At 42.7% G+C, this 57,671-nt stretch carries 42 protein-coding genes, 6 tRNA genes, 1 pseudogene and 1 riboswitch (1 of these 50 running past the window's edge); of the genes and pseudogenes, 20 read left to right on the top strand and 29 right to left on the bottom strand.

Going from position 1 to position 57,671, the window contains the following annotated elements:
• Positions 1-32, top strand: partial view of an SDR family oxidoreductase gene (locus AB0756_RS34325; RefSeq protein WP_038086433.1) — the 3' end only. It extends 985 nt beyond the left edge of the window; 32 of the gene's 1,017 nt are visible here — the last part of the coding sequence; its start codon lies beyond the left edge, outside the window; the stop codon is at positions 30-32.
• A 108-nt stretch (positions 33-140) separates the two neighbouring features.
• Here AB0756_RS34325 and AB0756_RS34320 read toward each other — a convergent pair whose 3' ends face one another.
• From AB0756_RS34320 to AB0756_RS34300, 5 genes are all read right to left on the bottom strand, one after another.
• Positions 141-758: a hypothetical protein gene (locus tag AB0756_RS34320; protein ID WP_137986192.1), complete on the bottom strand. Its 618-nt coding sequence runs from the start codon at positions 756-758 to the stop codon at positions 141-143.
• Entirely contained in the window at positions 743-1,375 is a 633-nt protein-coding gene (locus AB0756_RS34315) for a hypothetical protein (protein WP_038086427.1), read from the bottom strand. The genes AB0756_RS34320 and AB0756_RS34315 overlap by 16 nt, the downstream gene beginning before the upstream one ends.
• A 574-nt stretch (positions 1,376-1,949) precedes the next feature.
• Complete coding sequence (locus tag AB0756_RS34310; RefSeq protein ID WP_038086425.1) at positions 1,950-3,293, bottom strand: beta strand repeat-containing protein; 1,344 nt, start codon at positions 3,291-3,293, stop codon at positions 1,950-1,952.
• 144 nt (positions 3,294-3,437) lie between these two features.
• Entirely contained in the window at positions 3,438-4,226 is a 789-nt protein-coding gene (locus tag AB0756_RS34305) for a DUF928 domain-containing protein (protein ID WP_038086422.1), read from the bottom strand.
• Between the two features lie 26 nt (positions 4,227-4,252).
• The gene (locus AB0756_RS34300; protein WP_237266044.1) at positions 4,253-6,727 is read right to left on the bottom strand and encodes a CHASE2 domain-containing protein; all 2,475 of its coding nucleotides are present in this window, start codon (positions 6,725-6,727) and stop codon (positions 4,253-4,255) included.
• 501 nt (positions 6,728-7,228) lie between these two features.
• Between AB0756_RS34300 and AB0756_RS34295 the strand changes: the two genes are divergently transcribed.
• Together AB0756_RS34295 and AB0756_RS34290 are read left to right on the top strand one after the other, a co-directional pair.
• Complete coding sequence (locus AB0756_RS34295; RefSeq protein WP_038086416.1) at positions 7,229-8,422, top strand: sigma-70 family RNA polymerase sigma factor; 1,194 nt, start codon at positions 7,229-7,231, stop codon at positions 8,420-8,422.
• A gap of 20 nt (positions 8,423-8,442) precedes the next feature.
• Complete coding sequence (locus AB0756_RS34290) at positions 8,443-9,606, top strand: DUF1822 family protein (RefSeq protein WP_038086413.1); 1,164 nt, start codon at positions 8,443-8,445, stop codon at positions 9,604-9,606.
• Here the strand turns inward: AB0756_RS34290 and AB0756_RS34285 are convergent.
• From AB0756_RS34285 to AB0756_RS34275, 3 genes are all read right to left on the bottom strand, one after another.
• On the bottom strand, positions 9,603-13,121 hold the full coding sequence (locus tag AB0756_RS34285; protein WP_038086410.1) for a two-partner secretion domain-containing protein: 3,519 nt from the start codon (positions 13,119-13,121) through the stop codon (positions 9,603-9,605). The genes AB0756_RS34290 and AB0756_RS34285 overlap by 4 nt on opposite strands.
• A gap of 411 nt (positions 13,122-13,532) precedes the next feature.
• Positions 13,533-14,285 carry a PPC domain-containing protein gene (locus tag AB0756_RS34280; protein ID WP_038086408.1) on the bottom strand — a complete coding sequence of 251 codons (753 nt, stop codon included), beginning with the start codon at positions 14,283-14,285 and terminating at the stop codon, positions 13,533-13,535.
• A 163-nt stretch (positions 14,286-14,448) separates the two neighbouring features.
• Complete coding sequence (locus tag AB0756_RS34275; protein ID WP_050045472.1) at positions 14,449-17,136, bottom strand: CHAT domain-containing protein; 2,688 nt, start codon at positions 17,134-17,136, stop codon at positions 14,449-14,451.
• Positions 17,137-17,268: 132 nt separating this feature from the next.
• Here AB0756_RS34275 and AB0756_RS34270 point away from each other — a divergent pair, with 132 nt between their 5' ends.
• Positions 17,269-18,264, top strand: coding sequence for a DNA cytosine methyltransferase (locus AB0756_RS34270; protein WP_038086405.1), 996 nt, complete (start codon positions 17,269-17,271; stop codon positions 18,262-18,264).
• Here the strand turns inward: AB0756_RS34270 and AB0756_RS34265 are convergent.
• Together AB0756_RS34265 and AB0756_RS34260 are read right to left on the bottom strand one after the other, a co-directional pair.
• The gene (locus AB0756_RS34265; protein ID WP_038086403.1) at positions 18,261-19,115 is read right to left on the bottom strand and encodes a GNAT family N-acetyltransferase; all 855 of its coding nucleotides are present in this window, start codon (positions 19,113-19,115) and stop codon (positions 18,261-18,263) included. The two genes, AB0756_RS34270 and AB0756_RS34265, sit on opposite strands and share 4 nt — an antisense overlap.
• Before the next feature lie 66 nt (positions 19,116-19,181).
• A complete protein-coding gene (locus tag AB0756_RS34260) occupies positions 19,182-19,343 on the bottom strand; it encodes a hypothetical protein (protein WP_408019819.1) in 162 nt (53 codons plus the stop codon).
• Positions 19,344-19,619: 276 nt separating this feature from the next.
• On the opposite strand from AB0756_RS34260, the gene AB0756_RS34255 reads away from it, so the two are divergent.
• Positions 19,620-19,967: a hypothetical protein gene (locus tag AB0756_RS34255; protein ID WP_038086400.1), complete on the top strand. Its 348-nt coding sequence runs from the start codon at positions 19,620-19,622 to the stop codon at positions 19,965-19,967.
• A 360-nt stretch (positions 19,968-20,327) separates the two neighbouring features.
• A complete protein-coding gene (locus AB0756_RS34250; RefSeq protein WP_038086397.1) occupies positions 20,328-21,044 on the top strand; it encodes a hypothetical protein in 717 nt (238 codons plus the stop codon).
• Positions 21,045-21,300: 256 nt separating this feature from the next.
• Here the strand turns inward: AB0756_RS34250 and AB0756_RS34245 are convergent.
• From AB0756_RS34245 to AB0756_RS34230, 4 genes and pseudogenes are all read right to left on the bottom strand, one after another.
• Positions 21,301-21,729, bottom strand: a pseudogene (locus AB0756_RS34245) (RNA 3'-terminal phosphate cyclase); the annotation flags it as partial.
• Between the two features lie 325 nt (positions 21,730-22,054).
• A complete protein-coding gene (gene leuD / locus AB0756_RS34240; RefSeq protein WP_038086395.1) occupies positions 22,055-22,663 on the bottom strand; it encodes a 3-isopropylmalate dehydratase small subunit in 609 nt (202 codons plus the stop codon).
• Between the two features lie 186 nt (positions 22,664-22,849).
• Complete coding sequence (leuC, locus tag AB0756_RS34235) at positions 22,850-24,256, bottom strand: 3-isopropylmalate dehydratase large subunit (RefSeq protein ID WP_038086534.1); 1,407 nt, start codon at positions 24,254-24,256, stop codon at positions 22,850-22,852.
• Positions 24,257-24,624: 368 nt separating this feature from the next.
• Positions 24,625-25,809, bottom strand: coding sequence for a phosphoserine transaminase (locus AB0756_RS34230; RefSeq protein ID WP_038086392.1), 1,185 nt, complete (start codon positions 25,807-25,809; stop codon positions 24,625-24,627).
• A gap of 106 nt (positions 25,810-25,915) precedes the next feature.
• Here AB0756_RS34230 and AB0756_RS34225 point away from each other — a divergent pair, with 106 nt between their 5' ends.
• The 3 genes from AB0756_RS34225 (at position 25,916) to AB0756_RS34215 (ending at position 29,711) form a co-directional block, all read left to right on the top strand.
• Positions 25,916-27,523, top strand: a complete 1,608-nt coding sequence (locus AB0756_RS34225; RefSeq protein WP_050045474.1) for a cryptochrome/photolyase family protein — start codon at positions 25,916-25,918, stop codon at positions 27,521-27,523.
• A gap of 51 nt (positions 27,524-27,574) precedes the next feature.
• Positions 27,575-28,456: an SDR family oxidoreductase gene (locus tag AB0756_RS34220; protein WP_038083442.1), complete on the top strand. Its 882-nt coding sequence runs from the start codon at positions 27,575-27,577 to the stop codon at positions 28,454-28,456.
• 94 nt (positions 28,457-28,550) lie between these two features.
• A complete protein-coding gene (locus AB0756_RS34215) occupies positions 28,551-29,711 on the top strand; it encodes a hypothetical protein (RefSeq protein WP_038083446.1) in 1,161 nt (386 codons plus the stop codon).
• Positions 29,712-29,725: 14 nt separating this feature from the next.
• Here AB0756_RS34215 and AB0756_RS34210 read toward each other — a convergent pair whose 3' ends face one another.
• The 4 genes from AB0756_RS34210 to hppD all read right to left on the bottom strand — a co-directional run bounded on the left by AB0756_RS34210 (position 29,726) and on the right by hppD (position 35,156).
• Positions 29,726-31,807 (bottom strand): AMP-binding protein, encoded by a 2,082-nt coding sequence (locus AB0756_RS34210; RefSeq protein WP_038083448.1) that lies wholly within the window; start codon positions 31,805-31,807, stop codon positions 29,726-29,728.
• Between the two features lie 13 nt (positions 31,808-31,820).
• Entirely contained in the window at positions 31,821-32,741 is a 921-nt protein-coding gene (locus AB0756_RS34205) for a hypothetical protein (RefSeq protein WP_038083450.1), read from the bottom strand.
• A 131-nt stretch (positions 32,742-32,872) separates the two neighbouring features.
• Positions 32,873-34,030, bottom strand: coding sequence for a homogentisate 1,2-dioxygenase (locus AB0756_RS34200; protein ID WP_038083452.1), 1,158 nt, complete (start codon positions 34,028-34,030; stop codon positions 32,873-32,875).
• A 34-nt stretch (positions 34,031-34,064) separates the two neighbouring features.
• Positions 34,065-35,156 (bottom strand): 4-hydroxyphenylpyruvate dioxygenase, encoded by a 1,092-nt coding sequence (gene hppD / locus AB0756_RS34195; RefSeq protein WP_038083458.1) that lies wholly within the window; start codon positions 35,154-35,156, stop codon positions 34,065-34,067.
• A 1,147-nt stretch (positions 35,157-36,303) separates the two neighbouring features.
• Here hppD and AB0756_RS34190 point away from each other — a divergent pair.
• Positions 36,304-37,227 (top strand): AAA family ATPase, encoded by a 924-nt coding sequence (locus tag AB0756_RS34190; RefSeq protein ID WP_038083454.1) that lies wholly within the window; start codon positions 36,304-36,306, stop codon positions 37,225-37,227.
• 290 nt (positions 37,228-37,517) lie between these two features.
• The gene (locus AB0756_RS34185) at positions 37,518-37,976 is read left to right on the top strand and encodes a GNAT family N-acetyltransferase (RefSeq protein WP_050045476.1); all 459 of its coding nucleotides are present in this window, start codon (positions 37,518-37,520) and stop codon (positions 37,974-37,976) included.
• A 330-nt stretch (positions 37,977-38,306) separates the two neighbouring features.
• Here the strand turns inward: AB0756_RS34185 and AB0756_RS34180 are convergent.
• From AB0756_RS34180 to AB0756_RS34150, 7 genes are all read right to left on the bottom strand, one after another.
• Positions 38,307-38,379, bottom strand: a tRNA-Gln gene (locus tag AB0756_RS34180).
• A 9-nt stretch (positions 38,380-38,388) separates the two neighbouring features.
• A tRNA-Phe gene (locus AB0756_RS34175) sits at positions 38,389-38,465 on the bottom strand.
• Between the two features lie 6 nt (positions 38,466-38,471).
• Positions 38,472-38,566, bottom strand: a tRNA-Arg gene (locus AB0756_RS34170).
• Between the two features lie 268 nt (positions 38,567-38,834).
• Positions 38,835-38,908 (bottom strand) — tRNA-Glu (locus AB0756_RS34165).
• A 403-nt stretch (positions 38,909-39,311) separates the two neighbouring features.
• Positions 39,312-39,385, bottom strand: a tRNA-Cys gene (locus AB0756_RS34160).
• 85 nt (positions 39,386-39,470) lie between these two features.
• A tRNA-Asp gene (locus AB0756_RS34155) sits at positions 39,471-39,569 on the bottom strand.
• Between the two features lie 1,415 nt (positions 39,570-40,984).
• The gene (locus AB0756_RS34150; protein ID WP_050045477.1) at positions 40,985-41,641 is read right to left on the bottom strand and encodes a DUF924 family protein; all 657 of its coding nucleotides are present in this window, start codon (positions 41,639-41,641) and stop codon (positions 40,985-40,987) included.
• A 544-nt stretch (positions 41,642-42,185) separates the two neighbouring features.
• Between AB0756_RS34150 and AB0756_RS34145 the strand changes: the two genes are divergently transcribed.
• Positions 42,186-42,965 carry an intradiol ring-cleavage dioxygenase gene (locus AB0756_RS34145; protein ID WP_038076555.1) on the top strand — a complete coding sequence of 260 codons (780 nt, stop codon included), beginning with the start codon at positions 42,186-42,188 and terminating at the stop codon, positions 42,963-42,965.
• A gap of 176 nt (positions 42,966-43,141) precedes the next feature.
• On the opposite strand, the gene AB0756_RS34140 is transcribed toward AB0756_RS34145, so the two are convergent.
• Positions 43,142-44,299: a hypothetical protein gene (locus AB0756_RS34140; RefSeq protein WP_063779470.1), complete on the bottom strand. Its 1,158-nt coding sequence runs from the start codon at positions 44,297-44,299 to the stop codon at positions 43,142-43,144.
• A gap of 171 nt (positions 44,300-44,470) precedes the next feature.
• Here AB0756_RS34140 and AB0756_RS34135 point away from each other — a divergent pair, with 171 nt between their 5' ends.
• Genes AB0756_RS34135 through AB0756_RS34125 form a run of 3 tightly spaced genes read left to right on the top strand, consistent with a single transcriptional unit; the run spans position 44,471 to position 45,927 of the window.
• On the top strand, positions 44,471-44,773 hold the full coding sequence (locus AB0756_RS34135; RefSeq protein ID WP_038076552.1) for a helix-turn-helix domain-containing protein: 303 nt from the start codon (positions 44,471-44,473) through the stop codon (positions 44,771-44,773).
• Between the two features lie 3 nt (positions 44,774-44,776).
• Positions 44,777-45,124, top strand: a complete 348-nt coding sequence (locus AB0756_RS34130; RefSeq protein WP_038076542.1) for a GIY-YIG nuclease family protein — start codon at positions 44,777-44,779, stop codon at positions 45,122-45,124.
• Between the two features lie 38 nt (positions 45,125-45,162).
• A complete protein-coding gene (locus AB0756_RS34125) occupies positions 45,163-45,927 on the top strand; it encodes a GUN4 domain-containing protein (RefSeq protein WP_050045478.1) in 765 nt (254 codons plus the stop codon).
• A gap of 277 nt (positions 45,928-46,204) precedes the next feature.
• On the opposite strand, the gene AB0756_RS34120 is transcribed toward AB0756_RS34125, so the two are convergent.
• Positions 46,205-46,822 carry a nucleotidyltransferase domain-containing protein gene (locus tag AB0756_RS34120; RefSeq protein WP_038076539.1) on the bottom strand — a complete coding sequence of 206 codons (618 nt, stop codon included), beginning with the start codon at positions 46,820-46,822 and terminating at the stop codon, positions 46,205-46,207.
• A 232-nt stretch (positions 46,823-47,054) separates the two neighbouring features.
• Here AB0756_RS34120 and AB0756_RS34115 point away from each other — a divergent pair, with 232 nt between their 5' ends.
• From AB0756_RS34115 to AB0756_RS34095, 5 genes are all read left to right on the top strand, one after another.
• On the top strand, positions 47,055-47,489 hold the full coding sequence (locus AB0756_RS34115; protein WP_038076537.1) for a response regulator: 435 nt from the start codon (positions 47,055-47,057) through the stop codon (positions 47,487-47,489).
• A gap of 351 nt (positions 47,490-47,840) precedes the next feature.
• Positions 47,841-48,038 carry a DUF2795 domain-containing protein gene (locus tag AB0756_RS34110; RefSeq protein ID WP_237266043.1) on the top strand — a complete coding sequence of 66 codons (198 nt, stop codon included), beginning with the start codon at positions 47,841-47,843 and terminating at the stop codon, positions 48,036-48,038.
• Between the two features lie 683 nt (positions 48,039-48,721).
• Entirely contained in the window at positions 48,722-51,172 is a 2,451-nt protein-coding gene (locus AB0756_RS34105; RefSeq protein WP_038076533.1) for a glycoside hydrolase family 31 protein, read from the top strand.
• A 460-nt stretch (positions 51,173-51,632) separates the two neighbouring features.
• Positions 51,633-51,857, top strand: a riboswitch (cyclic di-AMP (ydaO/yuaA leader).
• A gap of 160 nt (positions 51,858-52,017) precedes the next feature.
• On the top strand, positions 52,018-53,301 hold the full coding sequence (locus tag AB0756_RS34100; protein ID WP_038076532.1) for a glycosyltransferase: 1,284 nt from the start codon (positions 52,018-52,020) through the stop codon (positions 53,299-53,301).
• A gap of 157 nt (positions 53,302-53,458) precedes the next feature.
• A complete protein-coding gene (locus AB0756_RS34095; RefSeq protein WP_237266042.1) occupies positions 53,459-53,716 on the top strand; it encodes a hypothetical protein in 258 nt (85 codons plus the stop codon).
• Positions 53,717-53,855: 139 nt separating this feature from the next.
• Here the strand turns inward: AB0756_RS34095 and AB0756_RS34090 are convergent, their stop codons facing one another.
• Together AB0756_RS34090 and AB0756_RS34085 are read right to left on the bottom strand one after the other, a co-directional pair.
• Positions 53,856-57,449, bottom strand: a complete 3,594-nt coding sequence (locus tag AB0756_RS34090; RefSeq protein WP_050045480.1) for a two-partner secretion domain-containing protein — start codon at positions 57,447-57,449, stop codon at positions 53,856-53,858.
• Position 57,450: 1 nt separating this feature from the next.
• A partial coding sequence (locus AB0756_RS34085; RefSeq protein WP_408104036.1) for a hypothetical protein occupies positions 57,451-57,671 on the bottom strand: 221 nt, incomplete at its 5' end.

Below are 57,671 nucleotides of genomic sequence, written 5' to 3'. Positions count from 1 at the left end.
TTGGTGGATGGCGTCCTGGAAATAATGTTTAATTTGGGTCTTACCTCTCTTTTATTACTTTCGTAAAAGAAAATTTGAAACTCCGTTTTTACGTTCTTGAGCATAGATAACTGCTTGTTGCTGTGGAGTGGCTCGTTTACTTATCTGGGACAGCGGCTCCACCCCCAAGATGCAGATACCTCATTGTATGGAACTGCTTGAGAATCTTGAACAATCCAAGCCCCATGTACAACAACATAACAGGCATCAGGACCTAACTTATCGCGCACGGTCAGTTCTATTGCCGATTTGTTTGAATGTACAATCTTACGGTAGGTGCAAAACGATTGCTGGGAACTTGAATGCAGGCAGCGATGCTCAAAACCCGAATTTTCAGGTGGTATTCCAGTTGGACTGACTTGAGGGTAGACGTAAATGACAACTCGGATTGGAATTTGTGAAGTCTCAAGCCACCCTAATGTTGTTGATTTTTGTGCTATTGCAGACCAGTGCATGACAGACGGAGGCACTTTTATACTGCCACGAGCAGCTGACCAATCAATATAAAATGGCTCTATTGTTGGTTCTCCAGGTGCTGCAACCAAAAATAATGGTGCTGTCTTGGGAGCGGCTAGCTGTTCGTTTGGAAGGTAAGGGGCAACTGAAGTATCTTGTTGATTCGATTTGGTAGTACATCCGCAGTTAAGCCCGATCGCGATTAAGCTAACTGCAATTGAGCGGAAGCACTGGCACTGCACGGATATTAACGTCGGACGCACTGAATTTCATCATCGTTCTGCTCGTAAGCTGCTGCTGAAAAGTTTTGAACTCCAGTGCTGACCGTACCGAATCCTTCAGTACGGTAACGATGCCAATCTCCTGCCTTACACTTAGCAACAACTGTTCTACGGTAGTTTTGCACCGTACTGCTTGAAGCGGTAACGGTTTTTGGCGAGAGTGTGGCTACACGCTGCCAGCCGTACCAACGCGATCTGTAAGTCTTGCCGCTAACGGTGTTTGAGATTAAAGGAAGAACTTTACAAAATGACACGATGCGAGTGTGAATTTCTTCAGAGTATGTATTAGAGGCATGTGGTGTATTCACCTGCAAACCACATTGCCCGCTTGAGGGATAAGCAAAGGTGCTGACCCTTTCATAATCACCGATCGCGCTGTTCCATACAGTCTCAGAAGTCCGGTTCCCACTCTCAGGTGCGATCGCTGTGGATTGGTCAATTCCAACATCGGATACGCTATCACTGACGTTCTCAAACTTTGTCTCAGATCTATCTTGCGATAAATTCTCAGATGCTGAATCTTCAACTGATACCGCATAAACTGTGGCAGTTAGTGAGAATGACATCAGCAAAAGTACTGCTGTTAGCCCTTTTCTCATGGCTTTTCCTCCCAACAAGTGCAACAAAGACTTGTTGTTATAAATTATCTCCTAACGGTAGTTGATTTTACTAAGAGTCGCAAATTCGTTTACTAACTCTAAACTGGGGTTTTCAGTCATTGTTTTATAATTTTTCAGCAATTGCTAATTAACCCTTTTGTGCAGTTGACTATGCTGTTTAATTGCTATCAAACAACTAGCAGAATGCTGTAGTTGTCTTTGTAGCAAGACCAATAGAGCAATTTTAAAATGGGAACAATTTGTTACCTTCTACTAGATTCGCTTAACAATTCCATACAATTTACGGGTTTTGACTTGTATGGTGCAATGGAGGTTGTCTGTGACTCCGGCGTATAAAGTTTTGTAAAAAGCAATAGCCCACTAGCCTCTCAGAGTTCTGAAACTAAGAAGCGATGAGGAGCGCGATCGCCCTGGTGGTTTTCGCTCCACGCTCAGAGTCGCACCTAAAACATTTACAGACGTGACAGTTGAGTTTATTTTGAAAGGCGTTTTTATTGAGCCAATCCGCGCACGCTTTGTGACGCGGAATCTGGCTGAGAATTAGTATCTATAGCTACACTGTCAAAGTTTTGCCAATAACACTGTTAAAACTAAAAGCGGCAGCAGGATCGCTGGCACTCCCAATAAACTCGAAGTTCTTTACGAACATATCTGTTGTGCCGTTATTGACTGTATAAAAGCCATCAGCATTTGTGATGCCTGAGACAGTATATTGTCCAGTCCCTAACAGTAGCGTATCTTTGTCATCTTCACCATCAAAACGACCAGTTCCGAAGCCTTTAAGAACGTCATCGCCGTCCCCGAGAAGGACAATACCTAAGCCATTAAACCTAGGTAGTACACCTCCGAGATCTGGAGGATTAAAGCTAGAAAAGCCACCATTAAGGGCATCAACGGTATCATTGCCCGTACCAGTATTTATGATGCCGTCATTGTAAATACCAACGCTTGAACCATTACCAATAACGGTGTCATTGCCTGCACCCGTATTAATAATACTGCTGTTGCTACTATTGCTGAAGTTATAGGGAGTGTTGTAAATTCCTATATCTCCTGTGCCAATAATTGTGTCGTTCCCTGCACCTGTATCGATAATGCTGTTGCTACTGCTTAAGAAGGGAGTGTTGTAAATCCCTATATCTCCCGTGCCAATAATTGTGTCGTTCCCTGCACCTGTGTTAATGGTGCCAAAGGAATTTAAGACTCCAGAGCCTCCATCGCTAATAGACGACGTAGCATTACCTGTGATTGAGTCATCACCATTACCAGTATTGATAATGCCTCTGTTAACAATACCGTTTAAGTCACCATTACCAATGATTGAGTCATTACCACCATCATTATTAATGATGCCTTCGTTAAGGATTCCCGCCAAGCCAGTGCTAGGTCCCGTACCAATGATTGTATCGTCACCACTACCAGTATTAATCGTACTACTTTCTTGATTGGATATACCTACAAAATTTCCAGTGCCAGTTATTACACCACTAATTGTATCGTTGCCAGCACCCGTCTTGATGCTACCAGTATTATTTATTGCACTGCCACTTCCACTACCAGGTTGAATCCTACCTGTGGCTCTGATTACGTCATCCCCACTACCAGTATCAATAGTACCAGAGTTATCGAGGACTCCACCGTTTGTAGAACCACCACTAAAGAGTTCATCGCTAGTAGCTGTAATCGTATCATTACCATTACTGGTATTAATGGTACCACTATTTGTGATGCCAGCGCTTTGGAAAAATACAGATGAGTTGTTAGCGCCGGTGCCAGTGAGAGTGTCGTTACCACCAAGGGTATTAACGATGCCAGTATTGAAAATTTCCGCAGTTCCTGATGTAGGGACTAGATCGGCTCGGTTGGTAAAGGTTAGGGTGGAAAGGTCTATAGCCATATTAGAATAGTGAGGGATTTCGTTTGTGTAGCAGTGAATTCTATTCGCTTCAATTATTCTCTCGCGCTGAGTGACATAAGAGAGTTACTTACTCGTTGCAAAATCACGAAGAACAGCTTTGCGATTTTGTAACGAGTGAGTGCATTATCTCGTTACGCGAACAAGCGGTTGTGCTACCACTTTTTCTAACCCAATTGTCGCGAGCAAGTTTTTCCAGTCTTCAGCTAATACTGAATCCTGAGGATTTGCCAGACGGAGTTCTGCTAGAGATGTGAGAGCATCATACCAAATACCTTCTTGAGCATAGATAACTGCTTGTTGCTGTGGAGTGGCTTGTTTTAAGCGATCGCTCAGTGCTGTCTTTAGATTCACTCTCTGAACCCAGCCTTCTACATAATCTAAAGTTGTTTGCTGAGAATTGCATGCAACTCTCACCTTCAAAAACCAGCGATAGCGCTTGTCAATCTCGAGAGAGGCTGGAGTCTCTTTGAGAGAAACTCCAATAATGGCCGATTTTGGCGGTATTGAGATGTTTGTGCGGTAAATTGTTTTGTTATTGTCAGTTTGTAAAACAAACTCGATCGCTTGAATCAATGACTGGTTGTAGGGTAGATAAAACCAAAAGCTTGGTTGCTCCACACTGGTTAGACCCCATACCTGAGTCATTGTACTTGTTTCTCCTTTTTGCAGACTCAAGCTTTGCTCGTAGCTTGGAACCAAAGCTGTTAGGGGTAAGTTGCTAGAAATACACTCTCCCCGTGAAGCTCCTTCTCCTCGGTTTCCCGGTGCGCCGCGATCGGGTGGCGGTGGTGGTGGGTTGAAACGAACAGGCATTGATTTTGCTTGAAGCGCTATCGGAGCGCTAAGACAGCTTATTATCAAAATTAAGATAAATGAAGTTTTGAAAACTAATTGCCGATTGAAGGGTTTCATTGCTTCGTTGTGTTTTAAGAAAGTTTTTACTTAATAACTTGATACTTCCCATAGCGAACGACAAGACTGCTAGCAATTAGCGCAAGAGTCGCTGGAACAAGCGGTATCCAAGCACCCCATTGAATTAAAAAAACAAAGCAAGCTGCATAGAGACAGAGAATGGCAAACCCATTAGCAATTGCCAGATAACGTCCTTTTAGGATATACCAAGCAAGCAAGCTACCTGTTAATGACCATCCCCAAATCCAGATTGTTTCTTGCCATACAGACAAAGCCCACAATAGAGGGCGTTCTTCTAGTGCTGCACTCAGCAGTTGACCGATCATCTGTGCTTGCAGGATAACTCCCGGTATTTTCTGTACCCTACCTTCTGGTGTAGAATAAGGTGTCAGTGAAGAGTCTTGAAAGCTTTCAGCCGTTGTGCCAATGAGAACAATTCGATCTTTGACTGCGCTGGGAGCGACTTTACCTGCAAGTACTTCTGCAAGCGTCACTTGTGAAACAAATTTCTGTAGTGAATGATGAGAGCGGTAATTCAATAAAATTTGGTAACCTGTAGCATCAAGATCTTGGTATCCACCAGTATGTGCTTCTAGTGGTTTAAAAGTCGCTTTGCCCAATTGCCAACCCCCATCGGGCGTAAATATGAGTGAAATATTCTGAACTGCTAAATAGCGCAATGCTAATTGGACGCTGAAGGCGTAGGTAGCAAGACAGGGCGACGAGGGTGGTGGCGTTAATGAGAGGAGATGGCGGCGGACGATACCATCTGCATCAACTGTTAAGTCACTAAAGCCCAAGCGTTGATGCTGTATTTCTGGAGGTGGTGAGATTCCCGGTTGACTGGACTGAGGATCGCTCACCCGACACACAGCAATCAGGCGATCGCTTTTTTGCATTTGTGTTGCTAGTTGTGGTAAATCTTGCTTCACAGCATAATCGCGATAGATATCCAATCCAATCACTCGTGGTTCATACGCCTCTAATGTTGCTAGTAATTTCAAGAGCGATGCATCACTTAGAGAACCTCGGCGTTCTTCTTGGGGCTGTGATTGTACGTCTTCTTCTGTAATCTTAACAACCAACAAGCGAGGATCGGGCTTTTCATTGGGACGGAGGCTTAACAAGCGATCGAATGCTTGTAACTCCAATGGTTGAAGCATTCCTAAATAACGTATACCCATGACTAAACCCGCGATCGCCAAACTGACACCAGTCAGCCACAGAAGATGATGCTTGGGATTTTTCGCTTGACTTTTTAGATTTTGAATTTGGGTGGAAGGTAAAGGTTCTAAAACTAATTTCTTCCCATTTGCAAGATTTGACGCGACACGAATAGGACGAATATCGGGATTTTGAGGAGCTTTTCGCGTATCTGCATTGAAAAACTGTAATTTGCTTCCCCTGGTTGTCAATTCATCCCAAGTTGGCGGTATTTCTGCTGGATTTTGGTAGATTACAGGTAGCCAGGTTGCACAAGGAAATTGACTTTCTAGCCCTTGCATTCTTTCCCTTGCCTCGCGAACTGCTAGATACAAAGATTTCCCTCCTGCATATGCTTGCAGGAAATGTTTGAGAAATGCCTGAGCCACGAGATCTGGAACGGGTTCTCGCATCACAATTAACTGTGGAATTTGCAAAGCTGCAAATTCTCGTGCGAGTCCCAAGCCATCACAGGAGTTAAAAATTGCAAGTTTTAAACCGCGCTCTACAGCCTGCCTTAAAGAATATTTTAACTGATTAATTGTCAAACTCTCAGTTTGATTGATGTAAATTAAGCCTGTTTCTCCCGAAATATGAGTTGAACTATGCCCTGCAAAAAAAAGAATATCCCAATTTTGCTGCCAAAGATTATCCGTCAAGTCTTTACACATTGGTTCTACAAGAAAATGAACTTTTGCATCGGGTAGTTGCTCTAAGAGGGCCCGATCTGCTATTGTGTCGATTCCTTTACTGTCACCTAACAATGCTAAAATTTTGACGGTTTCCGTGGGTTTTGATAAAAGATTAACTCGTTCATAAGTTGGAACGCTCAGCGCAATTTCTGCATTTGGATAGCGCTCTATTAACTCCCAAAGATGCCAGGGAAGTTTTTGAATTTGATAATCTTGAGACTGTAAAATTACCCTTATTTCATCCGATTTCAGCAGTTTTTCCAACCATTTTTCTCGAATGGAACGAAAAGAGTCAGATTGCAGCCAATGATTGAAGCAATCGCACAAACATTTAGCTGCTTGCAAGCACTCCTCCAAACTCAAAGTTTGCGTCCTTGGTTTTGATAAACCAATGGGACGAGTTGAAAAATCCAAACTTCGGTAAATTGCTTGCCAGCGATTAAACTCTAGAAGTAATTCTATATTTGGGGGAAGTTCACCTGGGACTTCACTTTGAGGACGGCTATTTTCTTCTCCAATCTCAAGCGTTACTGGAAACCCAGTTTCAAAGCTTCCTTTGCCAAATTTCAAGATCGCTAACTTAGTCACTGTTGTTCGTGTCTCCATTTATAGAGAAGTTCAGCTACTTTTTTCAGTAATTTATTTTTTTTAAAGTAAATATGTATACTGGCACCTTGCTCCATTTTTTATGAAGCTGAAAAAAATCGGTTTCTTGCAAAACCTACAACCTAAAACCCTAAATTTCTCGTCCGGAAACCGAGTTTGTGGCATTGGTACAAGAAAAAAGTATCCCAAGTGTAGAAATTTAAAAAAATTAACTTTATTTTTAGCCCCAATCTCTATATACGATATATCTTTATTTTTTATGCAATTTTACCCACAGGACAAAAATTGTTAGATTATTTTGCGTTTGCCTAGCGCAGGCTGAAAGATCGCTTATCGCTCCCGTAAATCTCCAAATTTTTTCAAGTATTCCTTGGTGTACTCGTCTAGTTTTCCTAACATCTCCATAATGAAATATGTAGACAGTTTTCCTTTGCTTAAATAAATTTAGCAGAATGAAAACCAGTCTCTGTAAATTCTCTATTTTTGTAACCTAAAATTTTCATGCGTTTAAGGCAGGACATAATAGAAATCTTTTCCACATTTGTGCAATTTGATGGAGATACTTTTAGCCGTTGGGTAATAAGTCCCAAGTTGCGGCGCAGTATGCAGAATTGTTTGGAGCACTCTTGCGATTGCGAGTCTGATACTTTTTGGGCAATTTACTGGCACCACATTTGGAAAACTCAAGCAAATCCCCTTGCGGCTGCTCACATTGCAGCCTACTTACAGGAAGTTTGCTATTGGGTTGCTAGAAAAATAAAAATGAATTTACCCGGCGAACGTTATTCTGCTGCTGACTTTTTCCAAACAGCGATCGCTCGCATTGATAAAGTTCTCAAAGGCTTTAACCCACAATTCAGTTCAAATTTAAAAACTTATGCTGAGTATGCATTTAGCAGTATCATAAAAGATTTATTACGTCAACACCAAGAAGCAGATATTTGCACTGACTGGGGATTGTTACACAAAATTAGTGAAAAGCGTTTGGTAAAATCGCTTCAACAAGCAGGGTACAAATTGGAAACAATTGGATGTTACGTTTTCGCCTGGAATTGTTTCCGTCAAGTCTACGCACCTAATGAAACGGTTACATCTCACAAACTCATTAAACCCGATAACAAAACATTACAAGCTATCGCAGAACTTTACAACAGCGAACGCCTGCGCCAGCTTGGTTCTTCCAGCCCAGTTGGGACTCCAGAAAATTTGGAAACTGGGTTGCTAAACTGTGCTAAAGCCGTGCGTTCTTTTCAATATCCCAGCTTCATATCTATAGATCGTCCTTTATCTGAACAAGAAGCAGGAAACTTACTCGATAGTCTGACGGATTCTTTTCAAGAATCTGTCTTGAACGATCTGATTGCCCGCGAGGAAGCAGAATCCATAGCGGAACAAAAAATAGCAATTAACAAGCTTTTAAGCGAGACAATAGAAAAATTGGATACCAAAAATCGCGAGCTTTTGGAAGCTTATTACAAACAAGGACTCACCCAGCAGCAAATTGCACAACAAAGAGGAGTCAAACAATATAACGTGTCTCGTCAATTAAGTAAAATCAAACAATCCTTACTCTTGGCGTTAGCTCAATGGAGTCAGGAAACACTGCATACTCCACTAACATCCAACGTAATTGACAGTATGAGCCATGCTTTAGAAGAATGGCTACAGTTGTACTATCGCCATCCCTTTTTGTAGTCTTGCTGAGAGTTCCCACGATGAATTTTACTTCACCCTCATTCACCCTAATTCCAGAAAAGCTATCCTTAGAAATTCCACTGTCTTCTCACATAAAGGAGTTACCATCATTTTCCAAATCGGGAACTGATTGGCAAGCTCGCCTCAACCAAATGTGTCTGGATGCATTGTTACCTTGGTTGCAAGAAGATCGAGATGGAAGTGTAAGAGTTTGGACGAAAAATGCAGCATTACCAAGCTTTTGGGAGTTTGTACCTGGAACTGCAATAGTTTGCGGGGACAAGCGCTTGGTATTAATCCCGACAGCGGCAATTGATATGGAAGAATTGCGCGTACCCCAGGAATGGGTGGACATTCCCAGTTGGATTGCTGATTGGTACATAGCAGTACAAGTGAGTCCCAATGGAGGGTGGGTGACAGTTTATGGGTATACAACTCACGAACAATTGAAAGCAAAAGGGGTTTATGATGCAAGCGATCGCGCCTATTGTATGGATGAAAATGACCTGATACAAGATATCAATACCCTATGGGTTGCCCATCAACTCTGCCCGGAGGAAATTTTACGTGGGGAGGTAGTTCCTCTACCGATATTACCCCTAGCACGAGCTGAAAACTTGCTGGAACGACTGGGCAATCCTACAGTATCGTTTCCTCGTTTGGCAGTTCCATTTGAACTTTGGGGAGCATTACTAGAACATGGGGGATGGCGACAACGTTTGTACGAGCGACGACAGGGGTTATCAGAACAGTGGTCCGTACAGCAGTGGTTGCAAGGAGGAGTGCCTCATTTAGCACAACAACTTGGTTGGGGAATGTCCTTTATGCAATTCGCTCCTCGTGGTATGCGAAACCGAGAAACGAGGGCATTAGGTATGTGCTTGTCGAGACAAGTCACCCTTGCCGATCGCTTATACGAGTTGCGCGTTTTCCCTCAAGGGAATCTAGAAGACAACATATGGCGGTTTGAATTACGAAATACAAATTTAGATGAAATGATTCCTGCTGGATTCAAACTGAGATTGTTAACGGAGGATTTGCAGCCATTCGCCAACAACGAGGATACCGCAACAGAGGCGATCGCACAGCTTTATGTTGATGTAGTGCTGCAATCAGGAGAGGGGTTAGTTTGGGAGCTTGAGCCTACACCAGATGGATACGACCGAGAAATTTTGCGCTTTTAGGAAGGAGGATGACAGAAAGCACTTGAGCGATTTTGGAAAGATGAATTGGTATTGGGGACTTGAGCAATCAGGTGTATGTTACCCGTCTTATCCACAACCCACCTGTTTGCTTCCACAATTGGCTGAGCATCATCTGTAGGAGGTTCGGAAAAACCAGTCGTTTTTGCTTCCAAGTCTCGCTCCTGTGTCTGTTCGTCAAGTGCAATCCATTGAGTCATCACTGCTCGAGAACGCAACGGTTCGCTTGGGTTCAACGGCACTCCACCGCGTCCTGTCGCGACAAAACGACTGTATTGTCCGTTTTTAGGAGCACAACCTTGAGTAATTTGCTGGGAAGCATCCACTGGATTTGCAGGCAATTCTACTAATCCTCGATTGGGGTCAACATCAGGCGTGTTAATAGTTACGACTCCATTCAACATAGGATTTGCTTGTGAAATAGCAGAGATATCATTTGTAAGCAACCGAGTAGGGTCAAGTTTGTTTGGATCGTTAGTTCCTAACAATTTCACCAAGTCTTCTCGGCTGCGTAGTGTCATACCAAAAATACCAGTGGCGTTAATTGTAACTCTTCCCCCATTGCCATTCAGAGCATTGGCAATAATGTCACTATTCTCACCAGGAACAGCAACAATGAAACCACGTTTAGCTTTAATAGTAATGTTTCCACCATTACCATTGTTCTCAGCAGTAGCTTTTATTTGAGCACCACGACGTAATAACAATAGGTTCTTTGTCTCTATATTAATATTTCCACCAGTACCCGATTCCGCGTTAGCAAATATGCCACTACCAGAAGTACGCTCAGTTTTACTCTCTCCATTGCCCTGAGTTATTAAGGGAAATTCATCATTAAAACTGGGGGTGCTACCATCAACGATTATGCGATCTCCAACTACAAGATTAATATCACCTGCATCACCACCGTTGCGAGCATTGGTAATCAGTTGTCCGCTATTTGTTACCTTGAGTTGCTCAGCATTAATACTAATATCTCCAGCTTGACCTAAAGATCCAGTTTCAGTGGTCGTCACCAAAGTCGTATATGGATTATTTTCTCTAAGAATGCTTGCACGAGTGCCATTCTTATATGGTTCAAAAAGAGAATTTTTCCCTGAGATCAGAATTTCTTCATTGGCATGAATCTGAATTTTACCAGAGTTAGCACCGTTCCTTTCGGATTTAGTTTCCAGAAGTGAGCCATCAGTTATATGAACCGACCTACCCCTAATATCAATATTCCCTGCACCACTTGGTTGCGAGCCTGAACCAACATTGTTACCGAGCCAACTACGTTGGATAATGACAGGACCATTGGATTTAATTGTAATGTTGCCAGATGTGCCTTGAGTACTACCAGCATTAAAAAAACTATTTTCAGTTATGGAAACAGACTCATTACCATCGAGTAATATATTTCCCCCGTCTGCTCTTGCAGTTTTTAGATAAGCACTTTTCAAAGAGATAAAACCATTGGCTTGGAGTAATATATCACCACCGCCTCTGCGTCCCGCTAAGCCACTATAGGTAGAAATAACTTGATCCTCGGATCGCACATCCTGACCGATCAAAGCGATTGAGCCTGTGGCAAAAAGTGAGACATTTCCAGAGGGTCCTTGTCCATCACCGCCAGCATATAGTGATGGATACATAACACTTGTGTTACGAGGAGTCCGCTCTCCATTATTTATAAGTATCTCACCTGCGTTAATAATTATGTCACCCGCTTTGCCCTTAGCATTTCTTTGGGCACGCGTTATCAACACTGTATTTTCATAACCGTTTGAGCGATCGCGCGAACTGCGGTTTCTTACATCAATTCCTGAAATTTCGACTTTTCCGGAAGCATTAATTTGAATATTACCAGAATTGTTGCTATTTTCTGATTGAGTTTCTAAAAAAGACCCTTCAGTTATAGAGACTGATTGCCCGCCAATCGTAATATTACCTGCGTTACTTAATGAATTACCTCCAACATTGTTTCCCAGTCTACTACGTTGAATAGTAATAGGACCATTGGATTGAACTGTAATATTTTTAGAATACCCTGTATCAGTTCCTCCATTGATGAAGCTATTTTCAGTTATAGACACTAACTCATTGCCAATAATTGATATCCTTCCTCCGTAACCACCAATTGCATCCAGAAAAGCATTTTTCAAAGAAATAGAACCATTAGTCTGAAGTGTAATATCTCCACCTCCTAAATGCTGCCCATATTTAGGTCCTCCAGGTATATCTTCAAATATAAAAGTAGAAATAACTTTATCTCGATCGCTAATATCCTGTCCGAGCAAATTTATTGAATTTGTGGCAAAGAGCGATATATTGCCAGCATATCCTTCCCCGAGAACACCAGTTTCTAAAGCAGCTGGAATAAACGATTGTCTTGTAGGGCTAGTCCAATTATTTATATTTCGATTATCTACAGTAATTGTACCAGCATTGATAATTATGTCACCCGATCTACCTACAGCCTCCTGAGCAACTATGTTGGTCAATCGACTTGGGTAATTAATGTTTACTTCCCCTAAACCATTAAGAGTGATATTTCCTGGTGGAGAATGATCGGCTATCAAACCCCGTTCGACACCAGCAGAAATTTGACTGCCTCCCAAAATATCAATATTTCGAGCAGTTATTTCCACACTACCTCGACCTTTATGAGCCACATCAATACGAGCGGCATTAGTAAGAGATACATCAACTTTGTTTGAATTTTGCGGTACTTGCAAAAATATATTATCGTTACTGACGGCAAGACCCACTGTTTCTTGCTGTGCAGCTGCTGCTAACTCAACTCGACCATTTGGAGCTTGCAAAGAACCACCATCCAACTTTATATTTCCGCCCACAAGTGCTAAAGTTCTCTCAGGTTGTACTTGAAGCCCAACAGTTTTCCCATTACTATCGATTACTACAGAGCGATTTTCAAGAGTTCCCAAATTTCCTCCTAATTGCAAGCCAATGGGAGTACTAATCGTCAGAAGTGGCGTTGTTTGAAGATCGTTTGTACTAAATTCTTTTCCATCAAGAAACTTTACTGTACTTGCCGTACTTGCTAAAAAAGACCCACCAATATTTAGTGAGGCATTTGGTCCAAAAATAATTCCGTTGGGATTAATGAGAAATAAGTTAGCATGACCGTTGGCACGAATTAAACCATCAATATTTGATACAGATTGACCTGTTATCCGACTAAAGATATTTTGAATATCCAAAGCATTATTAAAGAAAGCGGTACTTCCTGTAGGAACTGAGAACTCTTGAAAGCTGTGAAATAAGTTACTTCCCGCCTGCGTTCCACCTTCAATAATGCTTGTATTTCCATTTATTTGAACTGTAGAGTTATTAGGAAGAGTACCATCTGATGTTATCTGGGCAAAAGCACAATGAATTGGAAGTATGAATGTCAGTAATATGCCAGTACCAAGTCGCTCTAAAATTCTCAGCGGGGGAAACTCGCTAAAAATAGACAAAAGTTTGTGCTGTAAATAAAATTTGTTGAAAATCATAATTCTCTTAAGAGTTTGATTCAGTAGAATAAGCGGCAAAGTTAAGAAATATGGCTTTGCCGCTTTTTACTTCTCAGCCAGTTGACCTTTTGCTAAGACAAATTGCAATTTCAAGTCCAGATAAACACTTATACTGTATTTGCAGCTAAATAGAGTACACTCTTCTCCAACCCTCCCCAAAGCATCCTAGGGTGGTGTACACAAGTCTTCTAAAGTGCATTAAAAGCGGTTTCGATCCCCCCTAACCCCCCTTAAAAAGGGGGGAAATTTTTCAAGTCCCCCAATTTATCGGGGGTTTTAGGGAGATCTCTAAAGATGTGTACACCAACGTAGCCAAGGCATCAGAGAGGGTGCGCTGCAGCGCGAGTGGGATATTTATAAGTCATTACCCGAATCCGATATAACTGACGATCAACCTATAGCAGCAAGAGCAAGACCGGTTGTGTAGTGGTCAAAGTCCAGAGTATAGCTACTACTACCACTAAATTGATAGACTTGTAGGAAATAGTTACCAGCATCATCTAAGGTAATACTGTCTGGATAAGTACCTGCATTGACAGAGCGTACAAGTTCTTCGCCAGCATCAACAATACGATTATTGTTGATATCTGCAATCAATCGGAGATCGAGATCCGAGCTGAGCCCGCTTAGGTTAATATTCACACCTTCAAAATATCCTAAAGAGAAAGCATAAGTATCAGCAGTGTTGTAATCGCTTATGTAACCATACTGAGTGCTATCTGCTGATATGTCCTCAAGTTGGGTCTCCACTGGAAGAAGATTGCTAGGTGAAAACCCATAGGTAGCCGATAAAGATAGATCGTAACTTATACCGTAGAAGTCGCCGTCATTATAGAGGTTGACTTGGGCAAAGTACGTACCTGTCTGTTGATCTGCAATATTTATTGAGTCATCGTTGTTGCTTCCTCTGTAAGACCCAGCAACATAAATATCTTCTGAGGCATTAAAGATACCATTACCGTTGTCTCGATAAAGTACTACGTCAGCATCATCACCAGCGTTTATACCTGTTAGAGACAGGTTTATATCCCTAGTTTCGTTGAGATTAAATTCAAAGACATCTGTCGTATCATACTTATCTAGGTAGTAATCATTGTTAGTAACAGGGTCTACATTTAAAGTACCGATATTGTAAGTAGCCATTTTTCCTTCCTTATATCGTGAAAACTTCCAATCTTGAACTAGAACTGTGACCACTTGGTGTCACACCTATCCATACGTAAGTAGTTAAGGTCTATGCAGGGTTCACTTCCTTGATGTAAAACTTGTAAAATTACTTAATAATTAATCTTTTTGCAAAAGATAATTACAACCAATTCCCTACTAAAACGTAAGCAGCCCAATAACCGGGACGGCTGTAGTTTGGGTACTTTTGTAGAAGCGTTAACTGAGCGCGACGTAGGGCTTCTGCTTTAGTGACTTTGGCAGAAACTAACTCGCGGTAGAACTCACCAATTAAGATTGCAGTAGAGCGATCGCCCACATTCCAAAGACTCGCCACCGTACTCCGCGCACCTGCACGTACTGCAACACCTGCTAAACCGAGCGTTGCTCGATTGTCTCCTGTTGCTGTTTGACAAGCGCTTAAGACAAGAAGTTCTACTGCTTCCGGGCGTGTTTCATCTCGACGGCGCAAAAGTAAATCAAAGTCCGTGACATTAATTGGACCATCGGCTGCTAAAACAAATGTATCTTCAAGACGAGAACTAAACTGTCCGTGGGTTGCTAGGTGAACAACATTAAACGGAGAAGCGTTCACCTTGACAAACAGTGCTTTACTTGTAAAATCTCGATCTAAAAGTTTTGTACTTGATACACCTGTCTTAGCAATTAAGTTAAATTCAGATTTGATTTCCGGTAAAGGCGGAAATTGTCTAAACTTGGGAGGTGGTTGTACCAATCCTCCAGCAAGAACCCGTAACTTTGTCCGAGCTAAAGGTTTTGGGCTCTGCAATTGCAATCCCACGTTTAAAGCAACAGCATACTTCTGAATTAAATACTGCTTGCCATCGTGCAATGCTGCCATTGGTATATTTCGCAACGCCCCATCAAGTACAAAAACCAAAGTATTAATATCGCTGCGTTGTAAGGTAGGCTCAATTGGTTTAATGAGCCAAGTATAGAGTTGCTGAGACAAAGATTGAACTTCTTCGATTCTGTCGGGTTCGGTTAAGTATTGCCGCAGTTGCCCTATAATATTTTCTACTTCAATTTGAGGTTTATTAACTGAGTAATGATGTAATTGTTGCTTGGGAACTTTGACAATGACTTGTAATTGGTCTTTTAAAATAATTGGATAGATAATAGCAGCAGTAGAATTGTCTCGATCTACAATTTTGTCCAATACAATCTTTGTTACATTTAAACAAGCTTCTCGAAAAAAGTTATCCAATTCTGCTAACTGCAGTGCTTCAATCCTTTGTCTGGCTTTATCTAAAGTTTCTTCACTCAGTTTGTCTCCCTGCGATCGCAAAAGCAACGCTACAGATTCACGATAAACGGGTTCTACACTTTCTTTAAATGAAAATTGAACATCTCGATTGACTGCAACAAGGTCATTCCTCAAAGACTGTAACTCAGCGATCGCAGCATCATAGGCAGCAATTGCGCCGGGAATATCTCCCTGCTGTGTCAGCAACCGTCCGCGTTGCCAGTACCAGTTGTAAGCAATATCAGGGGCATTGACAGATTGAGCTAACAGAAGCGCTTGCTGTGTCAATTTTTGAGCATTCAACCATTGTTTTTGTTGCTCGTAAAGCTTGCCAAGTGTTCCGATCGCATAAGATTCAGCCCGTATATCGCCCAAAGCTTTCGCTTGTTCATAGGCTGCAACAAGCAATTGAGCAACAGATTTTGCTGAGAACAAGGTATCTGAAAGAGCTACAGATGAATTATCTTTTACATTCGTTGCCAATACCATTAAATTTTGTGCCAGATGAATTCTTGCATAAACTGCTCTTTGACTGAGTGGAAGTTTACTAAGATCGTCAGGAATTTGTACTAAAAGAGGTTGTGCTGTGGATAATTGGCGTGTATTTAATAATATGCCAAGCAAATTAATTTGAGCTTGGACTTTGGTGAGTGGTGAAGGTGTGGTTGCAATCGTCTGTTGATAAAACGCGATCGCATCTCCATTTTCTTGTTGCATTCTGGCAGTATTGCCCAAACTTAAAAATGTGGCACTGATTTCTTGCGGCGATCGCATCTTTTGAGCAATTTCCACACTTTTTTGCAGAACTTGACGGGATTGTTCCAAATCTCCTGTTAATTGGAGCGTGTCTCCGAGCGATCGTAATTCTACAGCTTTAGTTAAAGAATCTGGTTGAGAGTGCAAATTTTTATTGACTTCAAGCAACATTGTCAAAGCACGACGGTAAAATCCCATCACCTGTAATGCTTGTGCTTGGTTAATGCAACTGCGAGTGACACCACTGTTGTCAGCTATTTGAGCATAAATTCTCCCAGTCCGTTGCCAAGTTGTTAAAGCCCGTTCGGCTTGTCCTTGCTCTAATTCCAGGCTCCCTTTAATTTCCAGGATTTGAGCAAGAAGCTGTAAGTGTTGTTTAGAAGTATTAATGCTTATAAGATTTAAGCTTTCAGCAATAGCCCGATTTGCTTGAGCCAACATTCCACGGTGCTGGTAGACCAGAGCCAGATTACTTAGCACCATTGCTTGCTTGAGTTTATCTCCAAGCACTTGATATTGTAGAGAAACCCTTTGCAAAACTTCTTGCGCTTCTTCCAAGCGTCCCATGTCATACAGTGCTTTTCCCTGTTTTACTAAATCTTGCAAGCTTTCTTCTGGTTTAGACGAATGTTCTATTGAAGAATCAGCTGCTTGAGAGGGTTTGAAAACAGGTGCTCCGAGAATAAATACAAATATCGTTGCCAATATTAGCAAGAAATAAGCGATTAAGAGGAAAGTTTTCTGTCGTTTGCGCTTTCCCAAAATTTCCTGCTTTTTTGCATTTTGCGAACTTGAGTTTTTTAGCATAATTTAATCTTAACAAAGTAGCATATTTTGCTATAATCAGTGTCAAATTTTTTAGTAAAAATAGGGGTCTGCGATCGGGAGCTAGGGGTTAGATAAGAAGGATTTTTATGGTAAGATTTGTAAAATTTTCTCATGAAAGACTATCTTAATTTTATTGAAACAGAGCTAAGACTTCCTCCACCAGAAAATAGAGATTACCTGGTGATTGATTTATTCGCTGGTTGTGGTGGGCTTTCTTTAGGATTTGAAGCAGCAGGGTTTAAAACTATTGGTTATGAAATTTTAGAAGAAGCTTGTATGACATACAGGCGCAATATACATAATTTATGCAATCAAGTTAATCTCACACAAGCATCCAGGTTAGTCGAGCGTGCTACAGTTATTATAGGTGGTCCTCCTTGTCAGCCCTTTAGTGTCGGTGGACATCAACAAGGTTTAAAAGATAGTCGCGATGGCTTTCCTACTTTTATTTCTGCGGTTCAACGTTATCGCCCAGAACTGGCTTTATTTGAAAATGTGCGGGGAATGCTCTTTCGTAATAAAAAGTATTTTGAAGAAATTGTTTGTGCTCTGCAAGAACTTAACTACGTTGTTGAATGGCAAATATTAAACGCAGTCGATTATGGTGTACCTCAAAAAAGAGAACGTCTTTTTTGTGTTGCCCATAAAGGTGGCTGGAGATGGCCTGTAAAAACCCATATTCATGGTTCACAATATACAGCTGGTGACGCTTTGGGAGAACTAGCGAATTCAGTCCCGCCTAACTCAAGATTTCTGACTCCTAGCATGGATGAATATATTAAGAAATATGAAATAGCTTCTAAATGTATAAAGCCTAGAGATGTTCATCTTGATACACCTTCTAGAACACTTACCTGTCGTAATTTATGCGGTGCAACGGGTGATATGTTACGAATCCGCTTACCGGATGGACGCAGAAGAAGACTGACAGTGCGTGAAGGTGCTCGTCTTCAAAGCTTTCCAGATTGGTTTGAATTTCAAGGTTCTGAAAACAGTCAGTTCAACCAGATTGGCAATGCTGTTCCTCCAATGTTGGCAAAGGCTCTAGCTCGTTCTGTAAAAACGTATTTAAATGGTAACGACAATAAAACCGTAACGCATCTCTAGTCAGCAGTGGCAAAACGATAATTTTGTGCCTCCCCCATCAGTTCATAGCCGAGCGCTTGATACATCCGGTTGCTTGAAGCATTCTTTTTATCCGCATACAAAAAGCAGTAACGCTGACCTTCATCTAGCAACCGTTGAGTCAGGGCTGCAGTACAGGTTTTTCCATAACCTTTTCGGCGATGTTCTCTTGGAGTGAAGACGAGCGAGACTCGAAATCCGTTGGCGGTTTTTCCAATTCTGCATCCCATCGAAACCGGGTTGCCATCTTCCCAGAGAAATACATGACCCCGGTCGATTTGACGAGTTGCCCAATCCTGACAGTTGTTTGGAAGCTTGCCCAAGGCTTCTTCGGAAAAGGAAGCATACCACTGGCTAACGAGAGAGAGATCTGAAGAAGTTGCTTGTCGTAATTGACCTGTTGCCCAGGTGAAGGGGCGAATCTGTTCCGAACGATAGGCATATATTGTCATTTCAGGTGTATGGGCTTGTCCCGTAAGCTGAGTCCAGATTTGGGCAAAGCGTTGAGCGACATCAGACGGAGCATTTACCAGTGACAAAGTGCCCTGCTGCTTCAAGTGTTGCGCCAGTAAATCGACTCCGCATCCAGGAGTTTCCATTGAAATGAAAACGGAGTTGTCCCAATGCTTTATCGCCACTGCAAGGACTTCTCCATTAGACTCTAAGGTGAGCAAGTTTGGGCATTGTTTTAACGGTTCTGGTGTATGAGTGAGTGCATAACATTGGGATAGCATATTGTGATGCAACGCTTCATTACGCAGTAGGAAATCGCGCACCCTTTGATTGAAGCTACAAGCATCCTGATGCTGAATGAGTTCTACTTGGTTGCTCACTGTTATTTCTTACGAATGAGTGACTGCGTTGGTAGGTAGTTTTTCATTGTAGGACAATTATGACATTCAGTAGCGTCCTAACGGTTCAACTACGACTCGGTTCTCCTGTTCATTTACTGTTACCTTTGCCAATCCAAACAGTTCAATAATAGAAGCATTCGTCGTTAAATGATTGCTAACAACAGCCACTTGGTACTCACTTGTTGTTGATGCTAAAGCAGCTGGCAATAGTAACCTTTCTTTACAAACCCTCTTCCCCGTAAGGGGACAAATAGACTGCTGATAAAAAAGCTTCTCAACTAAGCAAGCAATACGGCTTGACCCATTAAGCTTTGCTTATACAATTACCCGTTGACCACAGCAATACAGACTTAAGTTGTTATCAATAAGTGTTAGTACTATTTTTTCCGTATAATTTACAAAATTTTACATTATCTCCCGGAAATGTACGTATCTAGTATTGTTGTTTATTACAACCAAACGTATCTACTCTCACTAACAATTATGAAATCCGTTGTTCTTAACTGTTTGTTTGTTATGACCTCCGTTTTGGGAATTGCAGGTCAAGCTTCGGCTGAACGTCTTGTAACTGCTGCGATTAGTACAGATGGAATAGTTTATCAAGTAGATTTAGACAACCGATCTGAATATAAAACTAAGGCTGGATGGAGGCACGTCAACTTCTGGCTTAGTACTAAAGGAGACATCAAAAAACATTCTGCGATTGCAGCTTGTTCTCCGTATGATGTCCAGGCAGAATACTACAACTTTGACTGGCATCCTAATAATAGCGGATATCCTGAAGGGACAGTGGCTGGAGATATTGCTAGGGTTGCTTGTGACCATCCATGAGAGGTTAAAATAAAGTGCCATATTACGAGTCCTAGCATTATGGATAAGTACAATTTTGAATGGAACAAAGTTCAAGGGTTTGAAATAGCGTTGCTTTTTCCACAACCTAATTATCAATAACTGGGTGAGAGAACGTTTATGAATGAGTGGGGGTCATGAGTTGGAAAGTGCTATTGCTACAAAAACAACAGTTGAAAAATACTTTGAGTCGAAAGATAAACAGTACACGTACTATCAGGACAAAGAGTTCCTGATGTGGAATTAAAGGAACAAAAAAGAAGGCAATGGGGCTTGTTTTCTTTGTGTCTCTGTAACATTCGACTATAATTACACTATCTAACAGATGCAAACATAGATTCTATGTCACTCATCCTGATTCTGCTCGGACTAGGTGGACTATACTATTTTTTCCTATATCCCATTCAAAAGGTATGGCAAATTAAACGCCTTGGTGTCTTGAGAGTTCCTCATTCAAGCGTTGGCTCCAAGCACCAACATTTAAAATTTGGTATCCTTTATCAAGTTAATTGGACTGAGCTAAGCCCTTCTGTTATTTGTATTACTTATAATGATGGTGAATATATCTTTTACACTAAAGAAACGTTTAATATTAGACGTGTTCGCGTTCCAGTTTTATCTAAACTTAGGACTCAAGATAAGATAAGACTGAGAGGCTACCAAGAAATCGTACCTCTAGTGAATGAGTACTTTCATCTTGAAGAAGAAATTAAGAAGTTGTGCTCTCAAAGAGACAAGATACAAAAAATAACCACATTGATGGCAACCTCCTCAGACATCTATAGCAATCAACTAAAGGTGTATCAAAAATCCTTTTCTCAAATTGAGAGTTTAATTACTAAAGGAAAAGAATTACAGCATTTTTATCACAATTTTATTGGAGAGATTTTGATGAGCAGTGAGATAGCAGCTTGCGAGATAGATGTACTGTTAGATAACGATTTAAAACTTAATATACAAGCAATAGATGCACAGTTCAGAAGAATTAAGGAAGAATATCGGTATTTAAAAGATAGAGAAACAGCCTATCACAATCTCCTTAGAGATGTTGGCAATTGAGTTGATTAGATTTTTTGACGTAAATCATTTAATACCAATTTTCTATGAAGATGCATACAATTAGCCTGCGAAGGCAGGCTTTGTTTGTATAGCTCCACATTTCTAATGTGAGGGCAATAATGTGCAACTTCACATAGAATTGGTATAAGTAAGTTTTTATCAAATTACCTCTTTATACCCAGGCGTTTTAGTTGGAGATATGGTTAAACAGTGAGGCGATAGTGCGGTAAAAGAAAATCGGAGTTGAAGCAGCAGTATACACAATGGTTGTCCAAGTCATTGAGGGGCTGTAATTAACATGGGTTCCGCCCCGGAGTATTACATGGGAATTGCCATTTGCAAGCACCAAAGGTAACAGTACAGTTTGTAACACCATACCAACAGCACCAGCGGAACCACCTTCCCGTGCCTCGCTCACGTCAAAAGTATAATTTCCTACTTGTACGGTACTACCGGGAATAAACTCCAAAGTCATTGAACCCATTGCATCTCCACGGACTTTAGCACCACAAATCGTTGCTGTAGAACGAACCGATGTTAGGTGTTGTGCGGCTAGCCATGGTTTATCGCGTTCAGCACGGATATTATTTATCCGGATTGGATGACCGGTGATGGCAGATAAACTGAGAGAAGTACGGAGTATCTGTCCTCTGCCTTCTCCATAGGAACCGTCAATATCAATCATGGGTGACTTTGAGTTTTTAACTTTAAATTCAAGCCAACCTTGCAACTGTTAAAATCAAACCAGCGAATGATACAACTATAAGTATTCTCTTCCAGCCTAAGGATTATCTATTTAAATGAACCGCAAAGACGAGCCAGTGCGTTGCGGTGAATCCAGCCCTGGAGGCGGGTTTCCCGCGCCCTGGGGACTGGTGAACCCGTAGGGGGGTTTCCCCCCAACCCCACAAAGTGGGGACCCCAAAGCCCCCCGTTGAAGCACCTGGCGTCGCAAAGGACACGAAGAAAAATGTAGAGACGCGCCATGACGCGTCTTCAGAAGGTTTTGACTAACTTGCAACTGACTGATGCCAACTGGTATAAGGTAGTTTTGTTGCTGTTGCCCGAATTTGGTCTTTGTTCGCCACTAGCTGACCGCAAGCATCCCAACTTCCAGATAAAAACATATTTCTGGTGCTTTCATTGATTGAAACGGAAGCTGAGAAGTCACCGCACTGAATCTGCAAGCTTTCCAAATTCACTGAGATGGTGACTTGAGGATTGGCAGCAAGCTTCTCTTGCAGTTCTTTAGCAGTTTCTGTATCAACAGTCACGCAAGGAATTCCTATAGCAACACAATTCCCAAAAAAGATTTCACTAAAGCTTTCACCAACTACCGCTTGAATGCCCCATTTGGCAAGGGCTTGTGGTGCGTGTTCCCGTGATGAACCGCAACCAAAGTTGCGGTTTACTACCAAAATATTGGCTCCTTTGTACTGAGGCTGGTCAAAAGGGTGCTGTCCTTTTAAGACTGTACGGTCATCAGCAAATACGTGTTCGCCCAATCCATCAAAGGTGACACACCTTAAATATCTGGCGGGAATGATGCGATCTGTATCGATATCATTGCCTACTAAAGGAATACCCCGTCCTGAAACTAGTTTGACTTCACTTACCATAAAAGAATTTTGAATTTTAGATTTTGGATTTTGGATTCCTCTCGTTCCCAGTCTCTGGCTGGGAATGCAGATTGCGAGGCTCTGCCTCGCGTGTGAGCTAGATCGGGAGGCGGAGCCTCTTCTCAGGCATTCCCAGGCTCAGCCTGGGAAGGAGGTAAGTCCGCAGTCTCCAATCGCTACTCCCCATCAGGACAGCATTTCCCGCACGTCAAACACTTCCCCTTTAATCGCTGCGGTAGCAACCATTGCGGGGCTCATTAACAAAGTCCGACCGGAAGCAGAACCTTGCCTTCCTTTGAAGTTGCGATTGGAGGAAGATGCACTGATCTGCCTTCCCTGAAGCTTGTCGGGATTCATCGCAAGGCACATTGAACATCCCGGTTCGCGCCACTCAAATCCCGCTTCTAAAAAGATTCTATCGAGACCTTCACCTTCAGCCTGTTGCTTTACCCTTTCCGAACCTGGGACAACAAAAGCTTTCACGCCTTGTGCGACTTGACGACCTTTAGCAATTTTAGCCGCTTCTCGCAAATCGCTAATGCGTCCGTTAGTACAGCTTCCAATGAAGCAAACATCAACTTTCGTTCCCTTAATAGGTGCGCCTGGAATCAGATCCATATACTGGTAAGCTTCCTCAGCTATGAACCGTTCTTGTTCTGGCAGTTCTTCGGGGGTGGGTACGAGTTCGTTCACTCCTATCCCTTGACCGGGTGTGATCCCCCAGGTAACGGTGGGGGGAATCTCAGCAGCATCGAAGACAACGACATCATCGTATTCTGCATCGGCGTCACTGCGGATGGAATTCCACCAAGCCACGGCTTTATCCCAATCTTCTCCTTTGGGGGCAAAGTCTCTGTCTTTAAGATAATCGTAAGTGATTCGATCCGGATTGACGTAGCCGCAACGAGCACCACCTTCTATGGACATATTGCAAACGGTCATCCGTTCTTCCATGTTCATTTGCTCAAAAGTCGTGCCTGCATACTCGTAGGCATATCCTACACCGCCTTTAACTCCAAGTGTGCGGATAATGTGGAGAATGACATCTTTGGCATAAACACCTGGTTTTAAAGTGCCGTTGACTTCGATTTTCCGGACTTTCAGCTTTGATAGGGCTAAGGTTTGGGAAGCTAAAACGTCCCGTACCTGGCTGGTTCCAATCCCAAATGCGATCGCTCCAAATGCACCGTGACTGGATGTGTGGCTATCTCCGCAAGCGATCGTCATTCCCGGTTGGCTTAATCCCAGTTCTGGAGCAATCACGTGAACAATACCCTGACTTCCAGAACCAATATTATAAAATTTTATACCATTCTCTTGACAATTTTGCTCTAGCGATCGCATCATTTCTTCTGCTAAGCTATCAGCAAAAGGACGTGCTTGATTGTCTGTAGGGACAATATGATCTACAGTAGCGACAGTCAGTTCTGGAAAGAGTGGCTTCAGACCTCGTTCCCGTAACATAGCAAAGGCTTGAGGACTGGTCACTTCATGAATTAAGTGCAATCCAATAAAGAGTTGCGTATGCCCTGAAGGAAGTATACCAACCGTATGTGCGTCCCACACCTTGTCAAATAAAGTCCCTTTACTCATAAACCCAAAATCTATATTTTTTGAGACAATCGACTTTTCTTTTAAGAACTTAGCTTCCGAAGAAGTCAGGATTTTTATCTTATCATCAACTAAAACCGTAAGGAGTTCCACACCGTAATCTTTGATTCGGTGTCGGAAGGAATTGCGCTTAATTTGAGTGGCGTCCTTATTCTTCTTGTCTTTAGCCAAGCCTAGTTATATATACTCATTTCTAGTGAACGAATCACACATACATAATCCGAACTAGGGAAATATTCAGAAGTTCTTAACAAAACAAGTCTCGTGGGCTAGTCTCATATGGTTGTTTCAAGCCCACACCAACACTTCGTGTATAGTGTGGGTAGTTAACATTGCCATCGTGCGATCGCTTAAACTGCTACAGGTTTCTCAAACTCAGTTTTAACTGTAGCAAAAGCCCAATCCAACCAAGGTAACAAGGCTTCGATATCCGAAGTTTCTACCGTTGCACCACCCCAAATTCTAATTCCAGGAGGAGCGGAACGATAGGATGCAATATCGTAAGCGACCTCTTTTTGTTCCAGAACTTTAGCCAGTTTTTTGGCAAATTCTGCTTGTTTTTCCAAGCTTAAAGTCCCAAACCAAGCATCCTTGATTTTCAAGCAAATAGAAGTACAGGAGCGAATTTCGGGATTCTCAGCAAGGAATGCAGCCCAACTGCTTTTCTCAACCCAACGGGCGATCGCAGCGAGATTGGCTTCACTGCGGCGAATCAGTCCTGGAAGCCCACCAATACTTTCCGCCCAGATTAAACCATCAAGTGCATCTTCCACGCACAGCATTGATGGGGTATTGATAGTGTCTCCTTTAAAGATTCCTTCAATCAACTTACCTTTTTGGGCAAGACGGAAAATTTTTGGTATGGGTCTATCTGGTTCGTAACTTTCCAAACGTTCTACTGCGCGTGGTGAAAGCACAATGACTCCATGCTGTGCTTCTCCACCCAAAACCTTTTGCCAAGAATAGGTGACGACATCAAGCTTTTCCCAAGGGATATCCATTGCAAATACAGCAGAAGTCGCATCACAAATCGTCAGCCCTTGGCGAGCGTCTTTTATCCAATCACCATTAGGTGACCTTACACCAGACGTTGTCCCGTTCCACAAAAACACCACATCATGACTAAAATCAACTTGATGTAAATCGGGTAAACTACCATAGGGTGCCTTCATAATGCGAGCATCAGGTAACTTTAGCTCATCTACGACATCTTTCACCCATTCCTGACCAAAACTTTCCCACGCCAAGATGTCCAAGGGAAGCTTTCCCAGCAATGACCACATTGCCATTTCCACTGCGCCTGTATCGGAAGCAGGAACAATACCCAGACGATAGTCTGAGGGAACACCAAGAATTTTCTTGGAACGTTCGATAACTTCTGCTAACTTGGCTTTACCATCTGTGGAACGATGAGAACGACCCACACAAGCATTTGCCAGTTTTTCCACCGACCAACCAGGACGTTTTGCACAGGGACCGGAGGAAAAATGGGGAAGATTGGGTTTAATTGTTGGGATAGAGAGATGCTCTGACATAGAGTGAACTTAGTGCGGCAGTATGGCATTAGGTTAGCTAGTTTACAGCATACCGAGTAATGTCTTCAAAATTGTTTACATTTTTTTAGTAGTTCGGGCAAAAAAAATGACAATTGGGGTTTGGGTATTAGGGGATCAACTTTGGTCAGAACAAGCAGCTTTGCAAAGTTGTCTTAAAACCGATAAAGTACAAGTCATCATGATTGAGTCATTGCATCACGTCCAAGCTCGACCCTATCACAAGCAAAAGCTAGTTTTAGTATGGTCAGCAATGCGGCATTTTGCTGAAGAATTGCAACAGCTAGGTTACTCAGTCACTTATAAAACTGCAGAAGATTTTGAGACACCGCTTCAACAGTGGATTAAGGAAAAACAAATTACTGAATTACGGGTAATGATACCCAACGATCTCCCCTTTCTTAAACTGATTGAAAATTTAGAAAAGCTTTACCTGTCATCTTTAGATTGTCAGCTTACCTTAATTCCCAACAATCACTTTTTATGGAATTCTGAAGAATTTAAAACCTGGGCTAAGCTTCGCAAAAGATTGTTAATGGAAGATTTCTATCGAGAAGGAAGGCGGCGTTTTCAAATTCTTATGGAGGGAGATAAACCAACCGGAGGACAATGGAACTTTGATAAAAACAATCGTCAGCCGCCAAAAGGAAAATTAAAGACACCACCAGCTAAATGGTTTGAACCAGATGACATAACTCAAAAAGTCATTACCCACGTTAACTCTTTACCCATCCCAACCTATGGTACAGAAATATTGCAACCCCAGCCTGTAGCAGATACACGCCCGCAAGATAACCAATTCTCCGCTTCCGTCAGCGCCCATCTGCGGTTAAATAATCGAGAACCCTTTCGCTGGGGGGTCACCCGTTCTCAAGCATTAGAAGTATTAGATTGGTTCGTCAACAACCGCCTCCCTGATTTTGGTCCTTACCAAGATGCAATGGTTACGGGAGAAGAAACAATGTGGCATGCCATGCTTTCCCCGTATCTCAACGTTGGATTACTCCAACCTTTAGAGGTAATTCAAGCAGCAGAAAAAGCATATCACCAAAACAAACTGTCTTTAAATAGTGTTGAAGGTTTTATCCGTCAGGTGTTGGGTTGGCGGGAGTATATGCACGGGATTTATCATTTGGTGAGTGCAGATTATCCTGAAAAAAACTGGTTTAACCACACCCAACCTTTACCTGAATTTTTCTGGACGGGTGACACCGATTTGAATTGTTTGCGTCAAATTTTATCTCAGTTGCAACGCACTGGCTATGCTCATCATATCCAAAGGTTAATGGTATTGAGTAATTTTGCTTTGATTGCAGGAATTTCACCACAAGAAGTAGAAAATTGGTTTCATGCTACTTTTATTGATGCTTACGATTGGGTAATGCAGACGAATGTTATTGGTATGGGATTGTTCGCTGATGGCGGAGTGTTGGCATCAAAACCATATGCAGCATCTGGGAATTATGTCAATAAGATGAGTGATTATTGTAAGGGATGCGATCGCAATCCAAAGGAACGTATTGGAGAAAAAGCTTGTCCGTTTAATTTCTTTTACTGGGATTTTCTCGACCGTCACCGCGATAAACTACAATTTCAGGGACGTATGAACTTTATTTTGGGACACCTTGACCGCATTTCTCACGAAGAATTAGAAACTATCCGCAAACAAGCACGAGATTGGCATGCTACTTTCTAGTTAAAGAAGGCAGTTCTTCAAAGTATATGAACGAGACACAACAAATAGCTTATGTTAACAATTCTCGTGACAGGTGCAACTGGAAATGTCGGTCAAGAGGTGATTCGCTTACTGCTAAACCAAAATTGCCAAGTCCGTGCTGCTATTAGAAATTCCGACACCGCTACAGAAATACTGAGCGTTCGCTCTACAGCAGGTTTCTCCGGTCACAGCATTGATGGTGTCCCATTTGATTTTACCAACCCCGCAACTTTTGCAACTGCTTTTCAAGGAGTTGACAAACTTTTTTTGGTACGTCCGCCGAATTTAGCTAATGTTCGCAAACAAATTGCTCCCGCGTTAGATGCTGTCAAACTTGCAGGAATCAAACAAGTTGTGTTTCTTTCTATTTTAGGAGCCGATCGCAACCCCATTGTGCCGCACTCGAAGATTGAGCGTTACATTAATCTGTTGGGTATTCCTGCTACCTTTTTACGTGCTAGTTTCTTCATGCAAAACCTCAACACCACGCACCAAGAGGATATCAAAACCCGTGGGGAATTGTTCTTGCCTGCAGGACACGGTAAAACGAGTTTTATTGATGTGCGCGATATTGCTGCTGTTGCAGTGCGTACTTTAATGGAAGAGGGACATTCTCAGAAAGCTTACACGCTTACTGGTGGAGAAGCTTTGACCTATTACGAAGTCGCAGATATTTTTACAGATGTTCTGGGTAAACCAATCCATTACACAAATCCCTCTATTTGGAACTTTATCCAACGAATGCGCGATCGCGGACTCCCGATGGATTTTATTATGGTCATGGTAGGAATTTACACAACTGCTCGTTTGGGCTTAGCAGGTCATCTCACACCAGATGTAGAGCAATTGCTGGCTCGTCCACCAATAACTATGCAGCAGTATGTTGAAGATTATCGGCAGTTTTGGTTATAAGCACTCGCGAGTGTAATTGTAGCAGCTTGAGAAACTACAGAAAGTTCTCAACGTCAGTTAGCTTAAAAATTCAAGGTCAGATTATCAGAGGCAAATGATTATTTTCAATCCTACCTTCACTACTATCAGCTATATTCTGAGTAGTACTGCTGCAATTGTCTTTAGCACTCAAAATTCATTTAGCTTAAGCGTAAGTGAAGGGAACAAAAATCTCCTTGCCCAAGCAACCCTAACAGCCTCAAAAACCAAATGCGGTTTCGGAAAACCGCGAGACAAACACTTGTGGCCTTTTGCTTGTAACAGTATTTGGAATGTACCCATTGGCTCAAACGCAAAATACGTTGATGCTTATATCGGTTCAAAGGGAGCTGGAGTTGATACTGATTGGTTTGTAGTGACTAAAAATACCGACAAATTGCAAAATGTCTATATGGTAGGTAGTTGGGATAAAAATCGCTGTAGCGGTACTGCACCCCAGGAACAAGCACAGTGGCATCCGAAAGCAGGTGAGAAATTGAAGGTTCCTCACAATCTCATTATTCCAGATGCAAAACCAAATTTTACTCCAAACAACTCCTCAGCATTTTTGAAACCAGATGGCAAAACTCTAGTGTCGTTTAACATCACAACTCGATGCGAAAAGGGCGGTCCTCTTTACGGCTACTGGTTTGGAGAACAAAATATTTATGGTGATGGCATTGGTGGCGGACATGGTGGCTCGAGAATGTCCAGCATTGGTGGTAGTATTCGTCAAGGCGAGCTACTAGGCAAAAATCCTATTCGTCACGCACTCAAGCTAGTGATTTGGAGCAAGTGGTTACACTACAATTCCTCATCACCAACTCCCGGCTATCGTTGGCCAGCCCTTGCTGCCGATAGCTACGCATCCAAGCAATACCAAGGTTCTAACCTAGCGCTCGTTATGGGTTCCTTGTTAGCTGTTCCACCTAACGTCTCGGCAAAAAGCTTGGGACTGACCACTAAAGCAGGCAAAAAGATTTTCCAAGCAATGCAAGACTACGGCGCTTACGTCGTTGACGATTCAGGTTGGGATTACAACTACATCTGCTTAGAAAGGGCAGCTGAGGAAGAATATGAAAAAGTCACGGGGCGTCACTTCAATGACGATAAAGACCTCCAAGCTGACATGACAAAGATTATTAGCGCCTTAAAAGTTGTGGACAACAACAAACCTAATAACATTGGTGCAGGTGGTAAACCCCGTCAACCGTTAGCACCACCAATTGGAAATTAAATGCCAATTATTAGTTACACGTCCAGCAAGAGACAGTACTGTTCGCGCAGCACCCGACGCATTATCTTATTGGAAGCAGTGCGTGGCAAAGTATCAAGAATTACAAGGTCATGAATCTTGAAGAGGGGATTGAGACGTTGCTTAAGTGCTGCTTGCAAGGAACTCACCAGCGCTGCTCGATCTTGTTGAACGTCCGGTTCGACAACTGCGTAGATTACCAATCGGCTCGGTCCTCCTTGTGGAGGAGAAACTGCGATCGCAACAGTTTCACAAATTCCCGGTTCGCTATTCAAAACTTGTTCAATTTCAGCAGAACTGACCTTAATACCTCCGAGGTTCATCGTATCATCAACGCGACCGCGAGCTCTGTAGTAGCCGTTAGGTAACCGTTCTATTTGGTCGCCATGACGGCGCAGAGGAGTTGAGGAAGAAATCACAGGGGTATTGGCAAAGTAAACCTGGTGGTGGTCTTTGTTCAACAATCGATCTGACAAACCAATGGATGGCGGTACGATAAACGCCTCGCCTTTGTCAGCAGAATTTCCCTCTGTGTCAAGAATAACAAAATCCAATCCCAAAGCAGGTGTGGTAAAAGTTGAAGGTACGCAAGGTTGTATTAGAGTACCAGTGATATAGCCGCCACCGATTTCCGTACCTCCACAGTATTCGATAACGGGTTTGTATCCAGCCAGGGACATTAGGTAATGCATATCTTGGGGCTTGGAACACTCACCTGTCGAACTAAAAGCTTTTATCGCACTCCAATCCAACCCTTGCATGCAAGCAGTCGTTTTCCACTGACTGACAAGACTGGGGATGACACCAAGTATATTTACTTTAGCATTTTGTATAAACTGACCATATTCCCTTTCTGTAGGTACTTCAGAATAAAGGGCAATGGTGGCTCTATTGATTAAGCAAGCATAAATCAACCACGGTCCCATCATCCATCCCAAGTTAGTATGCCAAGCAACTCTATCGCCGGAATGGATATCGTGATGCAGATGAGCGTCAACAGCGCATTTGATGGGAGTCGTATGCGTCCAAGGAATAGCTTTGGGTTCTCCCGTCGTACCGGAAGAAAATAAGATATTGATAGGAGTAGCAGGATGAGCGGGGATAGCATCGAATTGATGGTTGGAACTGAGAAAATCTTCCCAAGCCAAATCACCACGACGCAGTTTTAAAGATGCCAACAAGGAAACACTTTCATTATCCTCATTGTTCATTTTAGTTCCTAAAACAATTGCTCTCGGTGAATTGGCTGCTATCACTTTCTCATACAAAGGCAACTGCTTGCTACCACGCAAAATATAGCTTTGGGTAAAGATGGCTTGAGCGTTAGATAAGCGCAAGCGCATGGCAATTTCTGTCGCAGAAAAACTGTCAGCTATGGAAACAACCACGCAACCAGCTTTGATAATTCCCAAGTAAATTGCCACAGATTCAGCTATCATGGGCATCACAATGGCAATAGTATCTCCAGGAAGAAAGCCAGCCTCCACCAATCCACTGGCAACTCGGTTAGTTAAAGCTTGGAGTTCGCCATAAGTCATGGTAGAGATTGAACCACGATCCGATTGGAAGAGAATAGCCAGTGCATCAGCTGGTGCTAAAAAGCAACTTTCAATGATGTTAAATCGAGCACCTACCAGCCATTGGGGAGACTCTACTCCATTGCTCAAATCAATAATTTGGCTGTACTTTTCTGAGAAATGAATGCCCAAACGCTGAATCATTATTTCCCAAAACTCAGACCGATTTTGTGCTGACCAAGCATGAAGTTCTGGATAAGAATCTAATTCCAGAGATTTCATTAAAGCAGCGATATTGGTTTTCTGAATTTGCTCTTTGGAAGGAAACCAAGCAGGAGGCGATCCTTGAGTGCTATCCCAATCAGAGAAGGTAGTTTTGTAGAGGAGTTCGTGTAGTGCAAAGGGGAGATCGGGTTTAAGAATATATTGCACTAAATGCTGCCAGCAATCAGCAGGTTGTAATGAAGCCAGCCACTCATCGATCTGTGACAGAATAGCGATCGCAGTACTGACTTCGACACCACAAGCAGTGATTTCTTCCAGTGACAATTGCTCCCTCATCGCCTTATCTCCCTTATCCCCTCATTCCAAGACGATCCGCCTCCAATCCATCCCAAAAAACAGTAATAGCATCCAGAATTTCTCGTCCTCCCTGAATAAACTTGGCTTGGTCAAAGTCAGCTTGAAAATAAACTGCTTCGAGTTCCTCTAGAGTGTGTCCGGCGTGTTGCATCTCAACACGATTGTGCCAACTAAAGAATGCCAAACGCAGATGCGGGTATCGTGCTTGTTTGATGCGCGTAAGCCCTTCCTCCAATTCTTGCCAAAAGCCTGCTGCTGCCCAATTTTCCACTGCAAAGCTAGCACCCTCAGCAATATGTGGGTCATCACTTCCATAAAGACGTTGCAGTTCATCGCAGAAGTGTAAAGTGGTTGAACTTCCGTGCTTGCGCTTGCCAATGTCTTCATAATGTAACCCCAAGCCCTCAGCTAAATTGACCAGCCATTCAAAATGTGCGGCGCGGAAACGACAAATACCACCGTCCACCGTACCTTCGGTACTGACTAATTCGGGATCTCCTTCTTTATCCTTATCATCTTCTGTCTGACCCAGGTTAGTGCTAATGGTTTGGTCTGGCTTGCGATAAATTACGCCCAGTTCGTTCAGCAATATCTCGCGACTCTTGCGCGATCGATCGAGGGTGGGTGAGTTAATGGCTTTTAACAGTGCTGCTATGAGGAACTGATTGGAGAATACCGAGAATTGCTGAATGAAATAACGCAATTCTTTGTCTGTAGCGGTACCGCAAGAAAACCAACGAGTATAGGCGTTGTTGGTGATGATGCGGTGTTGTAAAAATTCTCTATCGATCCTCGTGAGGAAATCTTGAAAGTTTTCTACTTGTTTTTGGGTTAATTCGCCTTGATGCGATCGCTTTTCGATGCGAGAGGAGATAGTTAAAGAACCTGAGGTATTCACGTTAGTATGAGTCATAATATTTACATGATTTTCGTGTCAGTTTTACCTAACTTTAACCCGAACCTTTCCAAGGGGAGGAAACGAGGAGTATAGGGCTGGAAACGAAGGTAGTTCATACTTTCAACCAATCTGGAAAACTTAGAATATCAAGCAATCCAACTATAGGCGTAGTCTTTATCCTCCAAAGCCAGGGCTTGTTTTGTCAGTTGCAATGGACGAAAGGTATCAATCATGACAGCCAGTTCATTGGTGCGTTCTTTGCCAATAGAACCCTCGTACATTCCTGGATGAGGACCGTGAGGAATACCACTAGGATGAATGGTAATTGACGATCGCTCTATCCCCTTACGGGACATAAAGTTTCCAGAGACATAATAGATAACTTCATCCGAATCAACATTGGAATGGTTATAGGGAGCTGGAATTGCCAGAGGGTGATAATCAAAAAGGCGTGGTACAAAGGAACAGATAACAAAGCCAGGAGCCTCAAAAGTTTGATGTACTGGAGGGGGCTGGTGAATTCTCCCGGTAATGGGTTCAAAATCCTCAATGTTAAACGCAAAAGGATAAAGATGCCCATCCCATCCCACAACATCTAGAGGATGATGGTGATAGAGATAGCTAATAATTCTATCTCTAGTTTTGACCCGCACTTCAAATTCCCCCACCTCGTCATGAGTTCCTAACTCCTCTGGCGGACGAATGTCGCGTTCATTGTAGGGAGAGTGTTCGAGAAATTGCCCGTAGCGATTGAGATATCTTGCTGGTGGTTCTATATGTCCGCTAGCCTCAATCACAAGCATGCGCTGCTCTACCCCCGCGTCAGGTATAATACGCCACAGCACTCCAGAAGGAATTACTAAATAATCTCCTACTTGATAGTGTAGAATACCGTACTGGCTCTCCAATACACCAGTGCCATCATGGATGAATATCACTTCATCACCATGAGCGCATCGATACCAGTACAACATCGGCGATTGGGGACGAGCGATGGAGATGCAGACATCTGCATTTGCCATTAACGGAACACGCGCCTCTACAGCATTTGTTCCCAATTCTACGGTTCCCGTTCGTAGATGGCGATGACACAGGGGACTGGATTCTTCATAGGACAGATTGACTGTCCTCTCTAACAAAATCTTCTGTATTTGTGTAGGTGGACGTAAATGATAAAGCAAGGATTGAACACCCGAAAACCCTCGCAGCCCCATTAATTCTTCATGATATAGAGAACCATCAGGTTGACGAAATTGAATGTGTCGCTTGTGGGGAAGTTTTCCTAATTTATAGTAGTAACTCATGTTCGTATCCCCTTAGCTTCCTGTATTTGGTGCATCATAAATTACCCCGCATCGCTTGTTCGCGTTCTATCGCTTCAAACAGGGCTTTGAAGTTCCCTTCACCAAAACCTTGCGCTCCATGACGCTGAATCACTTCAAAGAAAAGCGTTGGTCTATCTTGCACGGGCTGGGTGAAAATCTGGAGTAAATACCCATCTTCATCCCTATCCACTAAAATCCCTAAATCTGCGAGTTGCTCGATAGGCTCATCAATGTCACCGACTCGTTCTTTCAAGTTTTCGTAATAAGTTTTCGGTACGTGTAGAAACTCCAACCCTGCTTTTTTTAATTGAGAGACTGTTTCGATAATGTTATTGGTCGCGCAGGCAATGTGTTGTACTCCCGGACCGTTATTATATTCCAGGTATTCTTCAATCTGAGATTTGCGTTTTCCTTTGGCTGGTTCGTTAATTGGTAATTTAATCTTACCCGTACCGTTCTGCATCACTTTAGACATTAAGGCAGAGTACTCTGTGGAAATTGCCTCATCGTCAAAATGCACCAGTAGGCTAAAGCCCAGTGTATCGGTGAAAAACTGTACCCATTTGTTCATTGCTCCTAACTCGACGTTTCCTACGATGTGATCGATAGTGCATAAACCTACAGAGTTAGTACTGTTAGCAGGGTATCGAGGTATAAAGCCAGGAGCAAAGACGCCAGAATAATCGCTCCTTTCCACAAACTTAATTAACACATCACCGTAGGCGTGGATAGCCGCATAACGCAACACGCCATATCCGTCTTCTTCTTCAGTGGGTGCGATCGCTCCTACAGCGCCCCGTCTGGTGGTTTCCTTGTATGCCATTGTAGCATCTGGCACTTCAAAAGCTACGATCGCAACTCCGTCACCGTGCTTTAACACGCTTTGCGAGATGGGATGGTTGGAAAAGAGCGCTGCACTTAAAACAAAGCGAGTCTCCCCTTGCTGCATAACATAAGATGTTATTTCACGGCTGCCAGTTTCTAAACCCCGATAAGCTATATTAGTAAACCCAAAAAACTTGGAATAGAAAAGCGCCGCTTGCCTTGCATTCCCAACATAAAACTCAAGGTGGTCAAAGCCCTTAATAGGGCAGAAATCAATCATCTGAATTCCTCCCAGTTCAGAGGAAATACTGGAAATAAATTTTTCACAAGTATTATATTTATTATATGAGATGAAATAAGTAATTTTGAATACAAGTAATGCAACTTTGGGAATCAAAGCAAAGCATTATCTTCTTCAAAAAATCCGCGTTTAGTCAGTCATACCACTTCACATAAATCGCAATACACCTAAATTCTGTAAAGACGCACTCTGGTGGGTCTCTACACGATCGCTTTGTATTGTCCTTTTTGTGAAATGGTATAGTACCAATTCACAAAATGTTGGCGACAAAGACGCATATCTCCCTTACCAAGGGAAGGGGTTTTATTTCCGTGCCGCATTCTTTTTTTAAATTGGTATACCCTCTAATCCGATTATAAAATTAACTTTTTCTTTTGCCAGGGTATCTTTTGTTAACTTATGTGCTTAACCGATATAGGACTCCTATTTGATTTTTGAATTACGGATGGGGTGGATACGGTCAACCAAAAACCTTGTGTAGGGCTATACGGTTCAGTTAACAATATCTAATCCTTGGAGATTCCCCCAATCCCCCGTCAGAAGCTACGGTGGTGTACACAAGTCTTCTAAAGAGCACTCTTGCGGTTTCGATCCCCCTCTAGCCTTAAAAAGGGGAGGAACTTAATTCCAATTTTCCTTTCTCACAATGTTTCATCTCTTTTCTAGAGATCTGTACACAAATCCCCCAATTCATCGGGAGATTTAGGAGTATCTAGAAAATTAAGAGACTAAACCAATACGCGTGAAAACACGCCCTAGGGGGGCTCGAGTTTTATCTGAACGGTATTGTTATATAGCAGACAATGCCCACCCTACAGTACTAGGAGTTACGCATTGACAAAAAATCTCATTCATCAAATAACTTGAAAAAACCACTGTAATCCTTGAAATACAAAGCACTTCGAGGCAATAACTTTGTTACTACCTCCGGTAGATCGCAATCATTTCACGTTTTCTTCTCTGTAGCTTTGTATTTTTTTCTATTTAATGTGGCACATTAAACAGGTGACGGGGAATACTAAACATGAACCCAACCAATTTTGAGGCATGATTAAATAAAAACCTCAATAGCGAATTGCTGCAACATAGTGTTCAAGTAGTTAGTAAGTTGTAAAGGGTATGGAGTATGTCTTTTTGGAAAGATGAGATTGAAGCGGAGTTACAGCAAATGAAAGCAGAGCTAAAACGCTCTGGTAATAAGAGTTTTATTCAGCAGTCTGATGAGTCTACAAATCTGGAAACTGTTCTTGAGCAGCTAAATAATCTTGTAGGTATGCAAAATGTCAAAGATGAGGTACATACTCTAATCAATTTCCTTAATATACAGAAGCTTCGCCAGGAACAGGGACTTGCTAGCATTTCTGTAACACTACACTCGGTATTTTGTGGTCCCCCCGGAACAGGGAAAACGACAGTTGCTCGTCTAATGGGTCAAATATACAAATACTTAGGAATACTTTCATCTGGGCACGTGATTGAAACCGATAGAGCGGGGTTAGTTGCAGGATACGTTGGACAAACTGCAATCAAGACAGACACAATTATCTCAGAGGCATTAGACGGTGTGTTGTTTATTGATGAAGCCTATGCACTAAAACCAGAAGATGCTAAGAATGATTTTGGACAAGAAGCTATAGATACTCTACTAAAACGAATGGAGGATTACAGAGATAGGCTAGTAGTTATTGTTGCTGGCTACAGTGAAGAAATGTCAAGATTCATTGATGCCAACCCTGGGCTCAAGTCAAGATTTAATAAGTATTTCTACTTTGATGATTGTAGTCCTACCGAGTTATTGACTATTTTTGAAAAAATTTGCGAGCAGAACCATTTCAAGTTAACGGAGAAATCGAAAACAGTATTGCTCGATCGATTAACTGATTTATACGTTAATAGAGATAAAAAGTTTGGAAATGGAAGGCTGGTGAGAAATATCTTTGAAAAAACAATCGAGAGACAGGCAAACAGACTTGTAAAATCTTCTAGAGTCAGTAAAGAAATGATGATGACGATCGTGCCTGAAGATATTTCTTTTTCACCTTGCAGGTGAGATCCTATCAGACACGCTTTTAGTTAGAAATAGTCAATTAATTTTAAGCAGTATGTTATTAACCTTAGAATTTTAAAAACGTCATTCTCTCGAGAAGTAAGAATTGGTTTTTTTGAGCTTGTATTAGGTACAATGCTATCTCTAGCAAACAGTTGAATGAGATACTCTAACAAACTAAGCCGATTCAGTAGCGGACTCAGACCCTTTAGCCGATAATCCAATAGCTACTTTTATTAGTATATTTGTTCTTATAGAAAATCGTAAGATATATGACTTTCATTTTCTCGCCAATGAACGAAGCAAACGCACGTATTATTCTGACATGGCGTTATGACGAGCCATATGACTTTTACAATCCAAACCCTACTGGAATTGAAGAGAATGTACGGCAATTTTTAGATTCAACGAATGCATACTACACCATTACCAATAGTGGTGGCGATCTTACCGCTTACTGTTGCTTTGGTCGGGATGCACGGGTCAGTGGAGGAGATTACACTATTGCCGCACTTGATGTTGGGTTTGGTATGTGTCCTAGCCTAACGCGACGGGGAGTGACTCTTCGTGTCATTGATGCTGTTCTCAACTATGGTAAAAGCACATTTGCACCTGCTTTATTTCGCGTTACTGTAGCTGAGTTTAATTTACAAGCATTGCGGATCTGCGAAAAAGCTGGATTTCAACCAGTACAAAAATTCCAACGAGATTTTGATAGTAAAGCTTTCGTGGTACTTACAAAAAAAGCTTGAATGCGATCGCGCTAAATGCTAAATTTTGGTTATCAACGACAGAGTCAAAATTTAGGTTGTTCCTCAAATATTTCTACACTTCAAATATTAGAGCTTACCACCTCCATCGACAACCACAAGGCACAACGAGCGTACAGCAAAGCAGGTTTTAGGGATTTGCGAGAGTACGATCCACCGGGCTACGGTAGGTGTCTACTTATGGTCATGCGCTTGAGCAACAAAGTCTAAACCGAACAAAGAGCGGAATTAGCTGGTGATACAGCAGTATAGCCGCGATCGCTTTCTTAGGTTGCCCCAAGCTATCAGTTGGGTTACAGGAGAATAATGTGACTGCCCTGCCAGGGTTTGAACCTGGAATCTCCTCGTTCAAAGCGAAGGATGTTGCCAGTTACACTACAGGGCAATGTGCCAGTCCCCCAGGTCGGAATCGAACCGACGACCTCTGGTTTTTCAGACCAGCGCTCTCTACCAAAACTGAGCTACCAGGGGATAAGGCGGAACGGAAGGACTTGAACCTTCACTTCATGGCTACGCCACGCTACGCGAACAGTTTCGTAGACTGACGTGTTATCCCGTTACACCACGTTCTCATTATGAACTTGCATACACGACTGCGTTAGCGCTTACGCCCGCCGAAGGCACCGCAAACAGCTTGCTCTGCCAATAGCAATCTCTCCGTAATGGGTCGGGCTAGAATTAAACTAGCAATGCTCTTTCTCGGCGGTTTTACAGACCGTTTCCTAGACCAAGCTTGCAAGCCGACCTATACATCTTGGAGTCATTACTTGAGATTTCTGGGTGAAATAAAGGAATGAAGAGACCAGTTTTCCTGCTCTCTGTCATTCCAACTCAAGTCAGCAGTGCCGACGGGGGTCGAACCCGCAATCTCCTGCTTGAAAGACAGGTGGCTTTACCAATTTGCCTACGGCACCATTAACGCAAAAGACTTGGATTTGAACGCAAGTGCGTCTCCGTAAGGAGATACCTTGACCAAAGGTTTTAGAGACCTTAATGCTTCCGTTACACCATTTGTGCATTGGTCGCAGCGACGGGAGTTGTTCGCGTATAGCCCTTACGGGCATAGCCTGCAGCATTGCGAAGCGTGCGCGTGCGCTTTGCGTGTGCCTTGCATATAGCGTCTCCGTAAGGACCCGCGACAAGGCAGTGCTTTGCAGTGAATCCAGCCCTGATAGCGCAGCGTGGCACGCTCATTGCTATAAAAGGGTTTCCCGCGCCCTGGGGACTGGTGAACCCGAAGGGGGGTTCCAAGCGTTGTAGCAACTGCCGCCAAGTTATGAGCTTGGGGCACTAGCTATTAAACTGCGCTGCAATATTTGGAGTCCAGGGCGAGAATTGAACTCGCACAGTCGGTTTTGCAGACCAACGCCCTACCGTTAGGCAACCTGGACATATTTGGAAGCCTTGACGGGAGTTGCACCCGCTTCTTAGTGCTTGAGAGGCACAACGACTTGTCTGTTCGTCCACAAGGCTACACGGGGATGACGAGATTTGTTCGCGAAGCGTCTCCGAAGGAGATACTCGCGACTTCCTGTTCGACAGACAGGCACTCTTGACCAACTGAGCTACATCCCCAAATGTGGCAGTTATTAACTTTTCAAGGAACGGAAGTGTTTGCACTTTGCCTTTTTGAGAGGTTGTCTGGTTAGAGTCGATGAGGAAATCGCTTTCCTTCACCTCTCATTCAGAACCGAACATGAGAGTTTCCAATCTCATTCGGCTCCTGCGTGTGGTCTTGTGTCAAAGATAGTCGTATGGATTACTCGCAATTTGACCTTGGCTTCTACTATTTCACCCTTTCCTTGTACCGCCTTGGGGCTATTAGACCGTTCGACGTTTTGTGGTCGCCTTTACTACCGGACAATTACGGTATAGTCAATCGTTTACCCTGTACGCATAGAATTCATCCCACATTACCCGAAAGTATGTATTAGGCTTATCAGGAGTTACTATTCTGGAAGCTTCCACAACCGCTTATCCTGCGTCAGCATATCCCTAACATTACTTAGGGCATTGGCTTCTCAGGATATCCCTGTTGTTCAACCGTGCGGTTTGGCTCACCTTATCGTTTTCAGTTAGGATTACTGCTATGGAAGCAATTTGCCTCAAAGGTTGTTCCTATTCAATTGTCGGTTAGCAGTAATTAACATGTATCCGATAGCATTGAACAAGTTACTTCGTTCCTAGCACTCCTTTCGCGGTAAATTTAGGATTGCAGTCTCCGCCGAGGTTTAGACACCCATACATGGCTACGAAGCACTTAGCCACAGTCTGTATAACCTAACTCTGGTATCGGGGACGTGCAACTCTTAGGTAGGGCGCATTGGGGTGATAATTCCCTAGACTCTCCCCACTCTGGTTAGTCCAATAGAGTCATCCGAGGACTATTCTCAGTCACTTTCGTTTCCCGTAGTATTACGACGAGTTGTACTGCATTCACTGTACGTTATCCATGTCTACCAACTCTTGCAGAGATTTGGGGAGGTGACTACCCATTATCCGCATTTAACCCATGCACCGAAAGTAACAGTTGCCAACCTGTTAAATCTGGGCTATGAATTCAACCCTTGGGTTTGGGTGGTAGGAATTGAACCTACAAGAGTACTAAGTTGTAAAAGGTTATGTAACCTTTCCCTCTCTCCCCCTAATTCTTTGATATGGAGAACTCCACTTTACAAAGTTAGGTTTTGAGAGAACGAATCGCACTGCTTTACTACATACATACTACATATTATATTACAGAGTGTCAAGGGTGTACTACAAAATTTTTTGATTTTTTTGAGAAGTGAGAGGGCGCTTAGCGAACTAATAGCCATCGGCAATGCATCGCGCTCTTGTCAGTTGAAGATAATCGACCTATCAGCACTCTTGTAGTATTTGTAATCAAGTTTCTCTACATGATACTACAATGGAATATAGAGTGTAATAGATTTTTAATGGGCTGTTGTAAGAATTGATAATTTGAACAAGAGTGCGATCGCTTCCCGAATTCAACAACTAGTGTTGGAGAGGAATTGCGACAAGTTAGGGGGCATCGAACGTGTATGTACGAAATGACCGTTCGCGAGGTACTCAAGCTCTTCAGGGGTCGAGCGGCGTCCCAGAACCGCATTGCGATGGGGATGACGACCAAACCTTGCAATTACGTCCCGATGTCCGCGTGCTTGCGCGGCGGAGAACTCTAGCAATGGGCGATACTCCTCTGGTGCCAAGAGAACTAGATCTGAAGCTAGCTTAACTGCCAGATCTAAATTTTTAAGATCCTCAGAATGCCCTAGAGGCAGGAAGAAGAAAGTCTTTTCCCAGGGTGTTAACAGAGCAGTGTAGTGACCGAGGTCTATCCCTTCAAGAGTTAGGGTGCAAGCATAAAGGTCTTGTGCAAATGCTCGAGCAGTTCCTCGATGAATCGTTCGGGAGAACTGATCGAGGACGATGATAAGTGCGAGCCGCGAGCGGGGTTCATTAGACCAAGCATCAAGTTCACCTTGCCGAGCTCGTTCTAACAGTGGTGAAAAATACTTAATTATATGAGCATCCGCACAAGAGCAAAACCACCATTCCCACTGACGAACCATGACCGCTAGATTGCTTGTGCGTCGGTTGGGAAACCAAAACTGAAGAACGTCTTCAAATCCTTCCGTTGTCAAGGCGAACCTCCCATAACCAATGCATCGTTATCGTTGAGCAACATATATTAAATCTGATAAATTTCATTTCTATATTTAAATAACTTTATAGGATTTATGCAGTCTGAAAAAGTCCTATAAAGTCAGGATTTAGTAAGACAAAAATCACTCGATCGTAAAGCGATCGCTCGATCGCGCAAGCTGTACTCAGTTTATCGCCCAGCCGCGCCAGTTGAAAGAGCGCTTATCGCTTCGCGCTCTGTATAGCGGTAGATTGCATTCAAGAGATGAATGATACCCTACTTCAAGAGTTGATGGTTTGATAAGAGCGAGACTGCTCGTCGGGACAAATAACAAAACTGTAATTTAGTTTGTATGTAAACTGTCATTTTTATTTGGCTTTATTAGAAATGTGAAGAATTTGAAGATAGTTAAGTCTATCAACTTAAATAAAAGCAATATTTGTTAATTTCAATCTCTCGGACTACAGCACTTTTAGAAGCAGGGCAGGGATAATTTACACGCTGATTGGAACGCCATTTCATTGTATCGATAATTACTTAATATGAAAAATAACAAGCTCTTATTAGGTCAAGTTTTAAATCGGAGAGAGGCACTAGCTCTATTTAGAGCAGTCGGAACTGCAATACTTGTGGTTGGATGGATACCTAAAAAGTCCAATTCCACACAGGTACAATCGAGTGTAGGCATCCCGGCATCATTAACCGCCGCCTCTGCTACCAAACACGGATGTGTTGTGAGTCCAGAGCAGACTGAAGGACCTTATTTTGTGGAAGAAAAGCTCAACCGCTCTGACATCCGCTCCGATCCAACGGACGGTTGGGTGAAAATTGGCGTACCACTCCAATTGACACTGCGGGTTTCTCTTGTTGGCAGTAGCAGCTGTACGCCAATTGCAGGTGCAATGGTGGATATTTGGCACTGTGACGCGCAAGGAGTTTATTCAGATGTGACAGATCGGAGTTTCAATACGGCTGGTCAAAAGTTTTTGCGTGGCTACCAAATGACAGACGCGAATGGAACTGTCCGGTTTACAACTATCTATCCTGGGTGGTATCCAGGCAGAACGACCCATATCCACTTGAAAGTCCGTACAAATGCGAACTCAGGGCAGAGTTATGAGTTTACCTCACAGCTATACTTTGATGACTCGATTAGCGATCGCGTGTATGCGCTCTCACCCTACTCTAGCAAAGGACAGCGCACGTTGAAGAACGCTCTTGACGGAATTTTTACTGATGGAGGCAACCAAATGTTGCTCGAACTCGACGAAAATGGACAAGGTTATACAGCCACCTTTGATATTGGGCTGAAGATGGCTTGATTTAAAGGGTATGGTTGAGTTGGTCAGTCGTTTGTTCGATCGCGCAGCGCAAGCTGTACTCAGCTTATCGCTTTTGGGGTTCAGAGCGATCGCCCTTGGCGCAAGTCGTTCATAGTGCTTATCGCTTCGGCGCAAGCCGTATCCGGCTTATCGCACTCATCCAAAACCATTCCACCTCAGGCAAAACTTTGCCCGCCTCCCCGTAACTGTGCCAAAAAAGTATCCAACCTCGATGCACTTACAACTTCACCCAACACATTTCCTATTCTCCGGACCTGGTAAACACCTTCTCTGAGTTCTTGAAAATCAACAATCAAGCCAGCCTTCTTCGCCTCTTTTAATTTCTTCACTTCAATCGGCATTAACGCTCTGACTCGCTTCTTCTCAACAGGTGTCAGCACCTGCCATGCCTCTTGCTTGCAGTCTTCGCGAACGGCTACAGCCATTCTGATTTCCTCCCAAGTTGTAGCATTCTGAAACGTCTCAATTAACAACTCAACAGGAGATTGAGTGTAGTGCTCTGGTTTGGATTTAACAACAGCATCATCGTCTTCCATACAATCATCTTTTTCCGGTGCAGGCTCGAAAGTCCATTCACCCTCCGTTGTTTCTTCAGTCCTCTCAGTATCTGTATCCGCGTTTGAGTCCCTAACCCAAACTTCTTCTTCACTCGGTGAGGAGGAGCTTTCTACCAACACCAATCGACCTTCCTTGTAAGCCTGCCGCAATGCTATAGCCTCAGCCACAATACGCTGTGCCGTCAACCCCTCCTCATCCATCATTTTTTGCAAGGTAGTACCAGTCTGTTCGCCCTCCTCGTGAATGGGTGGAATTTGGCAATACCGTCCCCCATTCTTCGTCCGCCGCCAGATGCTTGCTTGTTCTTGCTTTGGTTCTCTGGGTTGTTGCTGTTGGGCAATGAGGTCCCGCACGGCAGATTGGTTAATTTCTGTTAAAGAACGCAGTTGGTCGATAACGCTTTGGTACTTTTTGGGATTGTTAGCCAAACGGAAGAGAGTAGCTGGCTCGATTTTTGCTAAATCTTGGCTTGCAAAGTGCCCGAACGCGATCGCCACTTTTAAGTACTTGCGGTCTTCATTCTTCCAGCCGTGCTGCAATAGCCGCTTTTTATACTCACTTTTGGATAAGTGATCTTTCTGTTGGGCAAGCATCATGGCGTGGGTCAGGATGTTTTGGCTGGCAAGAGCAAGGTTACCGAAAGAATTTTCGGGGGTTTCCGGCGCTATAGCGTTAGCTTGGGCTTCGATATATTGGTTAAGTTCTCGTTGAGCAAGAATCTGTTCGTTCGGTGCAAGAGCTTGAAGTTGTGGCATGATAAGTAATAGTTATATGTTTTTGGAAGGCGATTGCAAAAATTCTTTATGAATCTGCGCGATCGCCTTTGTCATTTCTTTTATTTTACCGATTAATCGCTAAAACAGTTTAACTATTAATCGAAAAAAATGCTCAATTAGTAATCGACAATAGGAACGAAGGATTTTTGTATGACAGCAGTACTAATGAACCCTCCCGTTCCGCCCAAATTTACAAAAAGAGACGAAAGAAGAGCCGTGCAGCAGTCTAAAGTAAAAATTCGTTGCCGCTTGCAAGATTTAATTGATGCTCAAGGCATGACGAGATCTGCATTGGCTCAGGCAACAGGACTTACAAATGCAGCTATTCGAGGACTGTGCGAGAACATTGCAAAGCGCTATGATGCCGATACTTTAGCAGTTTTATGTGATTTTTTTGGGTGTGGAATGGGTGAGTTGTTTGAAGTTGTTCCAAAGGAGGGCAAGGAGAGTTAGTTTATGGATTTGATTGCGTTTAATAAAATCGATCCGAAGCAGCTACCGTCATTACCAATTGAGTGGAGTAAAGCATTTCCAGAATGCTCTGCTGTCTATTTCGTGCTATCTCAACACAGTGAAGTTCTTTATATTGGCAGTTCGATAAACTTGTCACAAAGGTGGTTGCAACATCACAAGCAACAAGAGTTAGAGAAACTTAAGAACCTTAGACTTGCTTGGATAGAGATAAATGATGAAATATTATTGAGAAAAGCGGAAACTAGATTGATTGAGTATTTTAAGAACCAGAAAGCGCACCAAATCAGAGCCATCTTCAGAAGAAGCAGCGATTTATCGCTCTGTCGCTAAAATTGGAGGGGTTGTATGGCACACCTAATCGCCCTTCCATGTCAATCAATTGGCTTGTTTTCAGTATTATTGTAATATTTGTCACAGTATTCCTTCTCATCCGACTGCGGTTTCAACGGAAACAGCGAGGCTCCTCTGCGATCGCCACCTATAAAAGCGATCGCATTTTAACTGTGTTAAACCAGGAAACACACCAGCTTCAACAAGCAAGAAAATCAGAAAACAGCAGTGGAGATCTCCAGAAATTAGATGTCAGCCAAAATAGGACAAGTGTTACAAATTCGCGCTCGCAGATGTTTTCTAAAGAGGATCTCGGACAAGAGGAAACAAAATTAACGTTAACTATAACACTCCAAGAACTTTTAGTGGCTCAAAGATGGGAAGAAGCTGACCGAGAAACACTAAAGATTATGCTCCAACTAGCAAATCGAGAACAAGAGGGTTGGCTGGATGTAACATCCATACAAAACTTTCCACAGCAAGATTTACGTGCTATAGACCGGCTTTGGGTAGAAGCTTCCAAGGATCGCTTTGGGTTTAGCATTCAACAACAGATTTGGCAAAATGTAGGTGGAAAGATAAAACCTGATGATAAGATTTATGAAGCATTTGGCAATCTTGTTGGATGGCGGGTGCATCAGAAGTGGTTGCAAGTGCATGAATTGACCTTTCATCTTTCATCCCCGGTTGGGCATTTACCCGCTACTGCTGTCAGGCTCGGTGGCTTGGGTTGGGGTGTTGCGGGTTTCTGGTGGGATAGAAGAGATGCATACGTATTTCTCCTTTCTCAGAAAGACTGGTAGTTGTCATGGGTTGGATTCAATATCCTTATATCTCAATATTGACTGAATCCTGTACTTAACTCTTATTATAAAATATGGAGCTATCAAGTCAGCAATTAAGAAAACTACAAAATGCTTTAATTGATGCCTTTCCTACTAAATTTTATCTGGAGGTGCGATGCTCGAAGATGCCACTACACGATACGGCAGTAAGCGCTGTAATCGCTTCTTTATCGCACTCACAAGCTCTCACCTATACCCAGTCAACAGTGTTTGTTGAGTTAACAACAATTATTTTCTAAGTATTTGTAACGTATTCAGACAACTTACCAAGATCGTCAAATCTAATACCGCGCTCGTAAACCTGTGAAAAAAGATGATGACCAGTAGAATCATGTTCTCTTAGCCATATTAAGCTTTTCTTTGGTCCGAAATACCATTGTCCGCGTAACTCGAAGTATATCTGTAATAAATCAATAGCAAGCCAATAGCGCCGATATAAAGACTCAACGTCTGAACTCTTCGCTCGCTCCAGCATTTTGTCCACCCACTGCTTTGTGTGCTGTCTTTCAGAAGAAGAAAGTGGCTTTGGACCTTGCTCAATACGCTGCTGTAACTGTTTTAAAAAAGCTTCTCCATGCCCTTGTGAATCGTAGAGACAATAGCCATCTGCAATCCGTAATAACTCATCACTAGAGGCTGACATTGCATCGGAACCATATACCCATGCATCAAGATAAAGTCCTTCAAACTCACGCGCATCCTGAATTGGTGTAGCACCATCTACAAAGCAAACAACATCAATATCACTTGAAGGAGTACAATCCTTTCTAGCACGCGAACCATAAAGAATGATGGTATGTGGCTTGTATTTTTCCTGCAAATCTATAATAAGTCTTGATAAAAGATCGTCCATTTTTTGATTCACGTAGTTGGAACTTGGTAAATCTTACCACTGATGTGAAGCACGATCGACCAAGCTTAAGCCTTCTGCGATAAGCGATCGCTGTCCTAAATGATTTACAAACACCTCTTCCTTGTCTTCTGTTTAGATCTCAAATAGGATTGCTATATAACCGGGGTAGAAATCAGTTAGCCTCATGACTTTAGAATTTTGTATAATTTTTTAGATTATTCCACTTATAGAAATGAGTGATACCAAGTTACCTATTGTTCTGGTGGTTGAGGATAGCCCTGATGATTTACTTTTTATTCAACGTGCTGCTGTAAGAACCAACTTACAGATGATCCTAAAAAACGTGACAAACGGGAACGAGGCTGTGAGCTATTTGCTCGGTGAAGGTTCTTATGCAAATAGAGAGATTTACCCATTTCCAAACATTATTTTAACAGATACAAGAATGCCTCGTATGGGAGGGTTAGAGCTAGTAACGTGGATTAGGGAACAAAATGATTTTAAGGATTTACCGATTGTTGTTATGAGCAGTTCTACGGATACAGATAATGCGGATCGCTTTACAGCCGTTGGCATTAACTTATATTTTGTCAAGCCTATGTCTGTACGGGGTTTTGAAGAAATTTTAAGGGAAGTTGTGTCGTTACTATCTCAGAATCCGCACTAATCGAGTGTATATTCTGAAAGCGATAAGCGAAGCTTAACGGAAGACAGCCATATCGAACTTCATCAAAACATTCAAATAATAATTTCTCTCCTCAGGTGGATGTTAGGAAAAATTTTCAGTCAAAATTTTGATTTTTTTCCTCCAATAGCAGGAAGTTCATATTATCTAAAATTTGTACCTTAATTAACGAGTGAAGCTCAACACCAAGCTGGTCTGATGAACAGTTGATATTTTCACAATCGTCTTTTACCGCTTCAGAATAGATTGTGAATTTATAAACTGAGTGCAAGAGCATTTTTTGCACCATCGGAAAAAGTAGTGTGAGTCCCAGTCCATTTGTAGGAGGTTGTCATGATGTTTAGAGTAAACCGCGTACAGCTACAGAAAAACTTGAATGAAGTTCAATATCCGGTCAGTAAGAAAGACTTAATTTTTTATGCTGAGGAGAAAGGTGTTGATGAAAGAGTCCTTCGGGCTTTAAGGCATTTACCAAATCAGCAATACGAAACAGCTACGGATGTGAGCCAAGCAATGGGCATGATGGCATAGCTTGATAAAATCAGGCAGTCATCCCTTATCTTTTTCCTCTGCGTACTATTGGCTTCTGCTGTTAAATAAAATACTTTTAATCCGCAACAGACGCTAGATCGCAGAGGAAAGAACTGAGAAGGCTATCAATCTTTTGAAGTTTTTATTGGGAGCATCCCAAATTTACTATATTGCCCTTAGAGTAGAATTCACCGACGGTAGGCGCTATCTCAGGAGTGGAGACCTAGGCGAACAACCTACGGTTTACACACAAGTCTCCTAAAATCCCTTTTGACAGTTTCGATCCCCCCTAGCCCCCCTTTTTAAGGGGGAAAATTGTTCAAGTCTCCCAATTTATTGGGAGTTTTAGGGAGATCTCTAAAGATGTGTACACCACCGTAGAGGCGAACAACGGGGGGAACTCAGAGCAGTCGCCTAAACGGGGGGAAACCCCGCAACTTACTGCTCTCGGCAAAGCGCTGCCTCGGCTATACACCCTAAGCCTTTTATTTTCATTTCCCTCCTCAAGTAGATACTTCTGACAAAGAATTCTTGTTATCTTTAAATTTTTAATTCAGAACCTAAGAAGAATGACAAAATTCCTTATCTATGGAACTTACACCAGTAGTTATTATCTGGTTTGTGCTTGAGACTTTAGCAGGATCGCAATAATCTAACAACTAACCAATTACACATATTATATTATGAATAGGCTTAAAGAAATTCAACTAAAGCTAAAGTTCTTTTGGGGTTCTCTCTTTTACTTCAAGTACACGCCTCATGCACTTCTTTATTCTCGCTTGAGAGATAACATAGAACGCAAATTTTTCAAGTATTCTACAGAAAAAGGTTTTAATAAGCCTGGAAAACTGACTCATACCGAACTTACAGAAAAAGGTGCTAATTTCTATTTTGAACTTGCAGAATTACAAATTTCTTTTCTGACTGAAGAGTTAATTCGAGTCGATTGGAAACCTGGTATACCACCTATTCCTTATGGCATTGCCCGCAAAGATTGGCAGGATGTGAAAACTCACGTAGAAGAAATAGAAAACGGTGTCTCCATCTCTAGTGCCAAGCTAAAAGTTATTGTCAAAGAAGATGGTAGTTTAAAGTTTTGTGATTCCTCAGGACAAATATTACGTGAAGAATTTGCCCCTTCTTGTAAAAATGAAGGATGGTTGCATCAAGCACAATTGCGACAAGAAGAACAAATATACGGTCTTGGGGAACGATTTTCTTCTCTTAACTTACGTGCTGCCAAAGATGAGAAGCAACAACCAAAAACATACCGGATGTGGAACTATGATGCTGCAGGTATGTATGGTCCCGGTTCAGATCCAATGTATCTGTGTATTCCCGTGTATTTGAGTTTGCATTCCTCTGGCAGTTATCTCATCTTTTATGAAAATTCTTTTGACGCTTATTTTACCTTTGGGGAAACTGCTGTTGCTAATTTTGAAGGGGGATCGCTGCGTTACTACTTTACTTATGGTACACCCGCTCAACTTTTAGAACGCTACACAGAGTTAACAGGGCGTGCTGCTTTACCTCCCTTGTGGGCTTTGGGGTATCACCAATCTAAATGGGGATACCGTACAGAAGAAAAAATCCGAGAAGAAGCCCGAGCATTTCAAGAACGCAATTTGCCTTTAAGTGCGATTCATTTGGATATCGATTGTCAAGTTGGCAACAGAGCTTTTACGATCGATCCCGATCGCTTTCCTAAATTAGGAAGTTTTACACAAGAACTCAAAGAACTTGGGGTGCAATTTATTGCTATTCTCAATCCCGGTATTAAGTACAGCCGTCACAGTAATTTATTTTTAGAAGGTCAAATACTGGACGGCTTTTGCAAACTCCCTAACGGAAAACTTGTTGTTGCACCTGTTTGGCCTGGGTGGTGTGTATTTCCAGATTTTACTAACCCCAAAGTTCGTGCATGGTGGAGTCGGCAATATCAGTATCTGCTGGATGTGGGTGTCGCCGGTTTCTGGCACGATATGAATGAACCGGCTGCTTTTATTGCTTGGGGCGATCGCTCGCTTCCCAAAGTAACGCAACATTATATGGAAGGTAGGGGCGGGGATCATCGCGAAGCACACAATGTCTACGGGTTACTACAGGCAAAAGCAGCATATGAAAGTTTGTGCCAATACCATCCCCAGCAACGCCCTTTTATTGTTTCCCGTGCGGGCTGGGCTGGTCTTCAGCGCTACGCTTGGACTTGGACGGGTGATGTAGAGTGTACCTGGATTGCGTTGCGTACAACTATAGCAACAGTCGTAGGTTTGGGGCTTTCTGGCATTCCTTATAGCGGTCCCGATATCGGTGGTTTTCAGGGAAATCCTAGTGCTGAGCTTTACTTGCGGTGGTTCCAAATGGCAACCTTTTTTACGTTTTACCGCACCCACTCTTCTAATAATGTGGAACACCGCACGCCTTGGACTTATGGAGAACCTTATTTAAGTATCATTCGGCAATATTTAGAACTCCGTTACCGATTGCTTCCCTATTTCTATACCTTGTCTTGGGAAGCAACACAAAAAGGTTATCCTCCCGTGCGTCCTCTTTTCTGGTCTGCAACGGATGAACCCGAACTCTGGTCTGTGGAAGATGCTTTCTTGTTGGGTGAGGCGTTACTTGTTTGTCCGATCGTACAAGAAGGAGCGCGATCGCGACAAGTGATTTTACCTAAAGGTTTCTGGTATAATTTTTGGGATGATACAGCTTTAGAAGGTTCCCAACAAATCACAATCGAAGCACCGCTAGAACAAATTCCCCTGTTCGTTTTGGCTGGAAGTATTTTACCAATGGAGGAGAAAAAGCAATTAATTCTCCATATTTACCCTCCTGTAGAAGAAGACAGCCGTGAAACCGTTCTCTACACTGATGCAGGTGATGGCTATGGAGAATCAAGAGTAGATAAGTTTGGGATGACACGTTCCGAGAACGGTCTGGAAATCACTTGGACAGAAGAAGGGAAATATCCTTTCCCCTATAAATCGATGAGCCTACACGTACATGGAATCAAACTGCAACAAGTGTGGGTTGATGGAGAAGAGGTGACTTGCACCGGACAGATATTGGAGTTCCCAAACTTAGAGGGGGGTGATGTCAGCGATCGCTTCCATCAGGTTCGCATCCAAGGCTAGGGATTGGGACGTGAGCCCTCATGCTCCCAAACTATTCGATATCGGTGGGCATTGCCCACCCAACTAGCCGAAAAATTAAAAAAAGAAAATGATATTTTGTCATCTCTCGCTAGACATAAAATTGATTTAATATTTGCAACAAAATATTCAGATAAAAAAGTAATGCATATAATTTTCTTTAAAGAAAATTCATATAATTATGATAACTTATGTTAAGCATTTGAAATTTATTTCGATGAAGGATATATGTTGGATGGAGGTCGTACTTCATAATTGTTTATCCATAACTTGTTAGACCAAGCTGGCTTTGTTAAACGGTTACGTTCAGAATTACACAACTCGCAGTAAAACGTAATGGAGAGTAGCAATGCTTGTTGCTAAAAGAAGTCTTCCTTGAAGAAGGTTGACTTATGTGAAGGTTACGCGTTAAATTCTTAACAATATAGATTCGGTCTGCCTAATTCTTGGTTTGCCTTAGACACAGTGTTCCCGTAGGTAAACTTGAAGCGGAGGAACCACCGTTGGGGCTAATCTTTAAAAAGGATAGAGACTTAAGTATAAAGGATAAATAAGAGGTCCTTTTTCTCACATCATCCTTTAAACTTTATATTTCATCCTTGTTAAAGAGGGACATCTCTCAGTCCTAGCCCGTCAGCTAACTTCGTCGGCATTGAGAGGAGACTGAGCGAACAGCATTCTTAACAAGTAATGCCTTGTTCTCGTCGGTATCCTTGGCTGGTATCTGTGCGCTTCGTTGTACCTGCCCTTAGCTTTGGGTAAGGGGTCATATTACCTCCACTCAGATATCTGAGGCAGGAAAGATTGCCATGTGGTGAAGTTTAACTATGCTACTGACAAAAAAGCATCGTATCGCTTTGATTTCTGTGGATGGAGATCCTGCTGCAGAAATAGGACAAGAAGAGGCTGGTGGACAAAACGTGTATGTCCGTCAGATAGGTTACGCACTAGCTCAAAAAGGTTGGCAGGTGGATATGTTCACTCGCCTCAGCAGTCCCGAGCAAGCAGCTATTATCCAACATGGAACTAACTGTCGAACAATTCGGCTAAAAGCTGGTCCGATAGAGTTTATAGGTCGGGATAGCCTGCTAGATTATCTACCTGAATTTATCGCAGAGTTTCAATCATTCCAGCAAAATCAAGGTTTTCAGTATTCTCTGGTTCACACTCACTATTGGTTGTCTTCTTGGGTGGGTATGGAACTAAAAAAGCGGCAACCATTGATTCAAGTGCATACATACCATTCATTAGGAGCAGTGAAATACAGCACTGTTTCTGACGTACCAGCAATAGCTAGTATCAGACTAGCTGTAGAAAAAAATTGTCTGGAGTGTGTCGATCGAGTTGTTGCGACTAGCCCCCAAGAACAGGAACATATGCGAAAGCTAGTTTCTTCTCTTGGACGCATAGAAGTTATTCCTTGCGGTACCGATATTGAGAAATTTGGCTCGGTTGAACGCTCTCAAGCACGTCAAACATTGGGTATTGCTCCTGATGCAAAGGTTGTACTCTACGTTGGTCGCTTTGATAAACGCAAGGGTATTGAGACACTTGTGAGAGCTTTTGCAAAGTCAAGTTTGCACTCTGTCGCTAACCTACAATTAATTATTGGAGGTGGCAGTCGTCCCGGTTATAGTGATGGAATCGAGCGCGATCGCATCTCTGGTATTGTGTCTGAACTTGGACTGGAGAATTACACAGCCTTTCCAGGTCGTCTAGATGAGGCTGTTCTGCCTTTATACTATGCAGCGGCTGATGTGTGTGTTGTCCCCAGTCACTACGAACCTTTTGGTTTGGTTGCCATTGAAGCGATGGCGAGCCGAACTCCAGTTGTTGCCAGTGATGTTGGTGGTTTGCGATTTACAGTAGTACCTGAGGTAACAGGATTGCTTGCTCCTCCCAAGGATGAAGATGCTTTTGCCTTAGCTATTGACCGCATTCTAATCAATCCAGAATGGCGGGATCGCCTTGGTGAAGCAGGTAGACAGCGTGTAGAAATTGCTTTCAGCTGGCAAAGTGTTGCCTCCAGATTAACTCATCTTTACACTCATTTGTTACCAGAAGTTGTCACCACACAAGAACAAGAGAGAAAACCTCAGGTTGTGGCTTGACAAGCGGTCGGCGAAGGCTTGAATTCGCATTCTTCCATCGCTCTATCAAGGAAGTTGCAATCATTTCACCGCCTCAAGCGATCCCCGTTCAACCAATTGTCAATATTCTGTAGCAAACGTAAAAAACAAACCGTTCCGTCTATCTAGTCAAGGAGTTATGACAATGTTAGAGATTGGTGACTATGCACGCCATCAAGTGACCGGGCTAATTGGTCAAGTTGTTGGGTACGGTCATGAAGTCGTACAAGGAGTTTATGTAACGACTCTCAAAGTAAGAGAGATTGCTAACGAAAGCCCCGATCGCAGCAGATTTTTGGAAGATGTCTACTCCGAATGGGTGCGAGTGGAGATAGAAGCAGTTCCTACTCGTATTTCCTCAGAATCGGTAGAAAGTGAGGTCGCATTGCAAGCATAAAAGCATAGTTTTACAGCCATTTTCAAGGTAAATAAACCACAGTAGTAAGGGCGCGGCGGTCTTGCGCCCTTACTACTGTGGTTCATTTAGGTGAAAACTACTGTAATTTGCATAGATGAATGCGCTGTGAGGTAAGTTTTTATTTGGAAATTCCAGAACTGCAAAGGATTGGTGCTGACCAAGGACTGTGAGACGTGACTGAGGCTGGGCGAGCTGTTAGAAAAATCTCTCCCTTTTGATTGACTGTCCACCCAGTTGCTTCTGTAACGCTCTGTTGTATAGTAGTTTTTGATACAGTCATACCGTGTAAGTTGGAGTTGTTTGTTTCACTAGATGCAGGCGTTATCCAATTCACCAATACTGCATCAGAAGTGAGATTTTCATTGGGATTGGGAGGTAAGCCACCACGTCCAGTTATAGTGAATTTACTTTGAGTCAGATTTGAATGATTGCAGTTTTGGGATATTTGAGTATCAACAGGTACTGTTGGTAGGTTAACTGAATCAATATTTGGCTCAAATTCAAAAGTGTTCAGTTCTACGGAGCCGTCTGTGCCAAACTCCGAGCTGGCGTTAATTTCACTGATGGTATCATCCGATGACAACTGGGTACGATTTTCCAATCCATAAATACCCGCAGCGTTAATTGTAATACGACCCCCACTACCTTCGACGGCTTGGGCGATGATATCGCTATTTTCTTTTAAGACAGCTACAATAAAACCATTAGATGCATTAATAGTAATGTTACCTCCTTTGCCTCTTTCTCCGGCTTTGGCAGAGATTTGCCCGTTATGGCGTAGTTGCAAAACTTTCCCTACATTTAATGTAATGTTGCCACCATCAGTTAATTCTGTACTGGCAAATATCCCACTGTTAGGACCAGCGTAACCAAGTATATACTTGTAACCATCTGTGGGTGAAACACCAGCACCCAGTACAATCTGAGGATAACTGTTGTTATAAGTTTGTTTTATTTGCTCAAAGACTGCATCGTAGTTAGAGTTACTCCCTGAAATCAGGATGCGATCGCTGTTTTTTATGCTAATGTTACCAGCATTGCCACTACCTGCAGCATTAGTTAGCAGTTGTCCGCCACTTGTGAGTTCAACAATCTTGGCATCAATATTAATATTCCCACTGTTACGGGCGTTTTGACTTTGTGCTCTTATACTTGCCCCATTTGATACCCGTAATGTACGAGCTGTAATATTAATATTACCTGCCTGACCGATTGATTCGTAATTACTAGTTGCTGTTACAACAGTATACGGAAAAATTTTGGTAAAATCGCTACTGTCAACGTTAGGGTCATGCAATGGATCGATGCCCGATATTTCGACTGTTTCTACAGCATCGATATCAATACTACCAGAGTTGCCACCACTCCTTTCCGAGCTAGCTTCTATGAGTGACCCATCAATTATGGAAACAGATTTCCCACTGATTTTGGTGTTACCTACATTACCCGATCGCTCGCTCAAACCAACATTGTTACCAACGAGACTCCGTTGGATAATCACAGGACCATTAGATTGGATTGTGATGGAACCAGAATTGCCTTGAGTGGTTCCAGCATTCAGAAAGCTATTTTCAGTTATAGAGACCGCATCATTTCCAATAAGCGATATATTTCCGCCATTTGCTCTTGCACTGACAACATACGCAGACTGCAAAAAAATAGAGCCCTTGGCTGTTAGAGAAATGTCTCCACCACCAGATGATGTTTGAAGACCGTAGGTAGAGATGATAGCATCGGGAAAGAGTTTATCCTGCCCTATTAAAGCTATAGAGCCAGTTGTGGCAGAAAGCGAAACTTTTCCAGACGGTCTGTCTGCACTGCTACCAGCATTTAAGGCTGGAAAAACACCACCATTTATATTACGATTGGTTATGTAAATTTCTCCTGCTTTAATAGTAATATCACCTGGATTTCCTCTGGTATCTGAGTCAGCAATCACACTCAGCAAGCTGTTGGGAGCGTTTGGCGTGCGATCGCCTGAACCACCATGCGTTGGATCGATACCTGATATTTCTACTCTTCCCGTGGCATCGATCTGAATGTTACCAGAGTTACCACCATTCGCTTCGGATCTCGTCTCTAACAAAGACCCCTTGATTATATAAACCGCTTGGCCAGCAATCTTGATATTACCTGCATTACCGGATTGTTCGCCGCCAACGTTATTACCAAGCCAGCTGCGATCGATAGTGACGATCCCGTTCGACTCGACTGTAATGTCTTTAGCATCCCCCGAACCAGTACCACCATTGAGGAAACTGTTTTCAGTTATTGACACCGAATCTTTGCCCACAACTGAGATAAGTCCTCCGTAGCCACCAGTAGCATTTAGATAGGCGTTATTTAAATAGACACGATTTGCTTCAAGCCTAATATCTCCACCTCCTATCTGCTTGCCAAGATAGTTATAAGTGGAAATGACTTCATCCAAGGAGTTAGTATCTTGTCCGAGTAACTCCATTGAGCCCGTAGCGAACAGTGATACGTTTCCAGCACGCCCAGTTCCTAACGAACCCGTGTTCAACGCCGCAGGAATGGATGAGCCAGACTCCGGTGTTGAATCACTCGCTCGATTGTTGATTTTTATTGTACCCGCATTGATATTAATATCGCCTGCATTACCAATCGCATTTTCAGAAACAACATTTACGACCCGGCTTGGGTAGTTGATGCCAATTAAATCTGTTGCATTCAGGGTAATATTTCCCGAAGACAAGCCCGTTGCTGTCAAATTTTCCCCAATACCAGCAGAAATGAGGCTTTCACCCGAAATATTTATGTTTTTCGCAATCATCTCTATACTACCCCGACTGCGATCGCTCACATCTATCTTTGCATTGATAAGAGATATATCTGCTCTCTCCACAGTTGGTGGAATATCCAAGGAAAGATCGCTACCACTCACTGATAGTCCCACCGTTCCCCGTTCCGCAACCGCCGCCAACTCAATCCGACCATTTGCTGCTTGTACCGAACCGCCATCCAACGCTATGAATCCACCAACAAGTGCCAATGTTCTTTCTGGTTGAACTTGAAGACCAACAGCAGTCCCATTGCTATTGGTTACTGTAGATTGATTTTGGATACTCCCAACCTTCCCCCCGAATTGCAGACCAGTAGGAACGCTAACAGTCAAGAGTGGTTTTGTTTGAAGTGCGTTTGTAGTAAACTCAAAAGCATCAGCAAATTTGATTTGACTTGCCGTACTTGCTAGAAATGAACCACGGATGTCCAAACTGGCATTTTTACCAAATATAATGCCATTGGGATTGATAAGAAACAGATTAGCATTACCTAAAACACTCAGTTTTCCCAAAAGTTGAGATGCATCCGCCCCCGTGACGCGACTCAAAATGTTTTGAACTTGAGATGGGTTAGCAAAATAGACCTCTCGTCCTTCACCGATGTTGAATTGCGAAAAACTGTGAAACAAATTAGTTCCGCGAATTGCTCCACCGTCAATTCGGTCAACTTGTGCGTTTACAGGTGTGACTACAGAATTCTCTTCACCCAAGGTATTATCAGCTAAAGGTCTGAGTTCTTGAGCAAGAGTGGAATTTGCAAAGACAGCAATTATGCCTTCTAGGACTAACCAAATTCCCAAGTTCAAGAAGGCAGTAGGCAGAGGGCAGGAACCATTCCTTCTGCCTCCTGCCTCCTGCCCTCTGCCTTTTCCAGTAAGTTTCCAACCAATTATCCATCGCCCCATCATTTTAGGCTTTGCCCTCTAATAAGTAGAAATAATAAATGATATAAACTTTACTAAACTTAACCATATTGCCAAGCAAAGTAAAGAAATGTAAATTATCAGTAGGGTAAGCAATTGCCCGATTTATTAAAGTCATCGCAATATATAGAAACATGACAGCAACCTTACAACAGCGCCAAAGCGCCAACGTATGGGAGCAGTTCTGTAACTGGATCACCTCCACCG

Origin of the sequence: Tolypothrix campylonemoides VB511288_2 (genome assembly GCF_045999855.1) — a bacterium.
GTDB lineage: Bacteria > Cyanobacteriota > Cyanobacteriia > Cyanobacteriales > Nostocaceae > Scytonema > Scytonema bouteillei_A.
Note: the sequence above shows the minus strand (reverse complement) of the source record. Positions and strands in the feature narration are given on the sequence as shown.

Coding starts and splice junctions, on each gene's coding strand:
- AB0756_RS34315 (WP_038086427.1), bottom strand. CDS start 1,375: ATGAGAAAAGGGCTAACAGCAGTACTTTTGCTGATGTCATTCTCACTA.
- AB0756_RS34310 (WP_038086425.1), bottom strand. CDS start 3,293: ATGGCTATAGACCTTTCCACCCTAACCTTTACCAACCGAGCCGATCTA.
- AB0756_RS34305 (WP_038086422.1), bottom strand. CDS start 4,226: ATGAAACCCTTCAATCGGCAATTAGTTTTCAAAACTTCATTTATCTTA.
- AB0756_RS34300 (WP_237266044.1), bottom strand. CDS start 6,727: ATGGAGACACGAACAACAGTGACTAAGTTAGCGATCTTGAAATTTGGC.
- AB0756_RS34295 (WP_038086416.1), top strand. CDS start 7,229: ATGCGTTTAAGGCAGGACATAATAGAAATCTTTTCCACATTTGTGCAA.
- AB0756_RS34290 (WP_038086413.1), top strand. CDS start 8,443: ATGAATTTTACTTCACCCTCATTCACCCTAATTCCAGAAAAGCTATCC.
- AB0756_RS34285 (WP_038086410.1), bottom strand. CDS start 13,121: ATGATTTTCAACAAATTTTATTTACAGCACAAACTTTTGTCTATTTTT.
- AB0756_RS34280 (WP_038086408.1), bottom strand. CDS start 14,285: ATGGCTACTTACAATATCGGTACTTTAAATGTAGACCCTGTTACTAAC.
- AB0756_RS34275 (WP_050045472.1), bottom strand. CDS start 17,136: ATGCTAAAAAACTCAAGTTCGCAAAATGCAAAAAAGCAGGAAATTTTG.
- AB0756_RS34270 (WP_038086405.1), top strand. CDS start 17,269: ATGAAAGACTATCTTAATTTTATTGAAACAGAGCTAAGACTTCCTCCA.
- AB0756_RS34255 (WP_038086400.1), top strand. CDS start 19,620: ATGAAATCCGTTGTTCTTAACTGTTTGTTTGTTATGACCTCCGTTTTG.
- AB0756_RS34250 (WP_038086397.1), top strand. CDS start 20,328: ATGTCACTCATCCTGATTCTGCTCGGACTAGGTGGACTATACTATTTT.
- leuD (WP_038086395.1), bottom strand. CDS start 22,663: ATGGTAAGTGAAGTCAAACTAGTTTCAGGACGGGGTATTCCTTTAGTA.
- leuC (WP_038086534.1), bottom strand. CDS start 24,256: ATGAGTAAAGGGACTTTATTTGACAAGGTGTGGGACGCACATACGGTT.
- AB0756_RS34230 (WP_038086392.1), bottom strand. CDS start 25,809: ATGTCAGAGCATCTCTCTATCCCAACAATTAAACCCAATCTTCCCCAT.
- AB0756_RS34225 (WP_050045474.1), top strand. CDS start 25,916: ATGACAATTGGGGTTTGGGTATTAGGGGATCAACTTTGGTCAGAACAA.
- AB0756_RS34220 (WP_038083442.1), top strand. CDS start 27,575: ATGTTAACAATTCTCGTGACAGGTGCAACTGGAAATGTCGGTCAAGAG.
- AB0756_RS34215 (WP_038083446.1), top strand. CDS start 28,551: ATGATTATTTTCAATCCTACCTTCACTACTATCAGCTATATTCTGAGT.
- AB0756_RS34210 (WP_038083448.1), bottom strand. CDS start 31,807: ATGAGGGAGCAATTGTCACTGGAAGAAATCACTGCTTGTGGTGTCGAA.
- AB0756_RS34205 (WP_038083450.1), bottom strand. CDS start 32,741: ATGACTCATACTAACGTGAATACCTCAGGTTCTTTAACTATCTCCTCT.
- AB0756_RS34200 (WP_038083452.1), bottom strand. CDS start 34,030: ATGAGTTACTACTATAAATTAGGAAAACTTCCCCACAAGCGACACATT.
- hppD (WP_038083458.1), bottom strand. CDS start 35,156: ATGATTGATTTCTGCCCTATTAAGGGCTTTGACCACCTTGAGTTTTAT.
- AB0756_RS34190 (WP_038083454.1), top strand. CDS start 36,304: ATGTCTTTTTGGAAAGATGAGATTGAAGCGGAGTTACAGCAAATGAAA.
- AB0756_RS34185 (WP_050045476.1), top strand. CDS start 37,518: ATGAACGAAGCAAACGCACGTATTATTCTGACATGGCGTTATGACGAG.
- AB0756_RS34145 (WP_038076555.1), top strand. CDS start 42,186: ATGAAAAATAACAAGCTCTTATTAGGTCAAGTTTTAAATCGGAGAGAG.
- AB0756_RS34140 (WP_063779470.1), bottom strand. CDS start 44,299: ATGCCACAACTTCAAGCTCTTGCACCGAACGAACAGATTCTTGCTCAA.
- AB0756_RS34135 (WP_038076552.1), top strand. CDS start 44,471: ATGACAGCAGTACTAATGAACCCTCCCGTTCCGCCCAAATTTACAAAA.
- AB0756_RS34130 (WP_038076542.1), top strand. CDS start 44,777: ATGGATTTGATTGCGTTTAATAAAATCGATCCGAAGCAGCTACCGTCA.
- AB0756_RS34125 (WP_050045478.1), top strand. CDS start 45,163: ATGTCAATCAATTGGCTTGTTTTCAGTATTATTGTAATATTTGTCACA.
- AB0756_RS34120 (WP_038076539.1), bottom strand. CDS start 46,822: ATGGACGATCTTTTATCAAGACTTATTATAGATTTGCAGGAAAAATAC.
- AB0756_RS34115 (WP_038076537.1), top strand. CDS start 47,055: ATGAGTGATACCAAGTTACCTATTGTTCTGGTGGTTGAGGATAGCCCT.
- AB0756_RS34110 (WP_237266043.1), top strand. CDS start 47,841: ATGATGTTTAGAGTAAACCGCGTACAGCTACAGAAAAACTTGAATGAA.
- AB0756_RS34105 (WP_038076533.1), top strand. CDS start 48,722: ATGAATAGGCTTAAAGAAATTCAACTAAAGCTAAAGTTCTTTTGGGGT.
- AB0756_RS34100 (WP_038076532.1), top strand. CDS start 52,018: ATGCTACTGACAAAAAAGCATCGTATCGCTTTGATTTCTGTGGATGGA.
- AB0756_RS34095 (WP_237266042.1), top strand. CDS start 53,459: ATGACAATGTTAGAGATTGGTGACTATGCACGCCATCAAGTGACCGGG.
- AB0756_RS34090 (WP_050045480.1), bottom strand. CDS start 57,449: ATGATGGGGCGATGGATAATTGGTTGGAAACTTACTGGAAAAGGCAGA.